This window comes from Halovivax asiaticus JCM 14624, from assembly GCF_000337515.1.
GTDB lineage: Archaea > Halobacteriota > Halobacteria > Halobacteriales > Natrialbaceae > Halovivax > Halovivax asiaticus.
In genome coordinates this window covers 56764-112174 of sequence record NZ_AOIQ01000012.1, presented here as the reverse complement: position 1 = coordinate 112174, position 55411 = coordinate 56764, and the positions used below count along the sequence as shown (strand labels likewise).

The window sequence follows — 55411 nt, the reverse complement described above, 5'->3', positions numbered from 1 at the left end:
GCCGAGTCGATGGCGGACGAGTACGACTGCGAGGCAGTGACGGACGTCGACGAGCTCGTCGCGATCGACGCGGTCGACGTCGTCTACGTCGGCGTGCCGCCGAAACATCACGCGGCCGTCGTCCGGGCCGCGCTCGACGCGGACACGCACGTCGTCTGCGAAAAGCCCATCGCAGAAACCGCGACCGTCGGCCGCGAACTGACCGAACTCGTCCGCGAGAGCGACCGCACGACGGCGATCAACCTCCCGTTTCGCTACACGCCGGGGTTCGTCGACATGCGCGAGCGGATCGCGGCCGGCGAGATCGGCTCGCCAAAGCGTGTGTCCCTTCGCTTTCGCTTCCCGCAGTGGCCACGGGAGTGGCAGGACGTCGACTGGCTCGCCGGCCGGGAGCAGGGCGGGCCGCTCCGGGAGGTCGGGAGCCACTTCGTGTTCGCCACGCAGGAACTCTTCGGCACCATCGGCGACGTGACGGCCGACGTTCGGTACACGGGGCCGGAGACGTACGAGGAGTCCATCGTCGGGACGTTCCGGGCCGGCGGTGACGTCGTGGGCGTCGGCGGTGACGTTGGGAGTGTCGGCGGTAACGTCGCGGGTGCCCGCGGTGGCGAGCCGGGGCGCGAAGAGGCCGCCGGCGTCGAGAGCGACGCCGAACCGACCGGCGCCGTCGCCGTCGACGAGCCCGTCCACGGGACGATCGATCTCCTCTGTGACTGCGCGGGGAGCGAGGTGAACGCCATCACCGTCGAGGGAACCGAGGGCTCGCTGTCGCTGCAGGCGTGGCGCCGCCTGGTCGCCGATCCCGGCGAGGAGACCGAGCGCGTGCTCACCGAGGACCCGGGTGAGACGACGCTCACGCTGGTCGACGAGTTCGTGACTGCACTCGATGGTGGCGACGGCGACCTCGTCTCCGTCGCCGAGGCGACCCGTGTACAGGCGGTCGTCGACGCCGTCCTCGGTATCGACGCCGACTGACTTCTGGCCGCAGAATCGGTACTCGATCTCGGTCGGCGCCGAACGCATGCCGACACCTCGCACTCGCCCCGTTACGACGCGTCGAATTCGTCTTGTTACGACACGTCGCAACCGTCCTGGTACGACGAGTCACACCCCCGTTACGACTCGTCGTACTCGCCCGGTCCCGTCTCGTCTTCGTCGACGAAGCCGCGGAACGGACAGACGTACTCGTCGCGGATGAGCTGTTCGTCGACGACGGTGAGCCCGAGCGCATCGAGCTCCTTGCTGATCCGGTTTAAGTCGTCGTGGTCTTTCCCGATGGCGTTGACGTAGACGTTGCGTTCGCCGGTCATGATGTCGCGGACCGCCGTCACGCCCCGGATCTTCCGGGCCTGCTTCGCGAGTTCGTCGCGTTCCGGCACCGGTGCGGTACAGATGATTTTGGTGTAAAGTGGGTAGCCCGCGAGATCGTAGTCGATGTCGATGTGGTAGCCGCGGATGATCCCGCTCTCCTCTAGCTTGTTGAGACGGGTACGGACGGTGCTCGACGACAGGCCGAGTTCCGCCGCGATGTCTGTCGAGGACGTCCCTCGAGCGTCCTGCTGGAGCTGGTAGAGAATGCGCTTGTCCACGGCGTCCAGTTCGCCATCCTTCATCGATGCTCGATTCTGGCTCGTGGGTGTTTATACTCTCGGTCCGAACGGAGGATCGCCACGTCTGAGAGCCGACACCCTTCCGACTGATGACGGATCCCCTCATTTCTACCCTCTCTATTGACGGGGCGTCAAATATTCCGCTCCATTTATTAGTATCCGTCACCAACTGCCGCTGATTCCTGCCGTGAGACCGCACCCGACGACGGACGAAACGAGCGCCGAGCAGCTGAACGCAGCGACCGCTCGAACAGCGACGGTCGCGGTGGTCGCATGAAGGAACTCGAACGCGACCTCGGCCTCCCGTCGGTGCTGGCGATCAGCATCGGCGCGATGATCGGCAGCGGCATCTTCATCCTGCCGGCACTCGCCCTCGAAACGGCGGGGCCGGCGGTCATCCTCGCCTACGCGCTCTCGGGCGTGCTCGTCGTACCGGCCGCCCTCTCGAAGTCCGAGATGGCGACCGCGATGCCCGAAGCCGGCGGCACCTACATCTACATCGAGCGCGGGATGGGGCCGCTGCTCGGAACGATCGCCGGCGTCGGAACGTGGTTTTCCCTGACGTTCAAGGGCGCGCTCGCACTCGTCGGCGGCGTTCCGTACCTGCTCTTGTACCTCGACCTGCCGATGAAACTGGTCGCGCTGGCGCTCGCGTCGGTGTTGATCCTGATCAACCTCCTCGGGGCGAAGCAGACGGGTCGGCTCCAGGTGGTGATCGTCGTCGTTATGCTGGCCGCCCTGGGCTGGTTCGCCGCGTTTAGTGCGCCCAGCGTCCAGTCGGCCAATTACGCGAACTTCTTCGACGACGGGATCGGCGGGATTCTGGCGGCGACCGGGCTGGTGTTCGTCTCCTACGCGGGCGTCACGAAGGTCGCAAGCGTCGCCGAGGAGGTCGAGAATCCGGGTCGGAACATTCCGCTCGGCATCCTCGGCTCGCTCGTGTTCACCACGATCCTCTACGTCGTCATCGTGGCGGTCCTGGTCGGCGTGACGGATCCGGGAAGCGTCGCCGGATCCCTGACACCTGTCGCCGTCGCGGCGAAGGAGACGCTCGGGAGAGTCGGCGAAATCGTCGTCGTCATCGCGGCCATGCTCGCGCTCGTCTCGACGGCGAACGCGGGCATTCTTTCGTCGTCGCGGTACCCGTTCGCCATGAGCCGCGACCAGCTCGCGCCACCGACGTTCTCGTCGGTGAGCGACCGGTTCGGGACGCCCGTCCCGGCGATCACGCTCACCGGCGCGGTGCTATTAGTCCTCATCGCGGTCGTCCCCCTCCAGAACATCGCGAAACTCGCGAGCGCGTTCCAGATCCTCGTGTTCGCGCTGATCAACGTGGCCGTGATCGCGTTCCGCGAGGGCGAGGGGGCATACGATCCCGAGTTCCGGTCGCCGCTGTATCCGTGGGTACAGGTCTTCGGCGCCGTTTCGGGACTCGTCCTCCTCACCCAGATGGGCCGGGACGCCTTCCTCGGGGCCGTCCTCATCACCGTGGGGAGCGTCGCCTGGTACGCCTACTACGCCCGTTCGCGCGTCGACCGCGAGGGCGCGGCGACGGACGCGGTTCGCCGCCGTGTCGGCCAGGAAGCGCTCACGGAGACCGAATCCGCGGTGAACGAGACGCCGCGGGAAGTCCTCGTCTCGCTCACGAAAGGGCTCGACGCGGACCGGGAACGGTCGCTCGTCGCCATCGCGGCCGACCTCGTTCGCGCGGACGACGGCCGCGTCGTCGTCACGCGATTCGAGGAGGTGCCCGATCAGGTTCCGCTCACCGACGAAGTGACGGTGCAGTCCGCCGCGGACCGCTCGTTCGAGTCACGGATGGACGACCTCTCGACGGACCTGGACGTCGCGATCGAGGCCGACGAGATCGTCAGCCACGATACGAAACACGCGGTCGTCAACGTCGCCGCAGAACGGGGCGTGGACGCGATCGTCGCCGAACACGAGCCCCTGCGGCTTCGCTCCCGGCTCCTCGGCGACCCGGTCGACTGGATCGTTCGACACGCGCCGTGTGACGTCGTGTTGGTCGACAACCTCGGTTACGACGATCCGGAACGTGTCGGCCTCGTCGGCGACCGCGGCCCGTTTCCGCCGCTTGCGGTGACCGTCGCCGAGTCGATCGCCGGCGAAAACCGCGGCGCCGTCTCGCTCTGGCAACCCACCGATCGAGACGGTACGGAACAGTACGAGCGGACGATCGCAGACTATCAGACGGAACTCTCGGAGCTACTCTCCGTGCCGGTCAACCCCGAACCCATCGCCGCCGACGCGCTTCAGTCTGCGAGCCCCGACGTGGTGATCCGTCGCGGCACCGACGACACGCTCGCCTCGCAGGTGTTAGACGACAGTCCGACCGTTCCCCACCCCGGCTGTACGACGATCTCGGTCTATCCGCACGAGTCGCACCGGCCGCGGTTTTTGCGCCGACTGCTCGAACGGCTCACGTTCTGACCGACGGCGGGTCCGGTCGACGCCAGTTTCCGGGCGATGCCCGCCGACGAGTGGACGATCACTCGGCCTCTCCGGCCCGCAGATCGCCGAGCGAGTAGATGATCATGCCGACGATCACGACGTACAGGGCGACGAGCAACAGCGCCGCCGCGCTCGCCTCCGTCGCCGGGAGGTAGTCGTAGAGCCAGTCGGTGCCGAGCCAGACCAGCCAGCCACCGGCGACGATGGCGCCGGCCAGGCCGAAGACCAGGATGATCGCCCCGATCGCCGCGATACCGCGTCGAAGTACGTCGAGTACATCTGCCATGTTTTCTCACGCCGGGGCCGTCGCCGCTCCTGTAGCGCCCGACCCAGCTAGGGGAGTCACGGAGATGGGCGCGGTCCCGGCGGGTGCAGGCCGTAAAACTGCAGGCACGGTCAGAACGGCGGACGTGGCGTCGGCCGACTCGTGCGGAGCCGGTACCAATTGCGGGGTTCTCAGGCGTCGGCGGACGCCGATCCGTCGGTGATCTCGATGACGGTCCCCTCCGTCTCGTCGTTCTCGTGGCCGAGGACGCCGTCGATACCGCGTTCGGCCTGTCTGTTGACCGCGTAGGCGAGCTGGAAGGCACGTTCGACCCCGCCACCGACGTTGGGACCGGGCAACTGGTCGCGGGAGAACGCCTCCAGGCTGTAGGCACCCTCGGGGTGGAGGTACTGGAGTGGGTGATCGTTCGGGACCTCCCGAAGATCGACGTCGATCGACCACAGCAATGCCAGCGCCTGTAGCGCGTAGGCGTTGGGTTTCGGCGTTCGCCGACTGGCGGCGGTGAGCGCCGTGGTGACCGCGGTCGTCTTCGCGTCTGTGTCGTAGTACACGCCGGGGGCGCCCGGGACTGAAATTCGCATACCCGAGGGAGCGGGGCCGGCCGAAAGGGTTCGCCCCCGGCAGGTGCCGGCGTGAAAATCGAGTTCGAGCGTCGGGGAATCCGGCCGCCGACCCTCGGCGACGACCCGCTCGGTCACGCGAGCGCGTCGACGGTTGCGGCCGTGACCGCGGTGGCTTCCTGCCGGTAGCGGTGGTAGAGCCCCTCGGCCCAGGCGAGGGCGGCCCGGTCGTCCGTCGCGGCCGTCACGACGGGGAGCGTCGTCTCCTCGTCGAATCCCGAGAGGATCACGGTCCCGTCGAAGAGGCTCATCGTGAACGGCAGGCCGGGGTGCGTGTAGAGCGTGGCGGCGTCACCGCCGGCGATGGACTCGAACGCCTCCTCGTTCGCGTTTCGGTCGGCCCGGAGCGCCAGCGGGGTGCAGATCACCTCCATGTCGATGCCCGCCTCGACGTTCTGCGTCCCCTGGCGCGTGACGGCCGGCGGGCACCCGGTGACGACGAACCCGCGGAACCGCTCGGTCGACGAGAAGTGTTCGAGCCAGCGCTCGATGGGTCGGTTCGGGTTCGATGGGGTCGCGACCGCGAGCTCGGCGTCCGCGAACAGGTCAACGTGGCGCGTGAGTTCGGGCGCCGAGACCGTCTCGAGGAGCGGTTCGAGCCGTTCGGCGGCCGCGACGGAGCGCTCGAACCGGTCGACGGCGTCGGCGACGGCCGCCCCGGCCCCGGTCGTCCGGTAGCCGTCGTGCGAGCGTTCGAGCAGGTTCCGCTCGGCGAGCGCGGTCGTCCAGCGGTAGGCGGTCGCCCGCGAGACGTCGAGTTCCGCCTGTAACGTCGCCCGGTCGGCCGTCCTCCCGCGGACCGCCTCGAGCAACGCGGCCTGGCGCAGCAACCGGCCGCGTTCGTCGTCGTGCTGGTTCATGCCATCCCATCACGTATAAAAACACTAAGTGTTTCGGTGCGCGCCAGTGGCGCGTCGACGGCTGATCGGCGCGACACGGCCTATTGGGGCAAAATCTCACGCCGTGAAACACTGTTTCCTCCAGTGACTATACGCAGACGAGAACCGAACGGTGACGCGATGGACGACGGACTGAGTATCTCGAGGGAGGGGTGGTTGCGACTCGCAGTCCGGGTCGCGGCGCTGGTCGCGCTCGTGGCAATCTGCGGGGCCGGATTCGCCGGCGTGATGGCCGACGGGGCGACGAATCAACCGACGATCGAGGGGATGGACGGCAACGGCACCGCGGACGATCCGTACGTCGTCACGAACGCGACGCAGCTGCAGGCGATGGAGGAGGATCTCGATGCGCACTACGTGCTCGGGAACGACGTCGACGCGTCGAACACCGCCGAGTGGAACGACCAGAAGGGCTTCGAGCCGGTGGGTAACGAGTCCGAGCCGTTCACCGGTGCGCTCGACGGGCGCGGGCACACGATAGATGCCTTCTCGATCAACCGATCCGACGAGAATCACGTCGGACTGTTCGGGTATACTGATCACGAGTCGGTTGATGAGAACCCCATTCGAACCGTCACGATGACGAACGCGACGGTCGTCGGCAACGAGCGCGTCGGGACGCTTGTCGGGGCCGTCTATTTGAGGACGGACATCTCGGACGTCGACGTCCACGGCACCGTCACCGGAACCGACCGAGTCGGTGGGGTGGTCGGCCAGCACATCTTCGGGAGCGCCACGGACGTGTCGGTGAACGCGACCGTGACCGGCAGGAACGACGTCGGCGGGTACGGTGGATTTACTCAGGTCGATACGTACGATATGTCGGTCGAGAGCACTGTCGACGGCGAGAACCGCGTCGGCGGCGCGTTCGGGACGAATATATATCCAACGTCGAACGTTTCAGTGACGACTGACGTCACCGGAATCAACGACGTCGGCGGAATCGCAGGTATCAGTCCGCGAGGGAATAGCGATACGATTGAGAAATCTTCGGTGAGTGGCACCGTCACCGGGACCACGAACGTTGGTGGGTTGATCGGGAAGACCAGAGAGAGCGTCGTGGATTCGTCGTCCAGTGCGACCGTCGACGGCGGCCAGAACGTCGGCGGGCTCGTCGGCAACGTAGCCGAAGACGATGGGGAGTTCGAACGAAGTCTCCGGGCGACGGTACGAAACTCGACGGCGTCCGGCGACGTCTACGGTGAGCAGTACGTCGGCGGGCTCGTCGGCGTGATCAACGGTGGCGACTACTCCAACGGCGAGTGGGACCACGGGCTGGTCACCGATAGTTCCGCGACAGGCGACGTCTATGTAGTTGACGCGGAGTGGGACGTAAAAGAACACGTCGGTGGCCTCGTCGGGATCATGCGCGACAGTCCCGACACCGACGACTCGCCCCGCATCCAGGACTCCTGGGCGAGCGGGAGCGTCGGAAACGAAGACGGGTTCCCGTTCACCGTCGGCGGCCTCGTCGGCACCGTCGACGCCGGCACCGTCGCCCGGTCCTCGGCGATCGGAGACGTCAACGGCGAAGACACCGTCGGCGGGCTGGTCGGCGAGAACGCCGGCACGATCGTCGAGTCGAGGGCCAGCGGCCTCATCGACGGCTCCTATATTACGGGTGGAATCGGTGCGAATAACCGAGGGACGATAGCGCGGTCGTCGTCGACAGCACGGGTCGGGGGGCACAGCTTCTCGACTGGTGGACTCGTCGCAGATAACCAGGCCGATGGCGACGTGACCGACTCCTGGGCCGCTGGTCGGACGTCCGGCCCCAACAGCGACAACGGCGGTCTGATCGGATACGACCAGGGAACGGTGAGCGACTCCTACTGGGACGTCGACGCGACCGGCCAGTCCGACGGCATCGACAACGATCCCGACAACCCCGGCGTGACCGGACGCACGACCGCCGAGATGACCGGCCCCGCCGCCGAGAGCAACATGACCGACCTCGAGTTCCCGGGCACGTGGGAGCCGACGAACCGCTACCCGCATCTCTCGTGGCAACCGTCCTTCGACGTTGCGATCAGCGAGACGAACGCGCCCGTCACCGCCGGTGAGAACGTCACCGCGACCGTCACGGTCACCAACACCGGCGACATGGCCGACGCGCAGGCGGTCTGGCTCACCGACACCGGGTTCGAGGATCGGGAACAGGACCTGACGCAGGTCGCGCTCGAGCCCGGCGAGTCGGAGACGGTGACGCTCGAGTGGGCGACCGAAGACGACGCTACCGGCGACCACTCCGTCAGGGCGACCACTCCCGACGCGACGGCGAACGCAACCGTCGAGGTGCGAGAGGAGTCGGACGGGGGTGACATCGATCCGTCACCGGATCCGTCGCTCCCCTCGCCGTCCCCGCCGTCGGACGGGACGGACCGGGCCGAGCTCGTCGTCACCGAGGTGTCGCCGTCGACCACGACGGTCGCGGTCGGCGACTCCGTCCGTCTCGACTGGACTGTCGAGAACCGGGGCGACGTCGCTGGCGAGCGACGGATTGACGTGCGCGTCGACGGGCGGACCGTCGCGGAACGTTCGGTCGAACTGGGGGCTGGTGAGTCACGCACGATGAACGTCACTCACGCGTTCGAGACGACCGGCCAGTACGAATTCGCTGTCGACGGTGAGGCGGTCGACACTGTCACCGTCGAGGACAACGAATCGGCCGGCGGCGGGACGGGCGGGGACGCGGCCGACGATGGCGCCAATGGATCGTCATCCGACGGTAGCGCTGCGGACTCGCCGCCAGGCGGTGACGGGGACGCCTCGCCCGGCTACGGACCGGTGGGTACACTCGCCGCCCTGGCGCTGCTCGTCGCGCTCGCCGCTCGTCGGTCCGATCGCGGGTGAGGGCACCCGGAACGGCGAGACGTATCGTTCGGCCGATCACCCCTTCCGGTCGTCTCGCCGTCCTCAGAGGTCGTACAGGTCGGCGAACTTCTCGTCGACGTAGTCGAGGAAGTACTCGGCACTCAGCGGCTCGCCAGTGGCTTCCTCGATCAATTCGTCGGTCGGATAGCGCTTCCCGTGGCGGTGGACGTGCTCGGTCATCCACTCGCGGATCGGGTCAAACTCGCCCTCGCGGACGAGGCCGTCGACGTCGAGATCTTCGCGCAGGGCGGCGTCGAGCTGGGCGGCGAGGACGCTGCCGACCGTATAGCCGTGGAACGACGCGAGTCCCATCGACCAGTGGATGTCCTGCAAACACCCCTCGGCGTCGGTGTCCGGCACCACGCTAAGGTACTCCTCCATCTTGCGGTTCCACACCTCGGGGACGTCCTCGATGTCGAGCTCCCCGCGGACGAGTGCGCTGTCGATCTCACAGCGGAGGATGATGTGCATGTGGTAGGTGAGTTCGTCCGCCTCGACGCGGATACAGTTTTCCGGATAAATGCGATTGACCGCGGCGTAGGCGTCGTCGACGGTGAGGTCCGATAGCGACGGGAAGTGCTCTTTGACGATGGGGAGAAACAGCTCCCAGAAGGGCTTCGTCCGCCCGACGTGGTTCTCCCAGAAGCGCGACTGGGACTCGTGGACGCCGGACGATCGCGGGGAGCCGAGCGGCGAGCCGTAGGCGTCCTGGCGCAACCCCTGCTGGTAGGAGGCGTGACCGTACTCGTGGATGACGGCCATCAGGCCCGCGAGCGGGCTCGACTCGTCGTAGCGCGTGGTGACGCGGGCGTCGAACTGTGTGCCGGCCATGAACGGGTGCGGCGCGGTGTCGAGGCGGCCGCGATCCCAGTCGTAGCCGACGGTATCGAGTGCGGCGCGACAGAGTTCCTCCTGGGTCTCGGCGTCGTACGTCCCCGTCACGACCTCGGGGATCTCCCGCCCGTCGGTTCGAATGCGTTCGATTAGCGGAACGAGGTGGTCGCGAAGCTCTGCGAAGACCTCCTCGACCCGATCGAGCGGCAGGTACGGCTGGCGTTCCTCGTACTGCACCTCGTACGGGTCGCGCGCGGAATCGATGGCCGCGGACCGTTCGCGCGTGAGATCGACCATTCCGTCGAGGCGTGGCGCGAAGTCGTCGTAGTCGTCGGCGGCTTTCGCCTCGTTCCAGATGCGGTGGTTCTCCGCGGTGTACTCCGAGAACCGGGTGACCAGGTCGCTCGGAACCCCCGCCGCGCGTTCGTAGTCGCGACGGATCTCCCGGACGACGGCCCGCTGATCGTCGTCGAGTTCACCCTCGTCGATGCGATTCAGGAGGTCGCCGATCGCCTCGTCAGTCAGGCGGTCGTGGCCGACCGTCGAGAGCGCGCCGCGCTGTTTCGCGCGAGCGGGTGCGCCGCCCTCGGGCATCATCACCTGCTGGTCCCACATGACGACCATTTCGGCGTGTTGCAGGTACTGGTACTGTCGGTACCGTTCGATCAACTCGTCGTAGGCTGTAGCGCCATCGGCGCCGCGTTCGTCAGGTGTTGCCATGTTACGAATCGATATGTGTGGTGTTGTCAATGTTCGGGTACCGGTCGGCCCGCCTGGTGTCCACGAGCTCTCGAGCCCTCACGCGTCGTCCGTTCAGCGGGTGCTCGCTACTGTGGCTCTGCTCCGGCGGCTTGCCCAAGCAAGTGCGTTCGTGTTGTTCTCGACTCCGGCCCCGCCGCTGTGCCACGACGCGTCGACGAAAGGTCAGCTTGAAACTCGCCTCTCCGGCGTCGTCGGGTTATTTTCACGTCGCCGAATCGAGCGGCCCACATCCCACCTGCGGACGTATCGGCGGCCTTGAATCTCATGAACCATGAAAACTATTTTGGCCCCGCTTGTCCTTCGGTCCAGTATGATTGGGGGGTCGGGAACCCGACGGGCTGGGGGGTCCGTCGACAGGGAGCGACTGGAACGGGCGCTTCGGGAGTGGGAGTACGAGACGTCGCCGACGGCGGCGGCGTCACTGGCGACGTACCTGGACTCACAGTTTCCGGACGCGAGCGTCGATCGACCCGGTGGCGGTGACGAAGCCGCCGTCGTGATCGACGACGTGGCGATCTGCTTCGCCGATGCGTTCGGGCGACGATTCCGCACTGCCTTTCACATTCTCAGGGAGTCCTACGACGGGGTGTTCTGCTACTCGGTCAGTGCACACGCGGACGACCCGACGGAGTCTGTCTCTTATACACATCTNGCTACGGATCCGACGACGTCCGGTTCGTCCGCCGGCCGACCGCGGAGCCGCCGGAACCCGGCCTCGCCGGGCCGGCCGCCGTCGCGGTCGTTCCGCTGGTGATGGCCGCGATCACGATCGTCCTCGCCGCGTCGACCGGCCTCCTCTCTGCGGGGGCGACGCCGATCGCCGGGAAGGCCGGCCTCGTCCTCGCCGTCGTCGGGCTCGGCGCGCTGGCCACGTCACTCGGCCTCTTCGAGATCCTCCGGCGGCGACAGGGGCCGCTCCAGGCCGCCTGATCCGTCCGATCTGGGCTCACTAACTCGCCGGGGATGCCGAACGGAGCCGACGCCGGCCACAACCTTCTTTCCCAGACTCCCACAATCGGGAGCCAGACCATCCGGTCTGGACCCCCATGACGACCTGGTTCGACGCGACGCCCCGCTACGACGAGTACTGGGACTGGGCAGCGGTCGTGCTGTTCCTGTTTCTCACGCTCGACCTCCTGCTCTCGGTCCTCGCGGCCGGGACGGTCGGCCTCGGCTACGAACGAAACCCGCTCATGGCCTGGCTCTACGGCCAGTCGCTCTGGATCGTCGTGGCGGGCCACGTCTCCGCGCTCGTCGTTCTCGCGGGTTTCTTCCACGCGCTGTTTTCGATCGTCCGTGCGTTGCCCCGGGGCTATCGCGGCCCGGTCGCCCTCGCCGTCGAAATCTTCCTCGGCGGGTTGCTCGCGGCCGGATTCTTGCTACTGGCGAACAACGTGGCCGTGATCGTCCTCGGCGAGGGACTGTTGTAGTCGACACTGTCGCACGGACACGGGCTGTCCCGACCCACCTGGCCCATTCGCGCTGACTCGCGCCTACCGAACCCCGACAAGCGCACCGACTGCGCCGGCCAGGGCCGCGACGACGAAGGCGCCGACGGCGGTCTCACCGATCGACACGTCGACGACGGCGCTCGCCAGAGCGACACTCAACGCGTAGCCGAGAGCCAGGTAGCCGACGCCAACGAGCGCAGTCCGCGTCTGGTTCGTGTTCGACCCGAACAGCGACGAGACCGACGCGCGAAGCCGACCGACGACGCCCGTTCCGACTCCGTTGCCGATCCGGTAGCCGGCCAGCCCGAGGACGACGAGGGGGACACCGACGAGCGTCACGGGAGCGGTCCCGCTCCCGAGGACGACCGTGTGGGCGTCGAGCAAGGTGTGGGCGGCCCCCGCTGGCGCCTCGACGAGTCCGCCGACGACGAGTGCCAGCGTACAGAGGTAGCCGCCGAGCACCGCGAACCCGCCGCGGATCACGCCGCGTACAATGTCGAACATACCCGCTCGTGCCCGTGACAGTCAAAAATAGGTGCCGGTCCCCGGGGAGCCGATCCACCGGCACTCACGGTGCGGTCCCGAAATGGCCGGATCGGTCGGTCTGGCGACAGCCGAGTCAGTATCCGTCCAGGTCGTACAGTCGGCCGTACTTCTCGGTCGCGTAGTCGATGAAGTAGTCGGCCGTGTAGCCCTCGCCGGTGGCTTCCTCGACGAGATCCGGCGTGGTGTACGTCGCGCCGTGGCGGTGGATGTTCTCGCGGAGCCAGCCGTTGAGTTCGTCGAACGCGCCCTCGCGGACCTGCGCGTCGATGTCGCCTACTTCGTCCTCGGCGGCGGCGTACAGCTGCGCGGCGAGGACGGAGCCGAGCGAGTACGTCGGGAAGTAGCCGAACGAGCCGTGGCTCCAGTGGATGTCCTGCAGGCAGCCCTCGGCGTCGGTCTCGGGCCGGACGCCCAAGTACTCCTCGTACTTGTCGTTCCAGACCTCGGGGACGTCTTCGACGTCCAGATCGCCCGAGATGAGGTCGCGCTCGATCTCGAACCGGACGATGATGTGCATGTGGTAGGTCAGCTCGTCAGCCTCGGTGCGGATGAGGTTGTCGTCGTAGACCTGATTCGCGGCTTCGTAGGCCTCGCGGGCCGACACGTCGTCGAGGGCGGGGAAGCGTTCGGCGGCCGTCGGCAGGAAGCACTCCCAGAACGCCTCGGAGCGACCGACGTGATTCTCCCAGAGGCGGGACTGCGATTCGTGAACGGTGAGGTCGCGCGACTCACCCAGCGGCGTGCCGTAGCCCTCGTCGGGCAGGCCGAGCGTGTAGTTGGCGTGCCCGAACTCGTGGACGGTCGAGGTGATCGAACCCAGCAGATCTTCCTCGTCGAAGCGGGTGGTGACGCGGGCGTCGAACTGCGTCCCGGTCGAGAACGGGTGCGGCGCGGTGTCGAGGCGGCCGCGATCCCAGTCGTAGCCGACCGTGTCGAGGACGTCACGCGAGAGCTCCTCCTGCGTTTCGGGGTCGAACGTGCCGTCGAACGCGCCACCGAGCTCGACGTCGCTCTCGCCGATCGCCTCGATCAGCGGGACGAGTTCGTCGCGCAGCCGTTCGAGGACGCGCTCGGCCGTCTCCAGGTCGAGATACGGTTCGTACTCGGCGAACAGGACCGCGTACGGGTCGGCGTCGGGGTCGATGTGTTCGGCGTACTCGCGCTTTTGTTCGATGAGCGTCTCGAGCGTCGGGGCGAACGTCTCGAAGTCGTCTTCTTCCTTCGCCTCCGTCCAGACGGGATGCGCGTTGGCAGTCGTCTCGGAGATCTCCTCGACGAGTTCGGTGGGAACGCTCGTCGCACGGTCGTATTTTCGGCGGATCTCGCGGACGACCGCCGATTGTGCCTCGTCGAGGTCGGCCGCCTCGAGTTCGTCGAGGAGGTCGCCCATCTCCGGATCGGTCAGCTCCTCGTGGGAGAGCGACGAGAGTGTCGAGAGCTGCTTCGCCCGGGCGGGTGTCCCGCCCTCGGGCATCATGACCTCCTGGTCCCACCGAAGCACGCCCGCTCCGGCGGTGATGTTGGTGAGCCGTTCGACGCGCGATTCGAGCTCCTCGTAGGTGTCGGCGACCGACGTTTCCTCCTGTTGCGTTGCCATTGGTTGCATTTCTGTCCCGAGCGTCATCAACGTCGTGGTATCGGCTGGGAAGGCCGCTAGATTCCTCAGGCTGGGGAGGCCGCTAGATTTTCACGGTGATGCGCGACCGCGAGCGCCAGATGGGCTGTCAGGCTCTATCGGCCACTCACGCCGTCAGCCACGATGACGCGATGTCGCGGTACACCGCCTGGCACCGTTCCAGGACGTCTATCGAGACGCTCTCGTCCGCGGTGTGGGCCTCTCCGGGTTCGGCCGGGCCGACGATCACGCACTCGGTTCCGGCGCGGTCGGCGAGCCAGCCCGCGTCGGTCGCGTGGGGTTTCGTGACGTGGGTCGGTTCCGACTCGCCACGCTGCTCGTGGACCTGCCGGGCGACGTCGAGTACGGTGTCGGCGAACTCGTCGTCCTCACAGGCCATCGGCGGCAGGTCCTGGTCGACGGCCCACTCGACGCCTTCGATCGCCTCGACGCGGTCGAGCGGCGCCCGTTCGCCGGGCACGGTGCGCTCGTCGACGGTGATCGCACACCGGTCCGGAACGACGTTCCAGGCCGACCCGCCGTCGATCTCCGTGACGACGACGCTGCCCGACAGCGATTCACCTGCAATCGTCACCTCGGTGGCCGACAGCTCCCGGACGACGTCGACCGCCCCGCTCGCCCGGTAGATCGCGTTCGTCCCCGCCTCCGGTTCGCTCGCGTGGGCCGCCTCGCCGTGGGCGGTGATCGTACTCGCCCGGCGGCCCTTGTGTGCAACCGCGACGTCCGTCACGCCCGATCGCGAGTAGTTCGTCGACCCCTCGCCGACGACGGCGACGTCCGGGGCGAACCCCTCGTCGATGGCGTGGCGGACGCCCTCGCCGCCGATCTCCTCGCCGACGAAACTCGCGAAGACGAGTTGGCCGCGGCCGTTCGCCCGGTCCTCGTCCGCTGCCACGTTTGCGTCCCGAAATGCCAGTGCCATGGCGGCGACGGCACCCTTCATGTCCGCTGTCCCGCGGCCGTAGAGCCGTCCGTCGCGTTCCGTGACGACGTACTCGTCCGCGCCGCGGCCGTTCGCGCTCCCACCGTCTCCGCTGGCGTCTTGCTCGGCCGTTTCGTGGCCGTCCGCCCCACTCTTCACGAGTTGCGACTCGTCTGGCGGGACGACGTCGTGGTGGCCGACGAGGGCGAGCGTCCCTCCGTCGGGATCGCCGCGGCGGGCGACGACGTTGCCGACCGCGTCACGCGTCACCGTCGCGTCGGTTTCCGTCCGGAGCCAGTCTTCGAGGAAGTCACCGGCGGCGGTCGCGTCCTCGTGGCTCGGGATCGCGGTGAGTTCACGGGTCAGTTCGACGAGGGTCATGGCCGACCCATCGACGGCGTCGCTGTTCAGTCCACCGGAACCGGCGGGGTCGCTCGGCGAGTCAGTCACTCTGCTCGTCGCCCGTCGGGTCAGTCTAGCTGCTCGTAGACCGGTGGCTCCGGCGCTGGTGCCTCGTCGGTGAGCCGGGCGACCGATGTCCGCATCTCGCGCAGGCTGGCGGTCTGTTGCTGGCTGGCTGCCGCGACCGATTCCGCGGCGCTCGCGACCTCGTCGGCCGACCCCGAGAGCTCGGCGAGTGTCTCCGCCGCCCGCTCGACCCCGCGGGCCTGCTGGTCGGCCGCGCTGGCGACGTCTTCCATGCCCGCGGCCGTCGATTCGGCCGCCTCGTGGATCTTCTCGAGCGAGTCGACCGTCTCTCGGACGCGATCGGTGCCGGTGTCGACGCGAGCGACGGTTTCTTCGGTCGTCGCGATCGTCGCCGACGCCTCCTCGCGAACCGCCTCGACAGCGTCTTCGATCGCTCCCAGATCGGCTTTCGTCTGCTCGGCGAACGACCGCACTTCCGACGCGATGATGTCCATGGTCTCGTCCGTCTGATCACCCGACCGGGAGGACTCGATCTTGGCGTTCGCTGCCAGTACCGTGGTTCTGTCGGCGAGGGCGTCGAGCCGATCGACGATCTCGTCGATTTCGTCGGTCCGGGCTGCGAGCCCCTCGACTGCCTCGGCGACGCGGTCGGTCGCGTCCTCGATGGCCGCGAGTTCGGCCACCGCGTCGTCGGCCGCCTCGACGCCGTCGGCAGCGAGGCGCTCGGTTCGGTCGCTCTCCGCACCGACCTCGTCCGCGACGCCCGCAACCTCCTCGACGGCGGCGCTGACCTCGTCGAGCTCGCGTGCGGCCTGTCCGATCGCCGCAGCCTGGGACTCCGTGTGGTCGCTGATCGTTTCGGCGCGTTCCGCGACGTCTTCGCTGGCGTCGGACAGCTCCCCGAGCGGCGTCTGGACGTCCGTTTCGACCTCGGTGGCGAGTCGCTTGCGCCGCTCGATCGACTCCTCGAGCCGCTGTGCGTAGGAGTCGACGTACGTGTCGGTCGCGACCTGCATATCGAGGTTGATGATCCGCAACAGCGAGAGGACGTCCATCATGCCCTCGTCGATGGCGTCCCTGACGGCCCGCTCGAACGACTCCTCGAGGCCGTCGTCGCCGTCCTCATCCTCGACGCCCAGTCCGAGTGCGCCGACGAACCGGCCGAGACCGCCCGCGTCCTGCTCGGTCTCGCGCTCGGCGGCCCACTCCTCGATGGCGTCGACGACCTGTGCTTGCACGCGCTCGTTCATCCGCGACAGGAGGAGATCGTAGTAAACGCCGTACTGCCCCACGTAGTGTTTCAGGGGCATGTCGAGCATCTCGTGGAGCTTGCCGATCCGGGTCCGGTTCTCGAAGTACGACTGGTCGTAGTCGCCGGTCGCCAGCGAGACGAGATACGCCTGCTGGGTCCGTTTGAGCGCGTCTACCCCCTTCGGCGAGCGGTCGACGATCGCTCGGGTCTGCTCGTACTCGAAGACGTTCTCGTAGAAGTCGTCGGCGATCGTCTCCGAGTTGGCCTGCAAGAGCGGTTCGAGGTCGGCCAGTCGGCGCTCGTCGGCCTCGTCGAACCCGACGAACTCCTTGCGCCACGCGATCTCCTCGTTGTCGAGCCCGATCCGGTCGACGAGATCGTCGACGTCGAGCGCGTCGGTTAGCCCACCGTTCCCGAACGTCTGCTGCGGGTGCATGACGGGAACGTGTTCGGGTGTTTCGGTAAGTGTCCGAGCGCGTTCCCGGCAGCTGAGAATCTGATCTGCCTCCCGTCGTCCGATCGTTCCATGCTGACGCACCCCGGCGTGGAACGTTTCCACGCGCTGCCGGCCACCTCAGTGTATCTCTTCTAACACGTTTCTCGTGGCCGTGGCTCGTTGTATGGGCCTGAACGGTTTTACCGGTCGCCGTTCAATTCGGGGTGATGACTGCGTACGGCGTCGCGGACCTCGTCGTCCTCGCGCTCGATTCGACCGGTGCCGTCGACGAGCGAGCGGACGGGAGCGCGACGACGGCCGAACTGAGCGAGACGATCGCCTTCGGCGAGTCGCTGGCCGACCGCGTTCAGCTCCTCGCGGCGCTCTCCTCGCTGACTCGGTCGGGCCTCGTCGAGGAGTCGATCGACGAAACCGACCGGACGCGGTACCGACTGACGGACGCGGGTCACGACCGCGCCGCGGAACTGCGAGCGGAACTGACCGACGAACGGGTAACCGTTTTCGACGGTACCGACACGGTCGAGTGCGACCTGTGCGACGTTCCAGAGGCCGTCGACATCTCGGTCGCGCAAGCCCTCGTCCGCCGCTCGCCGTCGGGCGAACTCCTCCTCGAGGACGCGTTCGACGATGTAGTCGACCGCGAAACTGTGTTCGACCGACTGACGGCGGCGTTCGAGTCGCTTACAACCGTGGATCCGACGGCCACTGTCGAGACGGACGCCGGCCAACCCACCACCGACACCACACAGACGATCGTCGTCACCGGGGACGCGGGCGTCGGAAAGACGACGGTCGTCGAGACGTTCCTGGACCGCGTCCGAGAGCGATGTGCGGACGTCTTCGTCGGCCGCAGTCGGCCCGGCGGCGATGCACCGTTCGAACCGATCGAAGCCGCACTCGACGCCGGCGACGCGACCACACCCGCCTTCGATGTCGACACCGTCCTCGAGACACCCGATGCCGAGACCTACCGGGCCCACCGGACGCGTCTGTACGGTGACGTCGCCTCCTGGCTCGAAACGCGGGCGGCCGACGCCCCGGTCGTGCTGGTCGTCGAGGACCTACAGTGGGCCGACAGCGCGACGCTCGACCTGCTCGCGCACCTCCACTCGTCGCTCGCACCCGCCCCCGTCTTGCTCCTGTGTACGTACCGAGGCGACGGTGTTGACGACGCGGACCCGCTCGAAGAGCGGGTGGGGCCGGACGCCGATGAACCGACCGTCCTCCCGCTCTCGCCGTTCGACCGAGAGACGACGGCGACGCTCGTCGAACACGAACTCGGTCGGCGCGGCGTCCCCGCGGCCTTCACCGACGCCGTCTACACGGTGACGGGTGGGAACCCCCTGTTCGTCGTCGAGACGGTCGCCGCGGCGCTCGAGGACGGCGCGCTCGATCCGCGGGTCGACAGATATCCGACGAGTACCGACGCCCTCTCCGCGCCGGGCGTCGTCGAGACGACGATCCGCCGCCGGTTCGACCGCCTCGACGACGAGACGCGCGAACTGGTCGACGTCGGCGCGCTCGTAGACGAACCGATCACCGTCGAGACGCTCGGCGCGCTCTGTGCGCTCTCGCCGGCGCGACTGCGAGACCGGGTCGACCTGCTCGTCGACGCCGGTATCTGGCGCGAGACGGACGGCGGGTATCGATTCCGTAGTGACGTCCTCCGGAGCGGCGCCCGATCGGCACTCGACGCGGACCGTCGTCGAGAACGCCACGGGGAGATCGCCACTCTGCTGGCAGCCGACGATGACCCGAACCACGCCCGGATCGCGACGCACTTCGACCGGGCGGATGAGGCGGCGGCCGCCCTCGAACAGTACCGGCTCGCAGCCGCGGACGCGGAGGCCACGTACGCTCACGACGTGGCGGCCGCACACTACGAACGCGCACTGTCGATCGCGCGCGACCTCGACCGGGACGACGACGCGCTGGCCCTGCTCGAATCGCTGGGGGACAGTCACTACACCCGCGGCGAGTTCGACGCGGCGGACCGGTACTTCCGATACGTCCGCGAGGCCACCGACGAGCCGGACCGGATCCGGCGCAGTTACTACTACCAGGCCCGGATGCATTTCGAGCAGAGCGAGTACGAGCAGACGAAGACGTTCGCCAGGCGCGGCCTCGACGTCGGCGGTGACGAGGTCACCGAGGCGGTCTGCTGGCTCGTCGATTACCTCGGCAGCGCGCACATGAAGTGCGGCGAGCACGAGGCGGCCCGCGAGTACTTCCGGACCCAGCGCTCGTATGCCGATTCCATCGACTTCGATCTCTCGCTCGGTCGCTCATATCAGAACCTGGGAAACGTCGCTCACAACGTCGGATCGGTCGAGGAGGCTGTCGACCTCGCCGAACGCGGTGCAGAGATTCTAGAGACCGTCTCGGCCGAGCGGGAACTGGCTCGCTGTCTGAACGATCTCGCCATCGTCTACAGCAGCGCGGGTCGAAACGAAGCCGCCGCCGAGACGTTCAGGCGTGCACACGAACTCGCCGAACGGACGGGCAACGTTCGAGCCAGAATTCTCGCGACGAACAATCTCGGCACGATTCTCCAGAAGGAAGGCAACTGGTCGGCCGCCAAGCGCCGGTACCGCGAGGTGACCGATCTCGCCGACCGCGCCGGCGATACCAACGCGACCGCACTCGCTCGGTGGAACGCGAGCCTCATCGAACTCTCACTCGGTGATTTACCCGCAGCAATCGACGGATTAGAACGAGCGCTAGCTACCGTCGATGATGCCGAAAACGTCAAAAATAGAGTCCACTATTACACGAATCTCGCCTGGGCGTATTTGCTCGCCGAACGCTTCGACTCGGCGTACCGGTACGTCGCGACGGGGCAGCGACTCGCCGCCGAACACGACTTCGTCCGCCTGCGCATTACCGGGGCCGCGTACGCCGGGGTTATCGCCCGAATGCGCGGGGACGTGGAGACGGCCGTCGAACAACAGGAGCAGGCACGGGCCCGCCTTGAGTCGACCGACGACGTGATCGCGGAGTGGTTCCTGCTCGATCACCTCTCGCGGACGTACGTCGCGGCTGGCGAGCCGTCGCGGGCACTCGACTGTGCCCGGACGGCACACGAACGGATGCCGGACGGTAATCCGCAGGAGACGATCCGCGTCGACGTCTCGCTGGGGGCAGCTCTTCGAGCGGCCGGCGACGCTGAAGCCGCCCGTGACCGGCTCGAATCCGCCCTCGCCGACGCGTCAGACCTCTCCGCGCTCGCGGAAATTCGCGCCCGGCGCGAATTGGCGCGCCTCGAACGCGACGAGGGGAACGTAGACCGCGCTCGCGAGCACTACGAAGCCGGGATCGAACTCGCAGCATCGGCCGGGATGACGCTGTACGAAACGCAGTTGTCGGACGAGGCAGCGCTACTCGACGCGGACGTCACCGTGACTGACGGCGAGTAGTCAGATCCCGCCCTGTCCCGGCTCACAACCTAGTTGGCCCGTTTCAGGTGAACGCAGAACTGGGCGCCGCCCAGGGACGAATCGTCGACGGTGAGTTCGCCGCCGTAACTGGTCGCGATCTCGGCGGCGAGGTGGGTGCCGAGTCCCGTCCCACCGGACTCGCCGATCGCGACGCCGCGATCGAAGATGCGCTCGCGGTCGGCCGGAGCGATCCCGTCGCCGTCGTCTTCGACGAAGACGGTCACGGCGTCGTCGGTGGCGGTCGTCCGGATGCGGATCTGCGAGCCGCCCGAGTGGACCAGGGCGTTTTCGAGGAGATTGGCGAAGAGCTCTTTGAGCAGCGTGCCACCCGTGACGTGGAGTTCGTCCACGTCGGTCTCGACGTCGAAGTCGTGCTGGCTCGCCAGGTCGGCGTGCCGATCGACGGTTTCGCTGATCACCCTGGAGAGTGAGATCGACGAGAGCTCCTCGTCGGCGTCGAGCTGGTGGAGCGTCCGGACGTTCTCGACGAGATCGATCGCCTCGGTGACGCCGTTGTCCGCGTACGAGAGGTACTCCCGCTGCTGGTCGGTGAGGTCCGTCTCGGCGAGCAGTTCGAGGTAGCCGTCGATGACGGTGAGCTTGTTCCCCAGGTCGTGTCTGAGCACGGAGTGGAGGAACTCGGCACGCTCTTTGGCTTCGGTTCGCTCGGTCGTGTCGGTCGCGACGCAGACGATCCCCTCGACGCTGCCCGCGTCGTCCGTCATCACCGACGCGGAGAGACTCGTCGGTACGGCCTCGCCGTCTTTGGTCTCGAGGTAACTCTCCAGGTCGGTGACGCTGCCCTCGCGAAGGAGGTGTTCGATCAGTTCGCCCGAGTGTAGCATCGAAGCGAGTTCGACGTCGTCGCTCGACTCGGCGAGGACGTAGTCGATCGGCTTGCCGACGAGTTCGTCGGGGTCGTAGCCGAGCATCTCACGGACGGCCTCGTTGGCCATGCGGATCCGGCCGTCGGGGCCGAGCTTCACGAGGACGTCGACCATCGTGTCCATCAGGTTCTCCAGGTCGGCGGTCCGCTGGCGAACCCGGTCCGCGAGCTCCGACCGCGAGAGAATCGTCAGTTCGTCCGCCCCGTCCAGGCCCCGATCGTCCATTCAGGTGATCGTTGACTCCGTGGCTATTCAAGCCAACGGTCGACTGGGTCTCGCCGATCGGCGAGATCCGTGCTGGGGCTGCGACGGGAGCGCCCGGACTACCCCGCAACCGTTCGACAGGTGGACACCCTTATCAGCGTACGTGACCGAGAGCCGGTATGCACGTCGTGCCGGATACCAGTGTGGTGATCGACGGCCGGGTCTCGGCCTCGATCGCGGACGGGACGTTCGCGGACGCGACGGTGTCGGTCCCCGAAGCCGTCGTGGCGGAACTCGAGTCGCAGGCCAACGACGGCCTCGACAGCGGCTGGGAGGGGCTCTCGGAACTCGACTCGTTGGCCGGCCTGGCCGACGACGGCGAGATCGAGCTCGAGTACATCGGCGAACGCCCGACAGCGGGCGAGCGCGGTCGCGCCTCGGAGGGCGAGATCGACGCGCTCATCCGCGATCTGGCCGAGGAACGCGACGCGACGTTCGTCACGAGCGACGTCGTCCAGGCCGAGGTCGCGAAGGCCAAGGGCCTCACCGTCGAGTACATCTCGCCGAAGTCGCGAGACGTGGGCACGCTCACGATCGAGGACTTCTTCGACGAGGAGACGATGAGCGTCCACCTCAAGACGGACACGATCCCGAAGGCCAAGCGGGGTGCCCTGGGCGAGATGCGCTACGAGGAGATCGCCGACGAGCCGACGGACGAGGCGACGATGGACGAGTGGGCCCGCGAGGTGGTCGACGGCGCCAAGGAGTCCCCCGACGGCTTCATCGAACTCACGGAGCCGGGGATGAAGATCGTCCAGTTCCGCGACTATCGTATCGCGGTCGCCCGCCCGCCGTTCGCTGACGGCATCGAGATCACGGCCGTCCGGCCGATCGCTCAGACGGACCTCGAGGACTACGAACACGCCGACGAATTGAAAGAGCGCCTCCTCGAGCGCCAGCGCGGCGTCCTCGTCTCCGGTTCGCCGGGGGCCGGGAAGTCGACGCTCGCCCAGGCGATCGCGCGCTACCTCGAGACGCACGACTACGCGGTCAAGACGATGGAGAAGCCGCGCGACCTCCAGGTCGGCCCCGAGATCACCCAGTACACGGCCCTCGGCGGACAGATGGAGAAGACGGCCGACGCCCTCCTGATGGTCCGGCCGGACTACACCATCTACGACGAGGTCAGAAAGACCGACGACTTCGAGGTGTTCGCGGACATGCGCCTGGCGGGCGTCGGCATGATCGGCGTCGTCCACGCGACGCGCCCGATCGACGCCCTCCAGCGCCTCATCGGCCGGGTCGAACTCGGCATGATCCCCCAGATCGTCGACACCGTCGTCTACGTCGAGGCGGGCGAGATCGACACGGTCTACGACGTCCAGACGACGGTCAAGGTCCCCGCGGGCCTCACCGAGGAGGACCTCGCCCGGCCGGTCATCCAGGTGACGGACTTCCAGACCGGCGTCCCCGCCTACGAGATCTACACGTTCAACCGCCAGGTCGTCACGGTGCCGCTCGACGATGACGAGGACGGCCCCGGCGCGCGCGAGTCGGGCGTCGACCGCATCGCCAAGCAGGAGATCGAACGCGAGATCCGTTCGATCGCCAGGGGCTACGTCGAGGTCCGTCTCAAGAGCCAGGACAAAGCCGTCGTCTACGTCGAAGACGACGACATCTCCTCGGTCATCGGAAAGGGTGGCGGGCGTATCACTGACGTGGAGAATCGCCTGGGTATCAGCATCGACGTCCGCACGCACGAGGAGAATCCCCACTCGGGCGGGGGCAATGGCGGCGCCACCGCGGATGCTGGCAGCGCGAACGGCGGTCGGTCCGGCGGCGCACAGCCGACCGGCGACCCCGTCGGCCAGCTCGTCCAGCCCGAGATCACCTCGCGCCACGTCGTCATCCCGGTGGAGGGCCACGACGGCGAGACCGTCGAGGTCCAGGCGGCCGGCGAGTACCTCTTCACCGCGACGGTGAGCCGCGGCGGCGAGATCCAGGTGTCGAGGGGTAGCGCGATCGCGGACGAGCTGGAGGATGCGATCGATCACACGGAACCGATTACGGTCGTTTCATCGTAGCGGAACCGATTGCCGTGGTGTCGTCGTAAGAAAACGGGTGGCGACGATCGGCGAAATTGACTGCCCCTTCGACGCCGCACTCACTCAGTTGCCGTTCCCGTCGATATTCTGAAAGTAGATCTCGGGATTTCTGGTGTAGAAGAGTGCCCAGCCGGCGACGAGGCCGACGAGCATGGCGACCAGTTCGCGGGGAAGGCGGGGCAGGCCGAGTTCGAGGAGGCCGAAGAGAGCGACCGACGCGCCCAGGAGCGTCCCGATGACGACGAAGGTGACGTCGGTCGCGATTCGGAGCCGGTTGTGCTCCCAGTAGGGTCGTTTCTCCTCGTCGTACCAGACCCCGACGTAGATGATGACTGGTGCCATCCCGGCGATGACGGTGGCGGCGCTGAAAGACAGCGGGAGGCCGAGCGGGTGAAAGACGAGCGCGTTGAACAGGCTGGTCAGCAGTGCCATCACGAGGAGACCGACGAAGAGCCATCCTGAGCGCGGGAGTCGCTCGCGGTCGACGTTCATATCTCTCGACCGGTCCGCGACTGGGTTAACAGTACCGTCTCGATGCGCGAGGTTCCGTTTTGCTGGTGGCCTTCGCCCGTGTCGACGAACGGGTCCTCGACAGCCGAGTCGGCGACGGCCCTGTGCGCGGCGTCGTGACTGGTCGTGAAAGTCGCGACGAGAGAACGGGTGATCCGCGTTATTCGGCGCAGCAGGCGTCTTCGGCCGCACTGGCGTCGTCCAGCCCGCCGTCAGCGGCGACTGGTTCTTCGAGTCGGTAGAGACTCTGGCGAGCGTCGGCGAAGTAGATGTCTTCGTCGACCATGCCGATCTCCTCCAGTCGTTCGAGCGCGTAGCGGACGGTCCGGGCCGACAGCATCGACTCCTGAACGATCTGTTTCTGGGTCAGCGGGCCGTCGTACTCCAGTACTTTGTAGACGAGCTTGGCGCTGGGGGGGCAGTCGCCGAGCTCCGTCGAGTCCATTGCTTCCATCATTACGAATCGAAACACTCCAGGAGCATAAAAGTTGACGCTCTCGAATCGGTCGTCGGGACCGTCGGAAAATCGGGTCCGCTGCGACGCGCCCAGCGGACATTCGCGGGACACTCGGTCACTGTGGTCTGGATCAGGCCGTCCAGCTGGTCGAGCGACCCAGCGGTGATCGACGTGGCCACCCCATCCATCTTTCCATCGCGGCGACCCGTCGCCGTTCGGGATGACTCACGTTCAGAGCTGTTCCCAGGCGTCTTCGTCGTCGGGATCGATGTCCGTCGGGGCGCCGGCCGGACCGACGGGGCCGTCGGTCGGTGCCGATCCGGGGGCGGCTGGCGGCGCTCCGGTGGCATCCTCGGCTCCACCGGTGGTGTCCTCCAGATTCATGTTCGGCCAGGCGGTCTCCTCCCAGAGGCCGCGGTCGGTGTAGTAGTAGACGACGTCGTCAGAGACGACCGCGAACAGGCCGCGCTGGCGATCGTGGACGACCCGTTCGCTCGTATCGATGGCGACGTCGACGACGTCCTCGAGCGTGTCAAGTGCGATGTGATGGTCGCCGATCCACATGGGGATCGAGCCGCGGGAGATCCACTCGGCGTACCGGTGCTCGTGGACCGCCCGACGAGCCGTCTTCTCGTCGATCGGGCGGCGTCGGTCGAGCCCCCAGGCTGCACCGAGCGAGAGCGTCCCGACGATCGCCAGGAGGCCGACGAGCGCCGTCGAGCGGGGCTCGGACTCGGTCACCAGTGCGTACTGTGGGTGCGTTTCCTCGTGGGATGGGACGGGCTGGGCGAGCCAGAACGCGCGTTCGGTCGCGACGAGTTCCGTCTCGATCGTGAACGCGTCGGCGGTCGTCCCCGTGTCGTACTCCGTCTCGACGACGGCGACGACGCGTACGTCGCCCACACCGGCGACCTCGCGCTCGATCTCGGTCATCCGTTCGCGGACGGCGGCGACGTCGACGTCGACCGAACTGCTGGCGACGCCGTCGCGAACTCTCGGCACCTGTCGACTGAGCTGGGTCGTCTCGTTCCAGAAGACTGCGCCGTCGCGAACGGCCTCGTATCGGAGCGAGATGTCGTGGTAGACGCTCGTGTCGGTCGCCGGAACGGCCGTCTGCGGGGTGAGTGTCAGCGTCTCCGTCGCGTTCGTGAGGTAGACCGGTTCGTCTTCGAGGACTGTCCCTTCGGGCCAGAGCCCGCCGGTCTCGACGATTGCTTCGGTCCCGACCTCGGTCGAGACGCGGTCGGTGCCCGTCTGCTGGGTCGTCGTAGTCGTCTCCGGCGAGGCGACCGCCCAGCCCGACAGTGCGAGCGCGACGACGCCGCAGACGGCCAGCGCGACGAGCAACGTCCGGCCGTACCGAGCGACGAGCAGGTCGATTCGTGGATTGTCGATCATTGTTCCCATCCCGTCGGGCCTCGCTTCGAGCGAGCCCACGTGCCGGTTCCCAGCCGGCACACCCCCGACTTGTCGAGACGTACGGACGACTGACTGATAACCGTACTGGCCCCGTCCGAACGCTCAACGGCGCCACTTTCGAAGCTTCCGTCTCACTCTGCGTCGAACCGGGACGTGCGAGCCGGGCGTTCGAAACTTGATGTCGTCCCGGCCGAACAGGGCGAGGAGCAGGACGACGGCGGCGCCCACGACCACTGCGTCGACGGCCGCGACGGCCAGATATGGGTGGATGCCGTGGAGCCATCCCAAAAGGGTCGGCGGGAGCACGAGCAGATAGCGATACTCGCGGACCGTCCGGACGTAGGTTCCGGTTCGGTCCGGCGCCGACAGCGTGACGGTCACCTCGCCCTCGTCCCGCGCCCCGACGACCTGCCGGGCCGGGTCGATGGCGACGCCGTCGCTCGCCGGTTCGGTCTGGGCGACGATCGGGACGTACCCTGCGTTGTCGATCGTGCGGATGAGGTCGCTGGTTTCGCCCGGTGAAATCCGCTGTGGATCGTCGCTCGGCTCGTCGGTGCTGATCACGTCGTAGCCCGTTGTGCCGGACGGGACGACCATCGTCGCGGTCGCCGCCGTCACCAGCACGAGCAAGACGAGCGCGATCACCGACCAGAGGGCGATCACGTTCCGACGGGTGGTCGTCCGCGTCGTCTCCCGCCGCGGCGGGCCAGCCCGATCGAAGACGACGCCGAACCCAAACAGGGCGACGCCGAGACCGACCAGCATCGCTCCTGCCCCGTCGGCGTCGAGACCGCCCGGGCCGCTCCCCAGGCCGAGTGCGCCGGCGATCGCGCCGACGACGCCGAGCACCAGCGACTGGATCCCCATCACGACCGTGCCAAGGTGCGGAATCGTGACGACGGTCCCTTCGATCTGGAGCGCTTTCGCGACGATCTGGCCGTCGGTCACCGGCGGCTCGCCGCCGTCCTGGTCCGTAAACGGGTTGGCGTCGCCTCTGGTCACGTAGCCGTCGTCCGTCTCTTCGACGACGCGATGGGTCGTCAGCCCGCCGCCGTTGACTTCACGCGCCTCGTAGACGATCACGTCGCCCTCGGAGACGTCGCCCGCGAGGGCATCTGGCACGGCGACGAACCCGTCGCCGGTCTCCATCGCGGGTTCCATACTCCCCGAGGCGACGTACCCAAGCAACATCGGCTGGCCGAGCACCTGGCCGAGGACGAGCGCCGCTACGAGGATGGCGAACGCCACGCCGAGTACGCGCGATGCCGTTTCGATATCAACCACGATCTTTCCTCGTTTTCTCCGCCCCTACCCACGCTACGATGCTGGCCTCGGTCGGCACCGACTTAACGCCGCCGACCTCGCGCGACGCGGCCGATCGCCACGAGCCCGAGCGTCGCCGGCGGGGCGATCGCCGCCGTCAGCGGCGACGCGAACTCGACCGACGAAAGCGAGAGGCCAGTGCGGTTGGAGACGGCGACGGTCCCCGCCGTCGTCTCCCCCACGCTGAGCCGGTAGACGCCCGCCGATTCGGGCGTCCAGCCGACGGTCAGTGTCCGGGTCTCGTTCGGCGCGAGTTCGACACCGCGATCGTCGACGACGGCCCCGTCGACCAGGATCGGGATCCGATCGGCGATTCGCCGGTCGGTGGGGTTCGACACGGTGGCGGTCACCGTGACCCGTTCGCCGGCGGTCACGTTGGTCACGTCGACCGATGCGTGCTCGACGGCCAGCTTTCCGTTCGTCGTCGCCTCGTCCCCGCTGCCGGCCCCCGGACCTGCCCCGCCATCGCCGAAGCCGCCACCGTCACTTCCCTCGTCCGCCGTCTCGACGACGACGGAGAACGACTCCGTTCCGGTCGGCGCCTCGTGCGTGTCGATGGAGACGCCGAGGGTAATCGATTCGCCACCGGACAGGGACGCAGGATCGGCGGCGTCGATAGCGGTTTTCCGATCGCCGTCGTAGAACGTGACTCCATGTACGTCGTGTTCGACCCAGACCCTGCTGTCGTCGGCCGTCGTCACGTCGAAGACGGCGTCGACGTCGGTCCGCGCGTCGACGTTGAGCCGATCGAAGTCGAGCGTGAGTTCCCCGTCCTCGATGGTCGCGTACTCGCTTCGCGGGGTGAGTTCGACAGCCTCTGTCGCGTCGCTCTCGGTGGTGGTGTCACTAGCGCCGAGGCCCACCGCTGCCGTCGGGACGGCGAGCAGGAGCGACCCGAGTGCGAGTACTGTCAGCCACGTCGTGCGTGTCATCGATTCTGGCCCTGTGATCTCCCAGCCGGTCGACCCTCGTTCGGGACCGGGTCAATCCGACAGCGCCGTGGTGGTGACACTGCTGGGCAGGTTCCTGTCCCCACTGGTTGACGCGTTTCCGCCCACGAGTGGACGAGGCTTCTCGGCCGTCGAATCCGTCCGTCGATGCTCGAATCCTGACCCGGTCAGCTCTGTCTTACGTCGTCGCGGTGATCGTGATCGTCGTGTTGAGGGTGGCGTCTGCAGCAGCGCCGCTCGTATCGATCTCGAGATCGACCGGCGTGGTGCCACCCGCCGCCAGCGTATTGTTCTGCGCTGTCAGCGTCACGTCGATATTGTTGCTCTGGGTCGTCCAGGGGCCGTCGAGCGTGATCTCAGTGGAGTGATTGTTGATGATGTTGAAGGCGCCGGTCGCCGTCAGCGTGCCGTCGATGTTGGCGTCGGTGAGCGAAATCTCGAGCTTGTCGTTGGTGATGCTCGCGTAGTCACTCGTCGCTTCGAACGCCACTCGTGCACTCGCGTCGCCGCTCGTCTCGACAGTCACGGTACGATCAGCGGTCACGGTGCTGAACGCGCCCGTGCCGAGCAGTGCGCCGCCGCTTGCTACGATGCCACCCAGTCCGACCAGAACGTTGCGTCGATTCATTCTCATGATATGTCCCCCACGCCCTGCGGGCCGACCCCGACGCGGCGCGGTTCTTACTCACCCCAGCCACCACATCCCCTTTGTATTGAGCAGCCGGAACGGTCGCACGGTCGGCCAGAAGGTCGTTCAAGCCGGTCTTGAATGGATATCTCGGACGTTGAGACGGTCGTCGGCCCAAACACCTTAGTAGCGATCGGTCCTAGAACTGTCACACCTTCGGGGGAGGGTGCGCGGACTGGTGAGCGACAGCATGGGAGCGTCACACGGAAGCCACGGCGAAATCTTCGAGCTGCTTAGCAACCGCCGTCGGCGGTACGCGATCCACTACTGCAAACGGGTCAACGAGCCGGTCGAACTCGGCGATCTCGCCGAGCAGGTCGCCGCGTGGGAACTCGACAAGGAGGTCCAGGAACTCACGTCCGCCGAGCGAAAGCGCGTCTACACCGCGCTCCAGCAGACGCACCTGCCCACTCTCGAGCGAGCGGACGTGGTGGAGTTCGAAAACCACACGATCGAACTGACCGACGAGGCCGACGCGCTCGAGATCTACTTAGATATCGTCCCCGCGGACTCGATTCCCTGGGGCGTCTACTACCTCGGCCTGTCCGTCCTCGGCTTCGTCGTCCTCGCGGGCGTCTGGGCCGACGTCGTTCCGACGGAGACGATTCCGCCGCTTGGCTGGGCCGGACTGGTGCTCGGCGCCGTGACTGCCTCGGCGATCGCGCACGTGCTGACGAGTCGGCGCTACCGACTCGGCGAGATGGAGCGGCCGCCGTAGGGGACAAATTACCGTGATCGGGAGCTCACTGACGAAACTGGGGGCGGTACTGGTGGTTGCGGGAGCCCTGCTCATGGCCGGTCCGGTCTTCGGATTCAGTACCTTTGCGGCGGATCGAGGAACGACCGTCGAGACCGCTCCCACGGAAACCGCCATCCTCGGCATCCAGCCGACCGGCGAGACGCCGGACAACCAGAACGATGCCGCCGTCCTCACGATCACGAACAACGCCAACGGACGGTTCGACACGCTCGACGCGCAGGCCGCGATCGTCTCGGATCCGAACGGCGCGCTCGCGATCAGCGACGGGTTCGGTTCATCGCTCGATCCTGGTGCACAGACTGGCCTCTCCCTGACGTGTGCCAGCGGCGGTACCGGCCAGGCGACCGTCGAGGTGACGGCCGACGCGTTCGGGTCGACGCTCGCCGTCGAGGGAATCACGTACACACACTCGTTTTCCTACAGCTGTACCGGTAACGGCGGGGGCGGCCCGCCCGGGTTCGCCTCGGTGTCTGCTGGCGACGTTACGAGTTCGAATACGCAGGAACTGACGTTCACGCTGGACGGCAAGTTGAGCAACGGTGAAACCGTCACGATCGATCTCACGAGCTTCCTGGCAAACTACGACGGTGCCAGTATCGACTCGCTCACGGTCGGCGGCTCGCCGGCTCGAAAACACGACCGGACGTTTGAACCGGCCAGTGGCTCAGCTACGATCACCGTCACGGCGAAGGGGAACATCAAGGCCGGCAAAGAGGTCCGGATCGTCCTCGACGGGGTCTCGCCGGAGTGGGATCTGTTCGGCTGGGCGACGTTCAACACGGCCAGTACGCAGGCGAGCGACACCTTCGCCATCGACTCCGGGGGCGGGTGGACAACGACCGCGTCGACGGCTGGTGCCGACACCGGTTCGGTCGACGAGACGATCTCCCGCGAGGAGCTCGAATCGATCCCGCTCGCGGAACTCGATCGATTCGACAGCTACGACGAACTCGAACAGTACATCGAGGCCGAGACGGACATCGAGGTCGTCGACCGCGATGGCTGAGGGCTGAGCCGGGACCGAGTCCCTGCGAGTCACTCCGAACGGCTTTTGCCCACGCACGTCCGAGACCACCACATGTCGACTGCAACGTTGAGCGACCGGGGGGAACATCTCCGGTCCATCGGGGTGACCTCCTCCAGCGCACTCCTGGGGGTTGCTGCTGGCCTCCTCTCGTACATGCAGGTGGGGATTGACGCGCCGGCAGCGACGAACAACACAGCGCTCGCGTTCGTGCTCGGGGCGATCGTCCTCGAGACGGTCGTCGTCCAGCTCTCGGGAATCTACGACGACGACGAGCTCGGGTTCAAGCTCTATCTGTTCATCACCTTCATGGTCTTCTCGTTCTGGTTCGTGACGTGGGGAATCTTGCTGACCGAATTCTCCCTCTACTGAGATGGCCGACGATAGCATCGCCGTCGTCGATCTGGATCGCTGCTCGCCCGACCGGTGTAACTACGAGTGCAAGAACTACTGCCCGCCCAACCGCACCGGCAAGGAGTGCATCACGCTGCGCGGCGAGGACGCCGACGAGGGCCAGCCCGACCAGGTACGCATCTCTGAAGAGATCTGTCTGGGCGAGACCTGCGGGATCTGCGTCGAGAAGTGTCCGTTCGACGCGATCGAGATCATCAACCTGCCCCAGGAACTACAGGACGACCCGGTTCACCGCTACGGGGAGAACGCCTTCTCGATGTACGGCCTGCCGGTCCCACAGGAGGGGCAGGTCACCGGCATCCTCGGGCCGAACGGCATCGGGAAGACGACCGCCGTGCGGATGCTCGCCGGCGAACTGGAACCCAACCTGGGGAACTACGCCGACCCGCCGGGCTGGGAGGCCGTGCTCGACGCCTATCGCGGGACGGAACTGCAGGACTACATCGCCGACGTGCGCGACGGCGACGTGACCGTCGCACGCAAACCGCAGTACGTCGACCAGATTCCCAACCAGTTCGACGGCAACACGCGTGAACTACTCGAGCACACCGACGAGCGAGGCGAACTCGACTACCTCGTCGATCGCCTCTCGATTCGCCCCGTCATGGACCAGGCCATCGACGACCTCTCCGGTGGGGAACTCCAGCGCGTCGCGCTGGCCGCCGCGCTCGCTCGCGACGCGGACTTCTACTTCCTGGACGAGATCACGCCCTACCTCGACATCGGTCAGCGGGTGACGGCGGCGCGTCTCGTTCGCGAACTCGCCGAGGAGGACGACAAGTCGATGCTGGTCGTCGAACACGACCTCGCGATCTTGGACCTGTTGTGTGACACCCTCCACATGGCCTACGGTGAACCCGGCGCCTACGGTGTCATCACGGACCCCAAATCGGTTCGCAATGGTATCAACGAGTACCTCAAGGGCTACCTCGAGAACGAGAACATGCGGATCCGGCCCGATCGGATCGAGTTCGAGGAACACGCCCCGCGGACCGAGAGCCAGGGCGACACGCTCGTCACCTACCCCGACCTTCGGAAATCCTACGGCGACGGCGAGTTCGCGCTGGACGTCTCCGGCGGCGAGATTCGCGAGAACGAGGTGCTCGGCATCGTCGGGCCGAACGGGATCGGGAAGTCGACCTTCGCGAAGCTGCTGACGGGCGACCTGGAGCCCACCGAGGGTGACGCTGATCTCGATCTGGACATCTCCTACAAACCGCAGTACGTCACGATCGACCAGCCGATGCGCGTCGACGCCTTCCTCTCGTCGATCACCGACCAGTTCGGTTCGTCGTACTGGAACACGGAGATCGCCCAGCCGCTCCAGCTAGACCGGATCATGGAGCAGAACCTCTCGGACCTCTCCGGCGGGGAGCGCCAACGCGTGGCCATCGCGGCCTGTCTCTCGGACACTGCGGATCTGTACCTCCTCGACGAGCCCTCGGCTCACCTGGACGTCGAACAGCGCGTGCAGGCGACCCGGGCGATCCGGCGCTACGCCGAACAGCAGGACGCTACCGTCCTCGTCATCGACCACGACATCTACATGATCGACCTGCTTGCCGACCGCCTGATGGTCTTCGACGGCGAGCCTGCCGTCGCCGGCCGCGCCGGTACGCCACAGTCCATGCGCGGTGGCATGAACGACTTCCTCTCGAACTTAGAGATCACGTTCCGCCGGGACGAGCGGACCTCGCGCCCGCGGATCAACAAGCCCGACTCGCAACTCGACCGCGAACAGAAGCGCGAGGGCGAGTACTACTACGCGCCCTGAGTCCGTCGCCGCAAAAACTGACCGTCGCTCGACGCGCTTACTCCGATTCCGTGCCACGGACCGTCTCGACGCGTTCTTTCCCACGTTCACGCCACTCTTCGATCCGGCTCTTCGTCCCGATCCGACTCTCGCCGACGAACGCGCCGATCAGGGCACCGATGGCTGCGCCGGAACTCGCCGCGTTCCGACTGAGCAGGCCGCCGATACCACCGCCGATCGCCGCGCCCATCGCCGCGAATCGAGCCCGGGAAAGTGCCAGTGTGAGTGCGTCTCGAACCATACGAGCCGTACGGGCGCCAGCCGAATAAGCGTGTGGCTCGGCGGGACAGTCAGTCGAACGCACTATAGTGCCCTCGGAGTCGATCCCTTGGAAACAAAATACCTTTTGACAGGGCGCTCGTAGCGGTTGACATGGGAACGGAGACGCCGGCAATCGAGATGGCGGGCCTGACGAAGCGCTACGACGACACGACTGCCGTCTCCGACGTGACGACGACGATCGACGCCGGGACGGTCTACGGCTTCCTCGGCCCGAACGGCGCCGGCAAGACGACCACGATGAAGATGCTGACGACGCTCGTCAGACCCACGTCCGGTACTGCCCACGTCGCGGGGAACCCGATCACCGACCGCGAATCGGTCACGCCGCACATCGGCTACCTGCCGGAAGAACCGCCGCTGTACGAGGAGCTCTCCGGACGCGAACAACTGGAGTACGTCGCCGGCCTTCGGGAACTGCCGACCGACGAGGCGACCGACCGCATCGAGCGAATGCTCGATCGCTTCGATCTGGCCGAGGACGCCGACAAGCGTATCTCCGACTATTCGAAGGGGATGCGCCAGAAGGTCGGTGTCATCCAGGCCGTCCTCCACCGACCGGCCGTCGCCTTCCTCGACGAACCGACGAGCGGGCTCGACCCGCGCGCAGCGCGAACGATGCGCGATACGATCGCCGAACTGGCCGACCAGGAGATGACGATCTTTCTGTCGACACACATCCTCCCGGTCGTCGCCGAACTTGCGGACGAGGTCGGCGTCATCCACGGCGGCGAGCTCGTCGCCGAGGGCCACCCGGACAAACTGGCCGCCGAAGCCGAGGCCGGTGCGGGCGGAACTCTGGAGGACGCGTTCCTCGAGATCACGCAGGATCCCGAAGAAGCCGCCCCCAGAGCCGAGTGAGCACGTCGATTACTGCCGAGGGGTTCTCCCGTTGGTCTCGGTTGGACTGTCACTGCCGTGGGGTGATTGGTTCGTCTGAGGCCGACTGCGTGCGAGACTGCCGTTGCCTCGCAACGTCGCTACTGGACACCACGTCTCGTGTGATCGTCGTCGCTTCGAAGGATGGGTCGCAGAGGGATGGTTGTCGTAGAACACTGCGCCGGGGACCGTTCGGTCTCGGTCACTCCAGCGTAAATCGATCGAACGCGCGAGCGGCGTAGCCGAACGAGAGGACGGGCGAACTCACGCCGAGCACGGCGGTGAGCCACGCGATCGCCGTGACGACGCCGGCGCTAATCGTCACCTCCAGCGGGGTGACGAACGTGACGACTGCGGAGGCGATGCCGGCGACGACCCCGGCGCTGTCCGTGTACAGGACGAGCGCGGCGGCTATCGGCGCCACGAGCACCAGCGTGTAGGTGACGAACGCGCTCTTCGAGGGCATCACGGCCTCGCGATTGCTCGAGACGCGAACGCTCCCGAATCGGGGGAACAGCGCGCCGATACCGGTCGCGATGGCCGGGGTGGCGACGGCCCCGAAGACGGTCGCGGCGACGAGGAAGGCTGTCTCGCGCGGCGGGAGGGGACTCGCCAGCCCGAGCGCGGCGCTCAAGACGGCGGCGAGCGGAGCGACCACGAGAACCGCGGCAATGATCATGCCGCCGACTGCTTGCCGACCGGAGACACTCGTGGTGAGCAGCGTCGGGAGCGTCCGCCCGTGGTCGCCGAGGACGTTGAGCGTGAGGAGTGCGCCGCTGGCCCAGACGACGTAGCCACAGAGCACGACCGCGATAACCGGGCTTACGGTCCCGGTCTTGATGATCTCCTGGATGAACGCCAGGAAGCCGAACAGCGGGTAGACCACGTAGAGCATCTTGATCGGCGCGCGTTTCGCTCGTCGGAGGGTCGTGACCGCGACCGCTCGAAGCGCTCGATCGCCGACACCGGCGAACAGCGCGTCGAGGCGACCCGAGGAGCTGACGTTGGCCGTCGACTCGTCTGCGCTGGCCTCGTCGGCGAACCAGTGGCGCGTCGCCATGGCCGTACTGGCGACCAATACGAGCGGGAGGCCGATCCCGACGACGAGCGCCGTCCCGACGAGTGCGACGGTCCGTGGGGTGTAGCCGGGAACGGCGAACAGGAGGAGTTCGCCGGGCCAGCCGAACGGGCTGTTCGCGAGTCGCTCGAAGAGGACCGCGACGATTCGATCGAACCAATCCGTCATGACCGCGCCGAAGTACGCGCCCCAGAAGAGGACGAACAACGCCCGTTTGTAACGTGCTACCGGCTCGTACGTCGTCAGCAGGTGTCTGATCGCGAGGCCGACGACGAAGCCGACGGGAATCGACGTGACGAGCAGGAGCGCGACCACGACGAGGGCGACGGCCAGCGGGACGACCGAGCCGGCGCCGTAGGCGAACGCGCCCGCAAAGAGGGCCACGAACGGGAGGAGTGTGAGTGCGTACAGCGCGAGTTCCGTCCCGATCAGCCCGGCGGCGACGGACCGCGTCGACGTCGAGATCAGGAGGCACGCCGGTTCGTCGACGTCACCTCTGGCCGTCGCCGTCCGGCCGGTAGCGGTGAGCGTCAGCCCGAGCCAGACGAGAGCGGTCGCGCCCGTGGCGATCTCGCCGACGGACACGCCGCCAACGTCGGAGAGAGCACCGGCAGCGACCTGCTCGCCGGCCTCCGGGAGGAAGAACAGGCCGACAGCCGTGAACGGCCCGAAGACGAACAGCAGGACGAGCGCCATGATCGCGACCTTCGTTCGATTCCCGGCGACCGCCCGGAGGCTTCGTCGGACCTCCGTGCGGGTGATCCGGGCGGCGACGGACGCCGTCACATCGACCACCCGCTGTTCGTCGCGTGCGTCGCCTCGCTGGCTCGAAGCGGTGGGACGGCCCTGTCACCGACTCCAGTACAGCGACTCCAACGGTTCATACTATGTTGACAGATACGGACAGCCAATAAAGAACGTTCGGATCGGTCCCGTACGGCCGTCGCGATCGGTGCGGTGTTTCACGACGCGTCTCTCGGCCGTCTCCGCGACGGCAGTAATCGCCGAACGGCTCCCGACGGTTATCCGAGCCGACGCTGGCAGCTGCCACAGAGGTTCTCTTCTTTGATATCGACTTTCTGTACCGTTCGGGAGAAGTTCATCACGCAGCGATTGTTGTTGCAGTGTTCGAGCCCGTAGGTGTGACCGATCTCGTGGACGACCTCTTTGCGGATGCGGTCGTCGACGATGTCGCTCGCGCTCTTGTTCGAGAAGCCGCCGTCGGAGCTGGTCTGGAGCCGATAGGTCGAGACGACGCTCCCGCTGCCGTCGAGATAGGCGAGGCCGAAGACGTAGTTGCGTCGGCGGTAGAAGATGTCCTGGGGCGTGATGGCGATGTTCTTGTCGCCGCGGCCGACGCGCTCGGCCAGCTGGATGAAACTTTCCGCACTGTACTGGCTCCGGCCGGAGTCGTACGCGCCGGTTGGAATCGACTGTCCGTCACCGATCGTGACGTCACAGTCGTACACCGAGCGCAACGCCGATGAGGCCTCCCGCTTGACCCGCGCGGACACCTCGCCGACCGGAACGATGTCGACGTGCATAACAACGGCTAAGACTGCCCCCGGCATAAACGTCCCGCCGTGGCTCGATCCACTCCGCTCGACGACGCGCTGGTCGACCGACTGTCCGCGTACGAGCGCGTCGTCGAAGTCGGGATCGGCCGCCGGACCGAAGTGGCCGCGTCACTGGCCGAACGCGGCGTCGCCGTCACCGCCACCGACGTTTACGACCGGTCGGTCCCCGCCGACGTCGACTTCGTCCGCGACGACGTGTTGGCTCCCGACCTGACCGTCTACGACGGCGCCGGGGCGATCTACGCGCTGAACCTGCCGCCCGAACTACACCGGCCCGTGGCCGAGGTCGCGACCGACGCGGGCGCGGACTTTCTGTTCACCACGCTCGGTGGCGATCGGCCCCAGCTCCCCGTCGCACGCGAGTCGCTGCCGGTCGGGACGCTGTTCGTCGCCTCGCTTTCGGGCCCGGACGACGGGTGATCGAGACCGCTGCCAGACGGCTGGAGGATCGCCCGGAATCGACCGACGGACTCCTTACCGGTTCGTCGCTTGCTGTCGTCGACCAACGAACTTCTGCCCTGTTCGTCGATTGCCGCCGCCGACCGACGAACCGCCGACCTTTATTCACTGCCCCACCCACTGGCGAACATGACCGACGTTCTCGAAGCCGACGCCGTCGTCCTCGATGTCGACGGCGTCCTCGTCGACGTGGCCGACTCCTATCGACGGGCCATCGTCGAGTCCGTCGAGCGCTGCTACGGCCGGACGATCGACCGGGCGGCCGTCCAGGCGTTCAAAGACGCCGGCGGGTTCAACAACGACTGGGACGTGACCGACGCGGCCGCCCTGTACGTCCTGGCCTCGGGCGAGGGCTACGACGCCTCGATCGAGACCTACACCGACGCCATCGCCGACCGTGGCGGCGGCCTCGACGCGGCGGAGTCGGTCGTCTCGGACGCACTCGACGCGACGGCACTCGAACGCGTCGTCTCTCGCTGGGATCGCGACCGGCTCCGCGAGGTCTTCCAGGGGCTGTATCTGGGTGCGGACCTCTACCGATCGATCGAGGGCGGCGAACCGGACGTCCCGGACCGGCCGGGCGCGACGGACGTCGACCTCGCTCGAAACGTCGACGGCACGGTCAGAACCGATCGCGGAACCGAATCGACGGCCGCTCCAGAGGATGAGGCAGCTGACGCTGCCGGTCCCGACGCGCTCCGCGGGTTCATCCACGACGAACCCGTCATCCTCACCGACGAGACGCGCGAGTGGTTCGCGACGAACGTCGACCTGGGTATCCTTACCGGGCGGCCGGAAGCGGAGGCCCAGATCGCCCTCGGGCGGGCGGGACTCGACGACCTTCCGGCCGACCGCCGGTTCACGATGGACGACTGGGACGAAAGCAAGCCGGACCCGGACGCCCTGACGACGCTGGCCGAGCGCCTCGAGGCCGAGACGGTCGTCTTCGTGGGTGATACGCTCGACGACGTCCGCACGGCGACCAACGCGGCCGACGCGGATCCACACCGCGTCTACCACGGCGTCGGCGTCCTCTCCGGCGGGCTCTCGGGCGAGTCCGGCCGGAACAAATTCGCCCAGGCGGGCGCGGTCGCCGTCTGTGAGTCGGTCAACGACGTTCCCGACCTGCTCGAGTGAGCTAGCGGCGACGTGACGCCAGAGCGGTTTCCCCCACACTCACACACGTTCACTTTCACTGCGGTTGGCTGGTAGTTTTGGTCGGCTCTGTCGAATCTCGGGCCATCAAATGAGTGTCAACCTGTCGCGGATCCTCGAACACATCGACGGTGAACTGGTCGAGTCGTCGGAGCGAACCGACGCGTCGGTCTCGGCCGGTGTCGACACGGGCGAGACGATCACGCTCACGCTGGCGGCCGACGGCCCGGAGTCGACGACACGGGCGATCTCGGTGGAGCTGACGCACTCGGAGGCACGGCTCCTGGGCGGGCGGCTGATCGAACCGACGTCTTGACGGTCAGCACGGCCGTTCGGTGTGCCATCTGGCAGCTCGGGCCCACTCCACACCGCGGTTTTACCCGCCCGTCCGTGGTAGCGACGCGAACCGATGGCCGACCTCGCATCCGGTCCGGGATCGCTCCCCGGGACCCACACCTCCCCCTGGCTGGCACGTACCGACGATGTCCCCCGGTTCGATCCGCTCGCTGGCGACGAGACGGCCGACGTCGCGATCGTCGGGGCGGGCATCGCCGGCCTCTCGACCGCGGCCGAGCTCGCCGATCGTGGCTACGACGTCGTCGTCCTCGAACGCGATCGGGTCGCCGGCGGCGTCACCGGGCGGTCGACGGCGAAGGTCACCAGCCAGCACGGGCTGCTCTACGACGACCTGCGCGACTCCTTTGGCGGGACGCGCGCCCGCCAGTACGCAAGCGCGAACCAGGCGGCGATCGAGACGGTCGCTTCGCGGGTCGCGGCGCTGGAGATCGCCGACGACTGTGGCTTTCGCCGGTGCCCGGCGTACGTCTACGGCGACGACCGCGGGGCGATCGAGCGCGAGGCGGACGCCGAGGCGGCTGCCGGGTTGCCCGCGTCGTTCGTCACCTCCGTCCCGCCGTTCGAGTCGGCCGACTGTGGCGTCAGGGTCGACGACCAGGCCTGTCTCGACCCGCGACGGTACCTCCTCGCGCTGGCAGAGACGCTCGTGGACGGGGACATCGAGGCAAGTGGTTCGATCAGCGGTAGCGGCTCCGCTGTGTCGACCGGTGGCAGTGGCGCCTCGCCGACCTCGACCGGTGACGGTAGTGACTCGGCGACCCCGGCCGGCGGCGATTCGAGCTTCGGTTCGGTCGCCGTGCACGAGAAGACGCGCGTGACGGCTGTCGAGCCCGGCCGCACGCCCACCGTCGAGACCGACCGCGGAACGGTCACGGCCGATCGGGTCGTCCTCGCGACGGGGTTTCCGCTCCTCGATCGGCTCGGATTGTTCGCCCGGCTGGCGCCGAAGCGCTCGTACGTGCTGGCGGTTCGGATCGACGAGGAGGCGCCCGAGGGGCTGTACTACCGGCCGGCGGAGGGGAGTCGCCCGTACCGATCGGTGCGAGCGCACGTCGGGACCCGATCGGGTGGCACTGGAACGGCGGGTGGCGACGAGACTGCCGCCACTGCTGGGCCGCTCGTCCTCGTCGGCGGCGAGAACCACAAGACCGGCCAGGCTGGCTCCACGTGCGAGCGGTACCGCCGTCTCGTCGAGTGGGCCGAGGAGCGATTCGACGTACAGGAGGTTGCGTACCGCTGGTCCACGCAGGACTACGTCGCCGCGGATCGAGTTCCGCTCGTCGGCCCTGCGGGCCCGGGTGCGCGAAACGTCTCCATCGCGACCGGGTTCGGCGGCTGGGGGATGACCGGTGGGACGGTGGCTGGCCGGCTCCTGGCCCAGTTGCTCGACGGCGAGGAACCGCCGATCGCGTCGCTGTACGACCCGCGCCGGTTCACGCCGGTCGCCTCGATCGGGCAACTGGCGACCGAGAACGCGGACGTCGCCGGGCAGTTCGCCACCGACTGGCTACGGACGCTCCTCGGGCCGGGAACCGTCGCCGTCGAACCCGGCGAGGGGCGCGTCGTTCGTCGTGACGGCCGGCCGATCGCCGTCTCGCGTGACGAGGACGGCGAATTGCACGCCGTCTCGGCCATCTGCTCGCACGCCTACTGCGTGGTCGACTGGAACGACGGCGAGGGGACCTGGGACTGTCCCTGCCACGGGTCCAGATTCGATCCCGACGGTCGGCTCATCGAAGGGCCGGCGACTGACGGACTCTCTGCCGCAGAGCACGAGGCGACCGGTGAGTGTACCGACCACGAGGGAGAGTGACCGCCAGTTGCGTCTGGGCGTGATATACGTGTCTCGGTGCGATAGCGTCTCGTCGCCGATTCTATCTTCTCTCGACAATCGGATAATTTATCGACCTGGGGGAACAATATTGGGGTATGACCGACCAGCCGGACGTCTCGAGGGCCAACTCCGCTCGGACTGCCGTCGCGCGGACCGTTCGGACGTTCGTCGTCGTGTTCGCCCTGCTCACGATCGTCGCCTTCCTCGGCCTCGAGCTGCTGGCAACCCGCGGTGTCGTCGACCTGACGGGGATCGTCAACTGGGTTCTGATACCGCTCGTCCTCGGCGTCTCGACGCTCGTCACGGGCTGGCTCGTCAACGGCGGCTACGAGCGATTCGACGCGGACCCGTCTGCCGCCGGCCGATTCGGCTGGCTGGTCCTTCTGTACGTCCCGTTTGCACTCCTCCCGACCAGAATGGCGCTCGATGCGTTCGGGTTCGAGTACTTCGGTGGGTCGGCGATCGTGCTCGGACTCGCGATCGTCCTCGCGGGCTGGCTCGTCTACGGCGGTGGCGACAGCCTCGGTATCGAGACACGGCACGTCGGACACGCAGCGATCGCGTCCATCGTCCTTCTCGTCGGTGGGTCGGTGATCGCGTCGACGGTCGCTTCCGGCGGACTTCTCGGCCCGGCCGAAACGGGGCTCGTCGCCGTCGCGGCTCAGCTCGTCGCGCTGTGGGTTGGGTTCAGCGGGACCGTGGATCGATTGCTATCCTGAATCCAGCGAGTCAGTCACCCGGTATCCGCGAGGCCACTCGACTGCCTGCATGGACGTTCTTAGTACGGAACGTGGAGATCCCTCGTATGCCCGACGACGTCACTACGACCGTCGAAGACGCACTCGACTGCGCCGCGGACCTCCCGACCCAGGAGGCCGTGTCTCACCTCCGTTCGGCGGCCGCGGCGCTCGAATCGGCTCGCAAACGCGACGCGATCGACGCCGAGACGGCCGACGCGCTCACGACCCGCCTCTCCCAGCGTATCCGGGCAATCGAGGAGCGTGACGCCTACGACGCCGAACTGGGGGCGGCGCTGAATCTGGACGAGGAGGACGCGGCGTAGGGGGCGCCGCAGTCGCTCCGCCATCGGGTCCGACCGCACACTGCCGATTCCGATGACAGCGGCATCGCTGGCCCGCTCCAATCGATTTATCCGGCGGCCGCCCGGATGCGGAGGTATGCGACTCGCACTACTCGGCGGGACGGGCGACATCGGCGAGGGACTCGCGCTTCGCTTCGCGCGGGATACGGAGCACGAGGTCCTGATCGGTTCGCGCGACCCGGAGAAGGCGCGCGACGCGGTCGAGAGCTACGAGGAGCGTTTGGCCGACGCCGGTGCGTCGGGCGACCTGAAGGGGTTCGCCAACGAGATGGCGGCCGACCGGGCCGACGTCGTGATCCTCTCGGTCCCGCCGTACTACGTGGGCGACACCGTCGAGGCCGTCGCCGACCAGCTCGATTCGGACGCGATCCTCGTCACGCCCGCCGTGGGCATGAAAGGCGACGAGGACGGCATGCACTACCACCCGCCGGGGACGGGCAGCGTGACGGAGCTGGTCGCTCAACGCGCCCCCGACGAGGTGCCTGTCGTCGGCGCCTTCCACAACCTCGCCGCCGGCAAACTCGCCGACCTCACGACCGAGCTCGACCTGGACACGCTCGTCGTCGCCGACGACGCGGACGCGAAGGGAACGGTGCGCCAGCTCGCCGCGGAGATCGAGGGGCTGCGCGCGTTAGACGCCGGCCCGCTCGCGAACGCGGCGGAGGTCGAGAGCGTCACCCCGCTGGTCATCAACGTCGCGAAGTACAACGAGGACATGCACGACGTCGGCGTGAAGTGGCTCTAGGCGGCGACCAGTCACTCCCCCACGATCGATCACAGTCCCCGGCCGTCGTAGGCCGCGAGGATCGCTTGCATGCGCGCTCGAACCGCCCTCGCCCGCTCGTGGTCCGGACACGGCACGGCGGTTGGCGGCCGGTAGAATTTCTTCATCACCCACGTGAGCGCGCGGCCGATGACGTCGTCACCGACGGTCCCGGCGTCCCAGGTGAGTTCGAGCGTCCCGTCGGCCGCGATCGAGACGGCATGCAGGTTCGAGAGGCCGTAGCAATTCGTTCGCCGGCCGTCGCGTCGCTCGACGCAGAGTGACGTGCCCGCCAGGCTCCACTCGCGGTCGTCTTCGACCCAGCGTTCGGCGGGTTCGGTGGGGACCAGACACGTTTTCTCGCACGGCAGGGCGACTATTTCCTCGCGATCGATGCGGTCGCTCACCGTCGCATCCACGAACGCGTCCTGGTGGTGGGGGACCGCGAAGACGAGCGCCTGCCCGTCCCGACGGAGTTCGATCTCGTGGACGAAGTGAGTGCCGACGATGCCCGCTGCCTGCGAGAACAGGTTGGCGAGCGCCGAGCGGTCCGCGGCGGTCGTCGTCGGGCAGCGCCACGTCGATTTGCTTCCGTCGCCGTCGGCCACGCGTTCGAACCGGTCGCGGACCGACTCCCACGTCGAACGGGTCTCGTCGCCCTCGATATCGAGCGACAGTTCGCCCTCGTCGACGCGGACGACCGCCGCCGTCGTCTCGTCGGTCACGTGTTCGAAGAGCGCTGTAAACGCCTCGCCGAAGTGATCGGACAGCAGCGAGTGCGTTCGGTTCAGGTCGTGCTCCATGGTCGGTTCGAATTCGCAAAGCGCAGCGCGGCCGATACGCGGGGCCGCCGGATCGGCCGTCGCGGGAAAAGACGCCGCTCCTTACGCGCCGGCGGATTCCAGCGCGTCCTCGATATCCTCGCGCTGGGTGACGCCGACGAAGCGCTCGACGATGCCGTCGTCGTTCTCGATCACGAGCGTCGGGAGCGAACGCACTTGATACTCGTTCGCGACGTCCTGGGCCTCGTCGACGTTTACCTTCTCGACTTCGAATCCGCCGCCCCAGTCGTCCTCGATCTCCTCTAAGATCGGATCCTGGGTCTTGCAGGGGCCACACCAGTCCGCGTAGAAGTCCTTGAGCGTGACGGTCATAGCGTACCTCGGAGTTCCCGCGCGTCGCGCATAAGGGTTTCCCAGTGCGGTACGTTTGCCGGCAGATGGGTGCCAGAACGGTTGCCAACGGCGATGGGTGGGAATATTGCTGGCCCGTGGTCGTCGGGGGCTTCTCCGTCCCGACGACTACATTCGCACTGACTGGGCGTGGACGGTCGCGCCTACATCCAGCACGTTCGCCTCGTCGACGATCCCGACCTCGATGGCCAGCTCGACGGCCTCGTGTCCGACGATGTTGGCCACGTCCGCCCGGACGAGCGCGTCGCGGGCGGTGGCCGGCTCCACCGGCTCCGTCCCGTAGAAGTCTTCGGTGACGGTGAGCGAGACGGCGCCGTCTTCGAACGTCTCGCCGAGGATATCCGCGTCGCAGACGGCCACCAGCGTCCCCTCCGGCGTCTCGCGTTTGGTGCAGACGACGGGCGTGTCGGCGCCGTCCTCGCTCGTTTCCCCGTTCTCGCCCGTCATTCGTCGAGGCGGGTCTCTTGCTGGTCGTCTATCAGCTGCTGTTCGGCTTCTTCCCGACGCTCTTCGGCCTCGTCGGCGACCCGTTCGGCCTCCTCGTGCTCGCCGAGGTCTTCGAGGATCCGCGCCTTCTCCTCTAGCACCTGCGAGCTGCGCATGCCGAGGCGGATGGCGTTGTCGATGCACCGAAGCGCCTCCTCCGAGAGGCCACGCTCTTGCAGGAAGAACGCGCGGTTGTACCACCCTTCGCCGAAACGAGGATCGCGCTCGACGGCGCGTTCGGCGTGTTCGAGCGCCTGTGCCGTCTCGCCGTACTCCCAGAGGGCGAACGCGAGGTTGCTCTCGGCGGTGGCGGCGTGTTCGCTCGCCGACCGGGTGTTCGACGTCTCGTCCTCGGTCGTCTCGATCTCGGTTTGCTCGACGATGTTCAACGCCTCGCGGTAGGCGCCGATGGCCTCGTCCCACTCCTCTAGCTCGGCGTGGGCGACGCCCTTGTTCGTCCAGGCCTCCTGGGCGAGCCGGTCGTCCTCGGTGAAGCGAGCGGCGCGTTCGAACGTCTCGGTCGCCTGCTCGAACCGGTTGATCTGCATGTAGTTGAGGCCGACGTCGAGGACTTCCTCGGCCTCGATGTCCTCGTTCGTCAGCTGGCGCTCGTCGAGCAGGTCCGCGATCGCTCGCGAGTCGACGGGGTCGACCTTCCCCGGATCGACGTCGAGCTCCGGCGGGTCGAGGTCGAACTCGTCGTAGGGATCGTCGAAGCCGGCGCCCTCGGAGAAGCGGTGCCGGTCGTCGCCCGCGTCGTCTGTCATGGCAAAACGTAGTCGCCCGGACGGGTTAAGACCTGCGCACTTCCCTTTGTTCACTTCTGGAACGTTCCTTTGTCCACTCCTGAACCGTCACTCCCCTCCGCGCACGATTCAAGGACCTACGCCTCGAGTTCCGACGTATGCGACTGTTCGTCAGCGTCGACCTCCCCGACGCGCTCGCCCCGGCGGTCGCCGCCGTGCAGGGCGCCTTCGCCGACGCGTCGGGCCTGTCGTTCACCGACCCCGACCAGGCCCACATCACGCTGAAGTTCCTCGGCGAGGTCGATCAGGACCGCATTCCCGCGCTCGAAGCGGCGCTCGAGACCGCCGTCGACGAGTCGGACGTCACGCCGTTTTCGGTCACCTACGGCGGACTCGGCGTCTTTCCGGACCTGTCGTACATCTCCGTGCTCTGGCTGGGTGTGATCGAGGGCGGCGACGAACTCACTCGTCTCCATAAGGCGATCGAGGCGCGGACGACCGCCCTCGGATTCGACCCCGAATCGCACGATTTTACGCCCCACGTCACCCTCGCCCGGATGGAACACGCCGGCGGGAAGGAACTCGTCCAAGACCTGGTCACCGACTGGGAGCCGATCGCCTCAAACGCTCTGGCAGCACAGTACCCGGGCGAGCGCGGACCTGTGGTCGGCGAGACGACGGTCGAAGAAGTTCGACTCACGGAGAGTACGCTCGGTCCCGACGGGCCAGTGTACGAGACCGTTACGACGATCTCACTCGGATAGCTGTCCGACCGGGTGGCCGAACTCGAGCGCACCGGTGCCAGCCGAACTGGCGTTTCGTCCGTCGACCGAGTTCGAACCGGTCACGTAATCCGACAGTAGTGGCCCCGATTACAGGGAAGCGCGGGCGTACAGCCGGGAGGATAATGCGACTCGCCGGCGTGAAGCGGTGCGCATGGCGATCTCGACACCGGCCCGGCGCCGTCGGCCGGGTGGGTCGCGGTGAGTCTCGAATCGGACGACGACGGCGATCCAGCGGCTGGTCGGATTGCCGACGTGGAGCGGGCTTCCCCAGCGGCGGATACTGCAGGGCGGACGCGGGTGTGTTCACGGCGGGCCGTCCTCGGTGCAGCGCTGGCCACGACCGGGGTGTGCGCGCCCGTGGCTGGCTCCATCACGACCGCCGGTAGCGATGCCACACTGCAGGTGATCGTCTCTTCGGGTCCGACGCCACTGTACGCCCGCCTTCGAGACGGCCTGGATGCCGTTCGAACCGACTGGACGAGCATCCACGAAGCGGCGATGGCGGCCGTCGCGGACGCGCTTGACCAGATCGAGACGTACGCACGCGAGACGGGTCGCGACTGGCTCGACGTCGCCGTCGACCGCGGGCCGTCGATCGGCTCTCCGTTTGCCACGGCGTCGCCACTCGACACCGCAACGTCCGTCGAGCGGGTCTACGACGGCTTCCGGGAGGTGATCGGGGCAGGGCTGGACGAACCGCACTGTCACCTGCTGTGCTGGTGGGGGCCGTTCGACTATCGGATCGGCTACGGGCGGACGGTGCCCGGCGACGGCCGTGTGGGTCGCGGCGACCACTCTGCCGGGTTGGCAATCGCGAACGTCGGCGCGACAGAAGGCTGGGACGGCCGCGCGGTGACGCGGAACGTGGCGATCCACGAGGTCCTCCACACCTCCCTCTCGCCGGCCGACGCCGCGGTGGTGGGCGACAGTCGGTGTGATCACGACCTCGGAGCCGTTCGCGAACCGGAACCCGGAATCCGCGAAATCTCGCCGATGGCGACCACCTACGCCGGCGGTGGGTCGGACGACCGTGGGCCGGTTCATCTGCTCGCCGATGGCCTGCTGGGCTCGAACGGGGGCACGCGCTGGGCCGGGCGCGGTTGCGTCAATCCGGCCGCGCTTCGAGAACGCGGGCCGGAAGCGGGGAACGGACCGGCGGACGGCGACGTCACCTGGCGCCACTCGACGCGACTCACCGCGGAGACGATGGAGGCAGTCTGTCGGTACGCGGAGCGGACACTGCAGTGACGTGGTCTGGGGCTCACCGACTCGGCCGGGACTCTCGGGCCTGCGCTCTAAGCGGAGCGCCTAACTCTCCGTAGCGCGCGTTCAGGGCCGCGAATTCCGCCCGCACGCGGGATGGACAAGCCTTTAAGCGAGGCTGGGTAAGAGACGGGCACTATGGGTAAGAAGTCCAAGGGCAAGAAAAAGCGCCTGGCGAAACTCGAAAAGCAGAACAGCCGCGTCCCTGCGTGGGTCATGCTCAAGACCGACATGGACGTCCAGCGAAACCCCAAGCGCCGAAACTGGCGGCGTAACGACACCGACGAATAATGAGTGCCAGTGATTTCGAGGAGCGCGTCGTCACCGTCCCGCTCCGCGACGTGAAGGCCGCACCGAACCACGAGGCAGCCGACCGGGCGATGAAGATCGTCCGCGAGCACCTGGCGAAGCACTTCGCAGTCGAGACCGACGTCGTCCGCCTCGACCCCTCGATCAACGAGGCTATCTGGGCCGACGGCCGGTCGAACCCGCCGCGGAAGCTTCGCGTCCGCGCCGCACGCTTCGACGAGGAGGGCGAACCGGTTGTCGAAGCCGAGTTCGCCGAGTAACTTGCTCCGCGCCTCCTTCGCCGGCTCCGCGTACGTCGGCGTCTTCGCGTGTGCGACGGACAGCCTCCTGCTCGTCCGACCGGACGCCGACGACGACACCGTCGCGGCCATCGCCGACGAACTCGGCGTGACGGCCGTCCCGACGACCGTCAGCGGCTCCGGCACCGTCGGCGTGCTCGCCACCGGCAACGAGAACGGGCTGCTCGTCAGCAACCGCGTTCTCGAGTACGAACGCGAGCGCCTGGCCGAGGCGACCGACGTCCCGATCGGGACGCTGCCGGGCGAGATCAACGCCGCGGGGACAGTCGTCCTCGCGAACGATCACGGGGCCTACGTTCACCCGGACCTCTCCCGGGAGGCCGTCCAGGCCGTCGAGGACACCCTCGACGTGCCCGTCGAGCGCGGCGACCTCGCCGGTGTCCGGACCGTCGGTACCGCCGCCGTCGCGACGAACGAGGGCGTCCTCTGTCACCCGAAGTCGACCGACGAAGAACTCGACCGGCTGGAGGACGTCCTCGACGTGCGCGCCGACGTCGGGACGATCAACTACGGCGCCCCGCTCGTCGGCTCCGGCCTGCTGGCCACCGACGCCGGCTACGTCGTCGGCGAGGACACGACCGGCCCCGAACTGGGACGCATCGAGGACGCCCTGGGCTACCTGCAGTGAGGTCGGTCGCGACACGACACAGTGACCCAGTCGATCGTTTTCCGGCGATACGTCACAACTAGCCGTCTACCGGCCGGTATCGCTCGGCTCGACGATCCCGTCCCCGCTCCGTCGGTGCCCAGCAGTCGATAGCTGGAAGGGAACATTCTTCCGCCTGCCTGCCGGAACGCAGTACATGAACGAAACTGCGGCGCGTACGTTCGCGACGAAACTGTCCAGCCCAGTCACTGAGAGTGAGGTGACCCGCCGATGAGTGGAAGCCAGCAGGAGCTACAGGCCCTCTCGCAGGAACTCCAGCAGATCGAAGAGCAGATCGAGGCGCTACAGGAGAGCGTCGAGGAGATTCGCAACGAGCAGACCGCCGTCGACGAGGCGATCGACGCCGTCGAATCTCTCGAATCGGGTTCGATCGTGCAGGTTCCCCTCGGTGGCGGGGCGTACGTCCGCGCCGAGGTTCAGGACATCGACGAGGTCATCGTCGAACTCGGCGGCGACTACGCGGCCGAATTCGAACAGGACGACGCGGTCGAGACGCTCGATTCCAAGGCCGACCGTCTCGACGACCGCATCGACGAGGTAACCGAAGAGATCTCCGAACTCGAAGCCGAGAGCACCCAGCTCGAACAGCAGGCCCAGCAACTCCAGCAGCAGGCGATGCAACAGCAGATGGGCGCCCTAGGCGGTCAGGGAGAGCCGGACGAGTAGGGCCATGTTCGACAACCTGAAGGAGAAACTCGGGAGCTTCCGATCGGAGGCCGAAGACGTCGCAGACGAGAACGCAGAGGAGCTAGACGAGGCGGACGCGCCCGAGGAAACGGCGGCTGCGGCCGACGCGAGCGCAGCCGAACCGACCGGCGGGGCCGACGAGCGTCCGGATCCGTCGGCTGGCGAACGGACGGCAACTACCGAGCGGGCGTCCGTTGACGCCACCGAGGGAGCCTCCGCTGACACCACCGAAGGGATGGCTACCGACGCCGAGCGGGAGCCGACTGACGCCTCTGTGGGGTCGTCAGCCGACGGCGAGTCGGGCGGCTATCGCGGGGGCGTCGCCGCTGATACTGACGAGTCCGCCTCGGACGGCCCCGGATTCGGGCGCAAAGCGGCTTCGCTCGCCCGCGGGAAGTTCGTCATCGAGGAGGCGGACCTGAAGGGGCCGCTCGACCAGCTCGAACTGGCCTTGCTCTCCTCCGACGTCGAGGTGAGTGTCGTCGACGAGATCGTCGGCACGATGCGCGACGAACTGGTCGGGGAGACGCGAACCTTCACCACCTCGACCGGCGAGGTCGTCGAGGACGCGTTGCGGACGGCGATCAAAGACGTGATCAGCGTCGGCCAGTTCGACGTCGAGGAACGGGTGGCCGAGGCCGAGAAACCGCTCGTCATCGTCTTCACCGGCGTCAACGGCGTCGGGAAGACGACCTCGATCGCCAAACTCGACCGCTGGCTCGATGCCCGGGGCTACTCGACCGTGATGGCCAACGGCGACACCTACCGGGCCGGCGCGAACGAGCAGATCAAGGAGCACGCCGAAGCCCGCGGGACGAAGCTCATCACCCACGAGCAGGGCGGCGACCCCGCCGCGGTGCTCTACGACGCCGTGGAGTACGCCGAGGCGAACGACGTCGACGTCGTCCTCGGCGACACGGCTGGCCGACTCCACACCGACGAGGGCCTGATGGACCAGTTGGAGAAGATCGGTCGCGTCGTCGACCCGGACATGACGCTGTTCGTCGACGAGGCCGTCGCGGGCCAGGACGCGGTCAAACGTGCCCGCGAGTTCAACGAGGCCGTCGAGATGGACGGCGCGATCCTGACGAAGGCCGACGCCGACTCCAACGGCGGCGCCGCCATCTCCATCGCCCAGGTGACCGGCAAGCCGATCATCTTCCTCGGCGTCGGCCAGGGCTACGACGATCTGGAGCGGTTCGACCCCGACGAACTCGCGAATCGATTGCTCGCCGAGGAGTGACGCCTCAGTCGAAGGTTTTCTCCGTTCGACGGTGAAGTAACGATCCCTTCGCTCGTCCCGACCAAATAAGTGGAGCGTACTCGAAACGCAACTATCGATGGCCGACCCTGCCGCCCCTGCCGACACCGGCCACGGTTCCCCAGGCACCTCCGACGGTGATTCTGGAACTCCGCTTGGGGTCACGCTGGTGAGTCTGCTGGTCGCGCTGAACGGTCTCCTGTGGATCGTCTGGGGCTACGGCAGCATCTACGCCGATCCGACGCCGCTCGCGTCGCTCGCTCCGGTGATCGGCCTCTCGCTCGTCCTGCTCGCGTGGGGGCTGTGGCGCCGGAACTGGATCGCGTGGACGCTCACGACCCTGGGACTGATGCTCGTCATCCTTCTGGAGACGGCTCGATTGTCCGAGCTGACTCTCGGCGAACTCCCGATCGTCCAACTCCTCCTGCTGGTGTATCTGTTCGCCAGACAAGCGGTGTTCTTCGAGCGGAACCCGTCCGACTCAGCCGATGCTGCGTCCGGGCTCTGACCCGCTCGCTCGTGGGCTCGGTTCGGTGATGGCGTCGATGGACGGACGGGCGGGGAGAACCGAGACGGCAGCGTCGATTGCGCTATCCGTCGTCAGTGGGGGCGCCGTCGGTTTTCTGGGTTAGAAGTCGGTGACTTTGGACTGGATTCGCCCGTCGTCGATGGCCGTTGGTTCCTCCGATCGGCTGGCGGCGTAGCGGGTCAGTTCGTCGGGCGTGATCTCCTCGCTTGCCTGCGCCACAGCGAGTTCCGGGAGTGAGAGGGCGTCTCCTCGACGGAGTTTCTCGCGGAGCTGTTCGACGGTGAGCGTCTGAAGGGCGACGTCGAGATCGACGACGGCCGCTCGGTCCCGCTTCGCCTCGGCGAGGTTGATTCCCTCCGAGAGAACGTGCTCGAAGGAGAGGCCAGTCTCGTCGACCCCTTCGTAGAGGAAGGCGAACGCCGAGACGAGCGCGTCGAACGTCTCGATTCCGTCTTCGCCTTCGAAGAGGAGCCGCCGGTCTCGTTCCGAGAGGTGTTCGATCAGGAGTTCGAAGTCTCGGAGCGATTCAGCGATCCGGCTTCGGATCCTGGCTCTCGTGTTTCGTTCGGACTGTTCGCTCGCGAGCGTCGTCTCGCCGCGGAGGTACGCTCGGTCAGCCGGGCTGAGGATTCCGCGGTCGCGTGTTTCACCGGACATACTCTATTTCTGATTATGATATTCGAACAGGGATATAAGTATACTCCGATACGGGTTATGGGTTCGAAAACGGTCGAAATCCTTAACCGACGTCGACCGGGTGTAGATGACACGCATGACGAACGTGAACGACGCCGGAAGTGCGGTGAGTGGGGCCGGATCGAACGGGGAGCGAAACCTCTCCAACGCTACCATCGTGGCGCGCGTCGATGCCGGGACGCTCTCGACGGTGATCGACGCGCTCTCCGCGCTGGTCACCGAGTGTCGCCTCGAATTCGACGACGATGGGCTGTCGGTCATTGCGACCGACCCGGCCGTCGTCGCTTCCGTCAACGTGGACCTCGCTGCCGGTGCGTTCGAGACCTACGACGGCGCGAACGGAACGTTCGGCCTCGACGTCGAACGGCTCGGAACGATCGTCGGGCTGGCCGATCGCGATCGGCCGGTGACCCTCGCCGTGGACGCAGGGACGCGTCACCTCCGTGTCGGTATCGGCGAGCTTCGATACGAGATGGGGCTGCTCGACCCCGAGACGATCCGCTCGCCGCCGGATCCGACGGAACTGCGTTTCGAGTACGGTGGCGGGGCCGTCCTGCCAAGCGCGACCGTCGACCGGTTCGTCGGGGCGACCGATCTGGTAGCGAACCACCTCTCGATCGCCCTGGCTGACGAGGCGCTTCGGATCGAGGCCGACGGGGACGTCGACTCCGTCTCGCTGGAATTCGAGGCGACCGACCTCCAGGCGTTCACCCCGGGCGAGGCCCGTTCACTGTACTCCCTCGAGTACCTCCGCGACATGAGCCGGGCCATCCCCGGTGATGCGGCCGTCGATCTCAGGATCGGGACGGAGACGCCGATCTCGCTCGGGTTCGAGATCGCCGACGGCGAGGGCTCCGTGGAGTACGTCCTGTCCCCGCGAATCGCGCGGAAGTGATCGGTTTCGCTTCCGGATTGTTCCTCAGCTGTTCGACCGAATTCGCTCTGCGAGCGTTTCGGCCCGCTCCGCCTCCAGCGAGTCGCGCTCGAGCGAGAGGGAGATCCCGTCGTCGCCACTGCGAGGCAGGACGTGGACGTGGGCGTGGTCGATCCTGCCGACGAGCGGGCCGGAGGTGTGGAATACGCTGAAGCCGTCGGGATCGAGTGCCTGTTCGAGGGCATCGGAAACGTGGCCGACGGCGTCGAAGACGGCTTGGCGCGTCGGCACCGGGGCGGTCGTGATCTCCTCGCGGTGGCTCGTCGGGATCACCAGCGTGTGACCGTCGACGGCCGGGCTGGCGTCGAGGAACGCTACGGCCTCGTCGGTTCGATAGACTTCGGCGGCGTCGCCTCCCCCGGCGACGATCTCGCAGAACGGACAGTCGGCTTCCATGTCAACAGGTTCGGGCGGACTGACAAAACGTTGTGGCCTCAGAGCCAGTCCTCGTCGTCGGCTTCGTCGCCTTCCTCGACGGTTTCGAGCGTCGCCGCGAGATTCCGCAAGGCGTCAAACTTGGTGGGGCCCTGACTGGAGATCCCGGTCTCGTCGTCCGCGGCGATCCAGAGGCCGTCTTCGACGGTGATCCTGACGGTCGTTACGGCTTCGGACCCATTCGTCGGCTCCTCCTCGGTCTGCTGTCCGCCGTCGGCTGTCGTGTCGTCGCTCATACTTGGTGTTCGGCTGGTTCCGTGGAAAGCGTTGCTGGTTCTTTCGGGAACTGGCTGGCTGTCCGAGCCGCTGGCGCTTCCAGCAGTCATCGGGTGGGCCGCCGTCACCGGCGACGTCGGCTGGCCCAGTCACGGCCGCCGATCGGGCCGACACGATCGTCCGCGCGAGAAAAGCCTTTAACGAGCGCGCCGCGTAGGCTCGGCAAATGGTACTCGACGATCTCGGCAGTTCGCTGCGGGGGACCTTAGACGACCTCCGGGGCAAATCTCGTATCAGCGAGGCCGACGTCGAGTCGGTCGTCACGGAGATCCAGCGCTCGCTGCTGTCGGCCGACGTCGACGTCTCGCTCGTGATGGAGCTCTCGGAGAACATCGAGACGCGTGCGTTAGAAGAGGAGCCGCCCGCGGGGACGCCGGCGCGCGACTTCGTCCTGCGCATCGTCTACGAGGAACTCGTCGACCTCATCGGCGAGTCGACGGAGCTCCCGCTCGAAGATCAGACGATCCTGCTGGCCGGGCTGCAGGGGTCGGGGAAGACGACCTCCGCGGCCAAGATGGCCTGGTGGTTCTCGACGAAGGGACTCAAACCGGCGGTCATCCAGACCGACACCTTCCGGCCGGGCGCTTTCGACCAGGCGAAACAGATGACCGAGCGTGCGGAGGTCGAATTCTACGGCGATCCCGACTCGGAAGATCCCGTCGAGATCGCGCGCACCGGCCTCGAGGAGACGGCCAACGCCGACGTCCACATCGTCGACACCGCCGGTCGCCACGCCTTGGAAGACGACCTGATCGACGAAATCGAGGAGATCGAGCGCGTCGTGGATCCGGACATCTCCTTGCTCGTCCTCGACGCCGCGATCGGTCAGGGTGCGAAGGACCAGGCCCGCGAGTTCCACGACTCCATCGGCATCGACGGCGTCGTCATCACGAAGTTAGACGGGACGGCGAAAGGTGGCGGCGCACTGGCGGCGGTCGACCAGACCGACTCCTCGATCGCCTTCCTCGGGACCGGCGAGGAGGTCGACGACATCGAGCGCTTCGAGCCCGAAGGGTTCATCTCCCGACTGCTCGGGATGGGCGACCTGGCCCAGCTCGCCGAACGCGTCGAGCGCGCGATGGACCAGACGGACATCGAAGAGGATGACTGGGACCCCGAGGAGATGCTGCAGGGTAACTTCACCCTGAACGACATGCAGAAGCAACTCGAGGCGATGAACAACATGGGCCCGCTCTCGCAGGTGCTCGACATGATCCCCGGCATGGGCGGCGGCATCAAGGATCAGCTGCCCGACGACGCGATGGACGTCACCGAAGAGCGCATGCACACCTTCCGGGTCATCATGGATTCGATGACCGACGCCGAGAAGGAGTACCCGCGCGCGATCGGCGCCAGCCAGATCGAGCGCATCGCCCGTGGCTCCGGCACCAGCGAGGAATCCGTCCGCGAACTCCTAGACCAGTTCAAACTGATGGAACGGACCATGAAGCAGTTCCAGGGGATGGGCTCGGAGAAGGAGATGCAGCGCATGATGCAGCAGATGGGAGGCGGCGGAGGCGGTGGCATGGGCGGGATGGGTGGCGGTGGCGGCCCGTTCGGATAATCTGACGGTGTGGCGATCGCTAGCTCGCTCAGTTTTGTGACTCCGAACCTGACAACCCTCGGGGCCCGATGACCCTCCGGACCCAACGACTCTCGGGACCCGACGAGTGCACCAAGCGGTGACTCCACGGGGCTGCGACTCCGTTCCGCTCCACTCGTCACTCACACTCGCCGACCCTCGTTCGGCCGACTGTCGATCGACCGTCGGGGATCACCCCAGCCGTTCGTCGACGGCGTCGAGCACCGCACACAGCGTCTCGACTCGCGGCGTCGGCTCGATCCGGTCCCGTTCCGGCTCGTACTCGAGGACGTCGGCGTCGGCCAGTTTCGGGACGTCGACGTGTCTGAGCGCGAGCCTGACCTGTTCGTCGTCGCCGTCGCAGTACTCGGTGATCGCCCGCGAGAGGTCGGCCGTCGTCGTCGGCTCTCCCGTGTCGTCCAGGTGTCGGAGCACGTGGTGGCGGCGTGGTTCGCCGAGGAGGCGCCAGACTGTGCTTCCGTCCCCGTCGACAACCGTTTTGGGCATCAGGATTGGTTACACCACTATCGAATAAATAGCCTTCCCGTACGCCACTACTGTTGAATACTCAACTGTTACGACGTGTTGGCTGTCGACGCCCCTTGCTCGTCGGCGGGAATTCGGTCGACGGATCTGACGCACAGGTCGTCACCCAGCTCGGCGACGAGTTGCTCCTCGTCGATCTGGAGGCAGATCCGGAACACGTCCGGCTCCCGTTCGACGATGTCGACGCTGACGG

General features: G+C 67.0%; 57 protein-coding genes (2 of these 57 running past the window's edge). 29 read left to right on the top strand and 28 right to left on the bottom strand.

Annotation, left to right across the window (positions count from 1 at the left end; genetic code table 11):
- Positions 1-975, top strand: partial view of a Gfo/Idh/MocA family oxidoreductase gene (locus C479_RS07130; RefSeq protein ID WP_007700091.1) — the 3' portion only. It extends 114 nt beyond the left edge of the window; 975 of the gene's 1089 nt are visible here — the last part of the coding sequence; the start codon falls outside the window, past its left edge; the stop codon is at positions 973-975.
- A 140-nt stretch (positions 976-1115) separates the two neighbouring features.
- Here C479_RS07130 and C479_RS07125 read toward each other — a convergent pair whose 3' ends face one another.
- The gene (locus tag C479_RS07125) at positions 1116-1613 is read right to left on the bottom strand and encodes an Lrp/AsnC family transcriptional regulator (protein WP_007700088.1); all 498 of its coding nucleotides are present in this window, start codon (positions 1611-1613) and stop codon (positions 1116-1118) included.
- A gap of 270 nt (positions 1614-1883) precedes the next feature.
- On the opposite strand from C479_RS07125, the gene C479_RS07120 reads away from it, so the two are divergent.
- On the top strand, positions 1884-4061 hold the full coding sequence (locus C479_RS07120; protein WP_007700085.1) for an amino acid permease: 2178 nt from the start codon (positions 1884-1886) through the stop codon (positions 4059-4061).
- A gap of 58 nt (positions 4062-4119) precedes the next feature.
- Here C479_RS07120 and C479_RS07115 read toward each other — a convergent pair whose 3' ends face one another.
- The 3 genes from C479_RS07115 to C479_RS07105 all read right to left on the bottom strand — a co-directional run bounded on the left by C479_RS07115 (position 4120) and on the right by C479_RS07105 (position 5848).
- Positions 4120-4368: a hypothetical protein gene (locus tag C479_RS07115; protein ID WP_007700082.1), complete on the bottom strand. Its 249-nt coding sequence runs from the start codon at positions 4366-4368 to the stop codon at positions 4120-4122.
- A 170-nt stretch (positions 4369-4538) separates the two neighbouring features.
- On the bottom strand, positions 4539-4949 hold the full coding sequence (locus tag C479_RS07110; protein ID WP_152415833.1) for a hypothetical protein: 411 nt from the start codon (positions 4947-4949) through the stop codon (positions 4539-4541).
- A gap of 113 nt (positions 4950-5062) precedes the next feature.
- A complete protein-coding gene (locus tag C479_RS07105; RefSeq protein ID WP_007700076.1) occupies positions 5063-5848 on the bottom strand; it encodes a helix-turn-helix transcriptional regulator in 786 nt (261 codons plus the stop codon).
- A 159-nt stretch (positions 5849-6007) separates the two neighbouring features.
- Between C479_RS07105 and C479_RS07100 the strand changes: the two genes are divergently transcribed.
- Entirely contained in the window at positions 6008-8740 is a 2733-nt protein-coding gene (locus C479_RS07100; protein WP_007700074.1) for a GLUG motif-containing protein, read from the top strand.
- Between the two features lie 63 nt (positions 8741-8803).
- Here the strand turns inward: C479_RS07100 and C479_RS07095 are convergent, their stop codons facing one another.
- Positions 8804-10315, bottom strand: coding sequence for a carboxypeptidase M32 (locus tag C479_RS07095; protein ID WP_007700070.1), 1512 nt, complete (start codon positions 10313-10315; stop codon positions 8804-8806).
- Positions 10316-11110: 795 nt separating this feature from the next.
- On the opposite strand from C479_RS07095, the gene C479_RS16230 reads away from it, so the two are divergent.
- Together C479_RS16230 and C479_RS07085 are read left to right on the top strand one after the other, a co-directional pair.
- On the top strand, positions 11111-11287 hold the full coding sequence (locus C479_RS16230) for a hypothetical protein (protein WP_161607163.1): 177 nt from the start codon (positions 11111-11113) through the stop codon (positions 11285-11287).
- Positions 11288-11403: 116 nt separating this feature from the next.
- Positions 11404-11787, top strand: coding sequence for a hypothetical protein (locus tag C479_RS07085; RefSeq protein WP_007700064.1), 384 nt, complete (start codon positions 11404-11406; stop codon positions 11785-11787).
- A 63-nt stretch (positions 11788-11850) separates the two neighbouring features.
- On the opposite strand, the gene C479_RS07080 is transcribed toward C479_RS07085, so the two are convergent.
- From C479_RS07080 to C479_RS07065, 4 genes are all read right to left on the bottom strand, one after another.
- A complete protein-coding gene (locus tag C479_RS07080) occupies positions 11851-12312 on the bottom strand; it encodes a hypothetical protein (RefSeq protein ID WP_007700061.1) in 462 nt (153 codons plus the stop codon).
- A 115-nt stretch (positions 12313-12427) separates the two neighbouring features.
- Positions 12428-13951, bottom strand: coding sequence for a carboxypeptidase M32 (locus tag C479_RS07075; protein WP_007700058.1), 1524 nt, complete (start codon positions 13949-13951; stop codon positions 12428-12430).
- 145 nt (positions 13952-14096) lie between these two features.
- Complete coding sequence (locus tag C479_RS07070; RefSeq protein WP_049907142.1) at positions 14097-15293, bottom strand: M20 family metallopeptidase; 1197 nt, start codon at positions 15291-15293, stop codon at positions 14097-14099.
- An 89-nt stretch (positions 15294-15382) separates the two neighbouring features.
- The gene (locus tag C479_RS07065) at positions 15383-17029 is read right to left on the bottom strand and encodes a globin-coupled sensor protein (protein ID WP_007700052.1); all 1647 of its coding nucleotides are present in this window, start codon (positions 17027-17029) and stop codon (positions 15383-15385) included.
- A gap of 227 nt (positions 17030-17256) precedes the next feature.
- Between C479_RS07065 and C479_RS07060 the strand changes: the two genes are divergently transcribed.
- Positions 17257-20466 carry a tetratricopeptide repeat protein gene (locus C479_RS07060; RefSeq protein ID WP_007700049.1) on the top strand — a complete coding sequence of 1070 codons (3210 nt, stop codon included), beginning with the start codon at positions 17257-17259 and terminating at the stop codon, positions 20464-20466.
- Between the two features lie 29 nt (positions 20467-20495).
- Here C479_RS07060 and C479_RS07055 read toward each other — a convergent pair whose 3' ends face one another.
- A complete protein-coding gene (locus C479_RS07055; RefSeq protein ID WP_007700047.1) occupies positions 20496-21599 on the bottom strand; it encodes a PAS domain-containing sensor histidine kinase in 1104 nt (367 codons plus the stop codon).
- Between the two features lie 158 nt (positions 21600-21757).
- Here C479_RS07055 and C479_RS07050 point away from each other — a divergent pair, with 158 nt between their 5' ends.
- The gene (locus C479_RS07050) at positions 21758-23662 is read left to right on the top strand and encodes a PINc/VapC family ATPase (RefSeq protein ID WP_007700045.1); all 1905 of its coding nucleotides are present in this window, start codon (positions 21758-21760) and stop codon (positions 23660-23662) included.
- A gap of 84 nt (positions 23663-23746) precedes the next feature.
- Here C479_RS07050 and C479_RS07045 read toward each other — a convergent pair whose 3' ends face one another.
- The 6 genes from C479_RS07045 to C479_RS07015 form a co-directional block, all read right to left on the bottom strand.
- The gene (locus C479_RS07045) at positions 23747-24175 is read right to left on the bottom strand and encodes a hypothetical protein (RefSeq protein ID WP_007700043.1); all 429 of its coding nucleotides are present in this window, start codon (positions 24173-24175) and stop codon (positions 23747-23749) included.
- Positions 24176-24353: 178 nt separating this feature from the next.
- A complete protein-coding gene (locus C479_RS07040; protein WP_007700041.1) occupies positions 24354-24650 on the bottom strand; it encodes a winged helix-turn-helix domain-containing protein in 297 nt (98 codons plus the stop codon).
- 231 nt (positions 24651-24881) lie between these two features.
- Positions 24882-26048, bottom strand: a complete 1167-nt coding sequence (locus C479_RS07030) for a DUF5305 domain-containing protein (protein ID WP_083893838.1) — start codon at positions 26046-26048, stop codon at positions 24882-24884.
- A gap of 123 nt (positions 26049-26171) precedes the next feature.
- Entirely contained in the window at positions 26172-27353 is a 1182-nt protein-coding gene (locus tag C479_RS07025) for a signal peptidase I (RefSeq protein ID WP_394295142.1), read from the bottom strand.
- A gap of 62 nt (positions 27354-27415) precedes the next feature.
- On the bottom strand, positions 27416-28324 hold the full coding sequence (locus C479_RS07020; protein WP_007700027.1) for a CARDB domain-containing protein: 909 nt from the start codon (positions 28322-28324) through the stop codon (positions 27416-27418).
- Positions 28325-28520: 196 nt separating this feature from the next.
- Positions 28521-28970, bottom strand: a complete 450-nt coding sequence (locus C479_RS07015; RefSeq protein ID WP_007700024.1) for a hypothetical protein — start codon at positions 28968-28970, stop codon at positions 28521-28523.
- Between the two features lie 250 nt (positions 28971-29220).
- On the opposite strand from C479_RS07015, the gene C479_RS07010 reads away from it, so the two are divergent.
- From C479_RS07010 to C479_RS06995, 4 genes are all read left to right on the top strand, one after another.
- The gene (locus C479_RS07010; protein WP_007700021.1) at positions 29221-29748 is read left to right on the top strand and encodes a DUF7344 domain-containing protein; all 528 of its coding nucleotides are present in this window, start codon (positions 29221-29223) and stop codon (positions 29746-29748) included.
- A 13-nt stretch (positions 29749-29761) separates the two neighbouring features.
- Positions 29762-30796: a hypothetical protein gene (locus tag C479_RS07005; protein WP_083893836.1), complete on the top strand. Its 1035-nt coding sequence runs from the start codon at positions 29762-29764 to the stop codon at positions 30794-30796.
- A gap of 72 nt (positions 30797-30868) precedes the next feature.
- Entirely contained in the window at positions 30869-31186 is a 318-nt protein-coding gene (locus C479_RS07000; protein WP_049907135.1) for an EMC6-like membrane protein, read from the top strand.
- Position 31187: 1 nt separating this feature from the next.
- Positions 31188-33002 (top strand): ribosome biogenesis/translation initiation ATPase RLI, encoded by a 1815-nt coding sequence (locus C479_RS06995; RefSeq protein ID WP_007700009.1) that lies wholly within the window; start codon positions 31188-31190, stop codon positions 33000-33002.
- A 37-nt stretch (positions 33003-33039) separates the two neighbouring features.
- Here C479_RS06995 and C479_RS06990 read toward each other — a convergent pair whose 3' ends face one another.
- Positions 33040-33282: a YMGG-like glycine zipper-containing protein gene (locus C479_RS06990; RefSeq protein WP_007700005.1), complete on the bottom strand. Its 243-nt coding sequence runs from the start codon at positions 33280-33282 to the stop codon at positions 33040-33042.
- Positions 33283-33413: 131 nt separating this feature from the next.
- Here C479_RS06990 and C479_RS06985 point away from each other — a divergent pair, with 131 nt between their 5' ends.
- Positions 33414-34181: an ABC transporter ATP-binding protein gene (locus C479_RS06985; RefSeq protein WP_007700003.1), complete on the top strand. Its 768-nt coding sequence runs from the start codon at positions 33414-33416 to the stop codon at positions 34179-34181.
- Positions 34182-34401: 220 nt separating this feature from the next.
- Here the strand turns inward: C479_RS06985 and C479_RS06980 are convergent, their stop codons facing one another.
- Both C479_RS06980 and C479_RS06975 read right to left on the bottom strand, forming a co-directional pair.
- Entirely contained in the window at positions 34402-36063 is a 1662-nt protein-coding gene (locus C479_RS06980) for a hypothetical protein (protein ID WP_152415829.1), read from the bottom strand.
- A gap of 236 nt (positions 36064-36299) precedes the next feature.
- Positions 36300-36821, bottom strand: coding sequence for an archaemetzincin family Zn-dependent metalloprotease (locus C479_RS06975; protein WP_007699998.1), 522 nt, complete (start codon positions 36819-36821; stop codon positions 36300-36302).
- 39 nt (positions 36822-36860) lie between these two features.
- Between C479_RS06975 and C479_RS06970 the strand changes: the two genes are divergently transcribed.
- The 7 genes from C479_RS06970 to npdG all read left to right on the top strand — a co-directional run bounded on the left by C479_RS06970 (position 36861) and on the right by npdG (position 42506).
- Entirely contained in the window at positions 36861-37274 is a 414-nt protein-coding gene (locus C479_RS06970; RefSeq protein ID WP_007699994.1) for a UPF0146 family protein, read from the top strand.
- 168 nt (positions 37275-37442) lie between these two features.
- Positions 37443-38450, top strand: a complete 1008-nt coding sequence (locus C479_RS06965; RefSeq protein ID WP_049907141.1) for a TIGR01548 family HAD-type hydrolase — start codon at positions 37443-37445, stop codon at positions 38448-38450.
- A gap of 109 nt (positions 38451-38559) precedes the next feature.
- The gene (locus C479_RS06960) at positions 38560-38784 is read left to right on the top strand and encodes a hypothetical protein (RefSeq protein WP_007699988.1); all 225 of its coding nucleotides are present in this window, start codon (positions 38560-38562) and stop codon (positions 38782-38784) included.
- Positions 38785-38877: 93 nt separating this feature from the next.
- Positions 38878-40638 carry an FAD-dependent oxidoreductase gene (locus C479_RS06955; RefSeq protein WP_007699985.1) on the top strand — a complete coding sequence of 587 codons (1761 nt, stop codon included), beginning with the start codon at positions 38878-38880 and terminating at the stop codon, positions 40636-40638.
- Positions 40639-40754: 116 nt separating this feature from the next.
- Positions 40755-41378 (top strand): hypothetical protein, encoded by a 624-nt coding sequence (locus C479_RS06950; protein WP_007699983.1) that lies wholly within the window; start codon positions 40755-40757, stop codon positions 41376-41378.
- 86 nt (positions 41379-41464) lie between these two features.
- Positions 41465-41722: a hypothetical protein gene (locus C479_RS06945; protein ID WP_007699980.1), complete on the top strand. Its 258-nt coding sequence runs from the start codon at positions 41465-41467 to the stop codon at positions 41720-41722.
- Between the two features lie 115 nt (positions 41723-41837).
- Positions 41838-42506 carry an NADPH-dependent F420 reductase gene (gene npdG, locus C479_RS06940; protein ID WP_007699977.1) on the top strand — a complete coding sequence of 223 codons (669 nt, stop codon included), beginning with the start codon at positions 41838-41840 and terminating at the stop codon, positions 42504-42506.
- A 29-nt stretch (positions 42507-42535) separates the two neighbouring features.
- Here npdG and C479_RS06935 read toward each other — a convergent pair whose 3' ends face one another.
- The 4 genes from C479_RS06935 to C479_RS06920 form a co-directional block, all read right to left on the bottom strand.
- Positions 42536-43327, bottom strand: a complete 792-nt coding sequence (locus tag C479_RS06935) for a hypothetical protein (protein ID WP_007699975.1) — start codon at positions 43325-43327, stop codon at positions 42536-42538.
- 81 nt (positions 43328-43408) lie between these two features.
- Positions 43409-43678 (bottom strand): thioredoxin family protein, encoded by a 270-nt coding sequence (locus C479_RS06930; protein WP_007699972.1) that lies wholly within the window; start codon positions 43676-43678, stop codon positions 43409-43411.
- Positions 43679-43825: 147 nt separating this feature from the next.
- Positions 43826-44164, bottom strand: a complete 339-nt coding sequence (locus tag C479_RS06925) for a DUF424 domain-containing protein (protein ID WP_007699967.1) — start codon at positions 44162-44164, stop codon at positions 43826-43828.
- Positions 44161-44970, bottom strand: coding sequence for a tetratricopeptide repeat protein (locus C479_RS06920; protein ID WP_007699964.1), 810 nt, complete (start codon positions 44968-44970; stop codon positions 44161-44163). The genes C479_RS06925 and C479_RS06920 overlap by 4 nt, the downstream gene beginning before the upstream one ends.
- Before the next feature lie 137 nt (positions 44971-45107).
- Here C479_RS06920 and thpR point away from each other — a divergent pair, with 137 nt between their 5' ends.
- The 8 genes from thpR to C479_RS06880 all read left to right on the top strand — a co-directional run bounded on the left by thpR (position 45108) and on the right by C479_RS06880 (position 50728).
- The gene (gene thpR / locus C479_RS06915) at positions 45108-45713 is read left to right on the top strand and encodes an RNA 2',3'-cyclic phosphodiesterase (protein ID WP_007699954.1); all 606 of its coding nucleotides are present in this window, start codon (positions 45108-45110) and stop codon (positions 45711-45713) included.
- A 219-nt stretch (positions 45714-45932) separates the two neighbouring features.
- Positions 45933-46982, top strand: coding sequence for a hypothetical protein (locus C479_RS06910; protein WP_007699952.1), 1050 nt, complete (start codon positions 45933-45935; stop codon positions 46980-46982).
- 153 nt (positions 46983-47135) lie between these two features.
- Positions 47136-47288, top strand: a complete 153-nt coding sequence (locus C479_RS06905; protein ID WP_007699949.1) for a 50S ribosomal protein L39e — start codon at positions 47136-47138, stop codon at positions 47286-47288.
- Complete coding sequence (locus tag C479_RS06900) at positions 47288-47566, top strand: 50S ribosomal protein L31e (protein ID WP_007699947.1); 279 nt, start codon at positions 47288-47290, stop codon at positions 47564-47566. Before C479_RS06905 ends, C479_RS06900 begins: the two co-directional genes overlap by 1 nt.
- Position 47567: 1 nt before the next feature.
- Entirely contained in the window at positions 47568-48233 is a 666-nt protein-coding gene (locus C479_RS06895) for a translation initiation factor IF-6 (RefSeq protein ID WP_007699944.1), read from the top strand.
- A 249-nt stretch (positions 48234-48482) separates the two neighbouring features.
- Positions 48483-48938: a prefoldin subunit alpha gene (gene pfdA, locus C479_RS06890; RefSeq protein WP_007699941.1), complete on the top strand. Its 456-nt coding sequence runs from the start codon at positions 48483-48485 to the stop codon at positions 48936-48938.
- Positions 48939-48942: 4 nt separating this feature from the next.
- The gene (ftsY, locus tag C479_RS06885) at positions 48943-50202 is read left to right on the top strand and encodes a signal recognition particle-docking protein FtsY (protein WP_007699938.1); all 1260 of its coding nucleotides are present in this window, start codon (positions 48943-48945) and stop codon (positions 50200-50202) included.
- A 97-nt stretch (positions 50203-50299) separates the two neighbouring features.
- Positions 50300-50728 (top strand): hypothetical protein, encoded by a 429-nt coding sequence (locus C479_RS06880; protein ID WP_007699936.1) that lies wholly within the window; start codon positions 50300-50302, stop codon positions 50726-50728.
- A 120-nt stretch (positions 50729-50848) separates the two neighbouring features.
- Here the strand turns inward: C479_RS06880 and C479_RS06875 are convergent, their stop codons facing one another.
- On the bottom strand, positions 50849-51406 hold the full coding sequence (locus C479_RS06875) for a hypothetical protein (RefSeq protein WP_007699934.1): 558 nt from the start codon (positions 51404-51406) through the stop codon (positions 50849-50851).
- Between the two features lie 115 nt (positions 51407-51521).
- Here C479_RS06875 and C479_RS06870 point away from each other — a divergent pair, with 115 nt between their 5' ends.
- The gene (locus C479_RS06870) at positions 51522-52340 is read left to right on the top strand and encodes a DNA polymerase sliding clamp (RefSeq protein WP_007699925.1); all 819 of its coding nucleotides are present in this window, start codon (positions 51522-51524) and stop codon (positions 52338-52340) included.
- Between the two features lie 24 nt (positions 52341-52364).
- Here the strand turns inward: C479_RS06870 and C479_RS06865 are convergent, their stop codons facing one another.
- Together C479_RS06865 and C479_RS06860 are read right to left on the bottom strand one after the other, a co-directional pair.
- Positions 52365-52775: an HIT family protein gene (locus C479_RS06865; protein WP_007699923.1), complete on the bottom strand. Its 411-nt coding sequence runs from the start codon at positions 52773-52775 to the stop codon at positions 52365-52367.
- 38 nt (positions 52776-52813) lie between these two features.
- Positions 52814-53050, bottom strand: coding sequence for a type II toxin-antitoxin system HicB family antitoxin (locus tag C479_RS06860; RefSeq protein WP_007699920.1), 237 nt, complete (start codon positions 53048-53050; stop codon positions 52814-52816).
- A gap of 206 nt (positions 53051-53256) precedes the next feature.
- On the opposite strand from C479_RS06860, the gene C479_RS06855 reads away from it, so the two are divergent.
- Positions 53257-54654, top strand: coding sequence for a signal recognition particle protein Srp54 (locus tag C479_RS06855; protein WP_007699917.1), 1398 nt, complete (start codon positions 53257-53259; stop codon positions 54652-54654).
- Positions 54655-54864: 210 nt separating this feature from the next.
- Here the strand turns inward: C479_RS06855 and C479_RS06850 are convergent, their stop codons facing one another.
- Positions 54865-55179: a DUF7344 domain-containing protein gene (locus C479_RS06850; protein WP_007699908.1), complete on the bottom strand. Its 315-nt coding sequence runs from the start codon at positions 55177-55179 to the stop codon at positions 54865-54867.
- A gap of 68 nt (positions 55180-55247) precedes the next feature.
- Positions 55248-55411 carry the end of a winged helix-turn-helix domain-containing protein gene (locus tag C479_RS06845; RefSeq protein WP_007699894.1) on the bottom strand. Its footprint extends 853 nt past the window's final position, so 164 of the gene's 1017 nt are visible here — the last part of the coding sequence; the start codon falls outside the window, past its right edge — the gene reads right to left on this strand; it ends in the stop codon at positions 55248-55250.

Excerpts from the sequence above, each read along its gene's own strand:
- C479_RS16230 (WP_161607163.1), top strand. The coding sequence starts at position 11,111 with ATGGCCGCGATCACGATCGTCCTCGCCGCGTCGACCGGCCTCCTCTCT.
- C479_RS07060 (WP_007700049.1), top strand. The coding sequence starts at position 17,257 with ATGACTGCGTACGGCGTCGCGGACCTCGTCGTCCTCGCGCTCGATTCG.
- C479_RS06935 (WP_007699975.1), bottom strand. The coding sequence starts at position 43,327 with ATGGAGCACGACCTGAACCGAACGCACTCGCTGCTGTCCGATCACTTC.
- C479_RS06975 (WP_007699998.1), bottom strand. The coding sequence starts at position 36,821 with ATGCACGTCGACATCGTTCCGGTCGGCGAGGTGTCCGCGCGGGTCAAG.
- C479_RS06925 (WP_007699967.1), bottom strand. The coding sequence starts at position 44,164 with ATGACGGGCGAGAACGGGGAAACGAGCGAGGACGGCGCCGACACGCCC.
- C479_RS07065 (WP_007700052.1), bottom strand. The coding sequence starts at position 17,029 with ATGCACCCGCAGCAGACGTTCGGGAACGGTGGGCTAACCGACGCGCTC.
- C479_RS06860 (WP_007699920.1), bottom strand. The coding sequence starts at position 53,050 with ATGAGCGACGACACGACAGCCGACGGCGGACAGCAGACCGAGGAGGAG.
- C479_RS07115 (WP_007700082.1), bottom strand. The coding sequence starts at position 4,368 with ATGGCAGATGTACTCGACGTACTTCGACGCGGTATCGCGGCGATCGGG.
- C479_RS06900 (WP_007699947.1), top strand. The coding sequence starts at position 47,288 with ATGAGTGCCAGTGATTTCGAGGAGCGCGTCGTCACCGTCCCGCTCCGC.
- C479_RS07095 (WP_007700070.1), bottom strand. The coding sequence starts at position 10,315 with ATGGCAACACCTGACGAACGCGGCGCCGATGGCGCTACAGCCTACGAC.
- C479_RS07000 (WP_049907135.1), top strand. The coding sequence starts at position 30,869 with ATGTCGACTGCAACGTTGAGCGACCGGGGGGAACATCTCCGGTCCATC.
- C479_RS07085 (WP_007700064.1), top strand. The coding sequence starts at position 11,404 with ATGACGACCTGGTTCGACGCGACGCCCCGCTACGACGAGTACTGGGAC.
- C479_RS06930 (WP_007699972.1), bottom strand. The coding sequence starts at position 43,678 with ATGACCGTCACGCTCAAGGACTTCTACGCGGACTGGTGTGGCCCCTGC.
- C479_RS06950 (WP_007699983.1), top strand. The coding sequence starts at position 40,755 with ATGACCGACCAGCCGGACGTCTCGAGGGCCAACTCCGCTCGGACTGCC.
- C479_RS07020 (WP_007700027.1), bottom strand. The coding sequence starts at position 28,324 with ATGACACGCACGACGTGGCTGACAGTACTCGCACTCGGGTCGCTCCTG.
- C479_RS06870 (WP_007699925.1), top strand. The coding sequence starts at position 51,522 with ATGACGAACGTGAACGACGCCGGAAGTGCGGTGAGTGGGGCCGGATCG.
- C479_RS07040 (WP_007700041.1), bottom strand. The coding sequence starts at position 24,650 with ATGATGGAAGCAATGGACTCGACGGAGCTCGGCGACTGCCCCCCCAGC.
- C479_RS07105 (WP_007700076.1), bottom strand. The coding sequence starts at position 5,848 with ATGAACCAGCACGACGACGAACGCGGCCGGTTGCTGCGCCAGGCCGCG.
- C479_RS06920 (WP_007699964.1), bottom strand. The coding sequence starts at position 44,970 with ATGACAGACGACGCGGGCGACGACCGGCACCGCTTCTCCGAGGGCGCC.
- C479_RS06960 (WP_007699988.1), top strand. The coding sequence starts at position 38,560 with ATGAGTGTCAACCTGTCGCGGATCCTCGAACACATCGACGGTGAACTG.
- C479_RS07010 (WP_007700021.1), top strand. The coding sequence starts at position 29,221 with ATGGGAGCGTCACACGGAAGCCACGGCGAAATCTTCGAGCTGCTTAGC.
- C479_RS07120 (WP_007700085.1), top strand. The coding sequence starts at position 1,884 with ATGAAGGAACTCGAACGCGACCTCGGCCTCCCGTCGGTGCTGGCGATC.
- C479_RS06990 (WP_007700005.1), bottom strand. The coding sequence starts at position 33,282 with ATGGTTCGAGACGCACTCACACTGGCACTTTCCCGGGCTCGATTCGCG.
- C479_RS06880 (WP_007699936.1), top strand. The coding sequence starts at position 50,300 with ATGGCCGACCCTGCCGCCCCTGCCGACACCGGCCACGGTTCCCCAGGC.
- C479_RS06850 (WP_007699908.1), bottom strand. The coding sequence starts at position 55,179 with ATGCCCAAAACGGTTGTCGACGGGGACGGAAGCACAGTCTGGCGCCTC.
- thpR (WP_007699954.1), top strand. The coding sequence starts at position 45,108 with ATGCGACTGTTCGTCAGCGTCGACCTCCCCGACGCGCTCGCCCCGGCG.
- C479_RS07075 (WP_007700058.1), bottom strand. The coding sequence starts at position 13,951 with ATGGCAACGCAACAGGAGGAAACGTCGGTCGCCGACACCTACGAGGAG.
- C479_RS06945 (WP_007699980.1), top strand. The coding sequence starts at position 41,465 with ATGCCCGACGACGTCACTACGACCGTCGAAGACGCACTCGACTGCGCC.
- C479_RS07030 (WP_083893838.1), bottom strand. The coding sequence starts at position 26,048 with ATGATCGACAATCCACGAATCGACCTGCTCGTCGCTCGGTACGGCCGG.
- C479_RS06905 (WP_007699949.1), top strand. The coding sequence starts at position 47,136 with ATGGGTAAGAAGTCCAAGGGCAAGAAAAAGCGCCTGGCGAAACTCGAA.
- C479_RS06995 (WP_007700009.1), top strand. The coding sequence starts at position 31,188 with ATGGCCGACGATAGCATCGCCGTCGTCGATCTGGATCGCTGCTCGCCC.
- C479_RS07080 (WP_007700061.1), bottom strand. The coding sequence starts at position 12,312 with ATGTTCGACATTGTACGCGGCGTGATCCGCGGCGGGTTCGCGGTGCTC.
- pfdA (WP_007699941.1), top strand. The coding sequence starts at position 48,483 with ATGAGTGGAAGCCAGCAGGAGCTACAGGCCCTCTCGCAGGAACTCCAG.
- C479_RS07100 (WP_007700074.1), top strand. The coding sequence starts at position 6,008 with ATGGACGACGGACTGAGTATCTCGAGGGAGGGGTGGTTGCGACTCGCA.
- C479_RS07045 (WP_007700043.1), bottom strand. The coding sequence starts at position 24,175 with ATGAACGTCGACCGCGAGCGACTCCCGCGCTCAGGATGGCTCTTCGTC.
- C479_RS07110 (WP_152415833.1), bottom strand. The coding sequence starts at position 4,949 with ATGCGAATTTCAGTCCCGGGCGCCCCCGGCGTGTACTACGACACAGAC.
- C479_RS06855 (WP_007699917.1), top strand. The coding sequence starts at position 53,257 with ATGGTACTCGACGATCTCGGCAGTTCGCTGCGGGGGACCTTAGACGAC.
- C479_RS06965 (WP_049907141.1), top strand. The coding sequence starts at position 37,443 with ATGACCGACGTTCTCGAAGCCGACGCCGTCGTCCTCGATGTCGACGGC.
- C479_RS07015 (WP_007700024.1), bottom strand. The coding sequence starts at position 28,970 with ATGAATCGACGCAACGTTCTGGTCGGACTGGGTGGCATCGTAGCAAGC.
- C479_RS06985 (WP_007700003.1), top strand. The coding sequence starts at position 33,414 with ATGGGAACGGAGACGCCGGCAATCGAGATGGCGGGCCTGACGAAGCGC.
- C479_RS07055 (WP_007700047.1), bottom strand. The coding sequence starts at position 21,599 with ATGGACGATCGGGGCCTGGACGGGGCGGACGAACTGACGATTCTCTCG.
- C479_RS06875 (WP_007699934.1), bottom strand. The coding sequence starts at position 51,406 with ATGTCCGGTGAAACACGCGACCGCGGAATCCTCAGCCCGGCTGACCGA.
- ftsY (WP_007699938.1), top strand. The coding sequence starts at position 48,943 with ATGTTCGACAACCTGAAGGAGAAACTCGGGAGCTTCCGATCGGAGGCC.
- C479_RS06955 (WP_007699985.1), top strand. The coding sequence starts at position 38,878 with ATGGCCGACCTCGCATCCGGTCCGGGATCGCTCCCCGGGACCCACACC.
- C479_RS07050 (WP_007700045.1), top strand. The coding sequence starts at position 21,758 with ATGCACGTCGTGCCGGATACCAGTGTGGTGATCGACGGCCGGGTCTCG.
- C479_RS07125 (WP_007700088.1), bottom strand. The coding sequence starts at position 1,613 with ATGAAGGATGGCGAACTGGACGCCGTGGACAAGCGCATTCTCTACCAG.
- C479_RS07070 (WP_049907142.1), bottom strand. The coding sequence starts at position 15,293 with ATGACCCTCGTCGAACTGACCCGTGAACTCACCGCGATCCCGAGCCAC.
- C479_RS06865 (WP_007699923.1), bottom strand. The coding sequence starts at position 52,775 with ATGGAAGCCGACTGTCCGTTCTGCGAGATCGTCGCCGGGGGAGGCGAC.
- npdG (WP_007699977.1), top strand. The coding sequence starts at position 41,838 with ATGCGACTCGCACTACTCGGCGGGACGGGCGACATCGGCGAGGGACTC.